56 protein-coding genes (2 of these 56 running past the window's edge) are annotated in these 57,671 nt (G+C 52.8%); 27 read left to right on the top strand and 29 right to left on the bottom strand.

Annotation, left to right across the window (positions count from 1 at the left end; genetic code table 11):
- The 5 genes from fimH to fimA form a co-directional block, all read right to left on the bottom strand.
- A protein-coding gene (fimH, locus tag OGV65_RS18090; protein ID WP_047501858.1) for a type 1 fimbria D-mannose specific adhesin FimH crosses the window boundary here: on the bottom strand, window positions 1-142 show its start. The gene continues 866 nt to the left of window position 1, outside the view; the window shows 142 of its 1,008 coding nt (coding positions 1-142); the start codon lies at window positions 140-142; its stop codon lies off the left edge, out of view.
- A 4-nt stretch (window positions 143-146) separates the two neighbouring features.
- Window positions 147-2,768: a fimbrial biogenesis usher protein gene (locus OGV65_RS18085; RefSeq protein WP_200079454.1), complete on the bottom strand. Its 2,622-nt coding sequence runs from the start codon at window positions 2,766-2,768 to the stop codon at window positions 147-149.
- A gap of 7 nt (window positions 2,769-2,775) precedes the next feature.
- Complete coding sequence (fimC, locus tag OGV65_RS18080) at window positions 2,776-3,468, bottom strand: type 1 fimbria chaperone FimC (RefSeq protein ID WP_141874934.1); 693 nt, start codon at window positions 3,466-3,468, stop codon at window positions 2,776-2,778.
- Window positions 3,469-3,509: 41 nt separating this feature from the next.
- A complete protein-coding gene (fimI, locus tag OGV65_RS18075; protein ID WP_016152126.1) occupies window positions 3,510-4,043 on the bottom strand; it encodes a type 1 fimbrial protein subunit FimI in 534 nt (177 codons plus the stop codon).
- Between the two features lie 77 nt (window positions 4,044-4,120).
- Complete coding sequence (gene fimA / locus OGV65_RS18070; RefSeq protein ID WP_032931075.1) at window positions 4,121-4,675, bottom strand: type 1 fimbrial major subunit FimA; 555 nt, start codon at window positions 4,673-4,675, stop codon at window positions 4,121-4,123.
- A 575-nt stretch (window positions 4,676-5,250) separates the two neighbouring features.
- Here fimA and folD point away from each other — a divergent pair.
- The 3 genes from folD (at window position 5,251) to OGV65_RS18055 (ending at window position 6,979) form a co-directional block, all read left to right on the top strand.
- Window positions 5,251-6,117, top strand: coding sequence for a bifunctional methylenetetrahydrofolate dehydrogenase/methenyltetrahydrofolate cyclohydrolase FolD (gene folD, locus OGV65_RS18065; RefSeq protein WP_003021887.1), 867 nt, complete (start codon window positions 5,251-5,253; stop codon window positions 6,115-6,117).
- 1 nt (window position 6,118) lies between these two features.
- A complete protein-coding gene (gene ybcJ / locus OGV65_RS18060) occupies window positions 6,119-6,331 on the top strand; it encodes a ribosome-associated protein YbcJ (RefSeq protein WP_016152124.1) in 213 nt (70 codons plus the stop codon).
- A 123-nt stretch (window positions 6,332-6,454) separates the two neighbouring features.
- The gene (locus OGV65_RS18055; protein WP_046276061.1) at window positions 6,455-6,979 is read left to right on the top strand and encodes a metal-dependent hydrolase; all 525 of its coding nucleotides are present in this window, start codon (window positions 6,455-6,457) and stop codon (window positions 6,977-6,979) included.
- 90 nt (window positions 6,980-7,069) lie between these two features.
- Here the strand turns inward: OGV65_RS18055 and cysS are convergent, their stop codons facing one another.
- Window positions 7,070-8,455, bottom strand: coding sequence for a cysteine--tRNA ligase (gene cysS, locus OGV65_RS18050; RefSeq protein WP_006685638.1), 1,386 nt, complete (start codon window positions 8,453-8,455; stop codon window positions 7,070-7,072).
- 173 nt (window positions 8,456-8,628) lie between these two features.
- On the opposite strand from cysS, the gene ppiB reads away from it, so the two are divergent.
- From ppiB to purK, 4 genes are all read left to right on the top strand, one after another.
- Window positions 8,629-9,123: a peptidylprolyl isomerase B gene (ppiB, locus tag OGV65_RS18045; RefSeq protein ID WP_003021875.1), complete on the top strand. Its 495-nt coding sequence runs from the start codon at window positions 8,629-8,631 to the stop codon at window positions 9,121-9,123.
- A gap of 2 nt (window positions 9,124-9,125) precedes the next feature.
- Complete coding sequence (gene lpxH / locus OGV65_RS18040; protein WP_046276062.1) at window positions 9,126-9,848, top strand: UDP-2,3-diacylglucosamine diphosphatase; 723 nt, start codon at window positions 9,126-9,128, stop codon at window positions 9,846-9,848.
- A 173-nt stretch (window positions 9,849-10,021) separates the two neighbouring features.
- The gene (purE, locus tag OGV65_RS18035; RefSeq protein ID WP_016152120.1) at window positions 10,022-10,531 is read left to right on the top strand and encodes a 5-(carboxyamino)imidazole ribonucleotide mutase; all 510 of its coding nucleotides are present in this window, start codon (window positions 10,022-10,024) and stop codon (window positions 10,529-10,531) included.
- Entirely contained in the window at window positions 10,528-11,595 is a 1,068-nt protein-coding gene (gene purK / locus OGV65_RS18030) for a 5-(carboxyamino)imidazole ribonucleotide synthase (protein ID WP_286455298.1), read from the top strand. Before purE ends, purK begins: the two co-directional genes overlap by 4 nt.
- A 39-nt stretch (window positions 11,596-11,634) precedes the next feature.
- Here the strand turns inward: purK and OGV65_RS18025 are convergent, their stop codons facing one another.
- The 4 genes from OGV65_RS18025 to OGV65_RS18010 are packed head-to-tail and all read right to left on the bottom strand — an operon-like array spanning window position 11,635 to window position 16,289.
- The gene (locus tag OGV65_RS18025; protein ID WP_126955892.1) at window positions 11,635-12,528 is read right to left on the bottom strand and encodes a carbamate kinase; all 894 of its coding nucleotides are present in this window, start codon (window positions 12,526-12,528) and stop codon (window positions 11,635-11,637) included.
- A gap of 3 nt (window positions 12,529-12,531) precedes the next feature.
- Window positions 12,532-13,341 carry an oxamate carbamoyltransferase subunit AllH family protein gene (locus OGV65_RS18020; RefSeq protein WP_200107509.1) on the bottom strand — a complete coding sequence of 270 codons (810 nt, stop codon included), beginning with the start codon at window positions 13,339-13,341 and terminating at the stop codon, window positions 12,532-12,534.
- An 11-nt stretch (window positions 13,342-13,352) separates the two neighbouring features.
- A complete protein-coding gene (locus tag OGV65_RS18015) occupies window positions 13,353-14,612 on the bottom strand; it encodes a YlbE family protein (RefSeq protein ID WP_181220713.1) in 1,260 nt (419 codons plus the stop codon).
- Window positions 14,613-14,621: 9 nt separating this feature from the next.
- Complete coding sequence (locus tag OGV65_RS18010; protein WP_200107508.1) at window positions 14,622-16,289, bottom strand: acyl-CoA synthetase FdrA; 1,668 nt, start codon at window positions 16,287-16,289, stop codon at window positions 14,622-14,624.
- A 316-nt stretch (window positions 16,290-16,605) separates the two neighbouring features.
- On the opposite strand from OGV65_RS18010, the gene allD reads away from it, so the two are divergent.
- Genes allD through allE form a run of 3 tightly spaced genes read left to right on the top strand, consistent with a single transcriptional unit; the run spans window position 16,606 to window position 19,708 of the window.
- Complete coding sequence (gene allD, locus OGV65_RS18005) at window positions 16,606-17,655, top strand: ureidoglycolate dehydrogenase (protein WP_286455297.1); 1,050 nt, start codon at window positions 16,606-16,608, stop codon at window positions 17,653-17,655.
- 21 nt (window positions 17,656-17,676) lie between these two features.
- Window positions 17,677-18,912: an allantoate deiminase gene (gene allC / locus OGV65_RS18000; RefSeq protein WP_200107506.1), complete on the top strand. Its 1,236-nt coding sequence runs from the start codon at window positions 17,677-17,679 to the stop codon at window positions 18,910-18,912.
- 10 nt (window positions 18,913-18,922) lie between these two features.
- Entirely contained in the window at window positions 18,923-19,708 is a 786-nt protein-coding gene (allE, locus tag OGV65_RS17995; RefSeq protein WP_181220717.1) for a (S)-ureidoglycine aminohydrolase, read from the top strand.
- Window positions 19,709-19,789: 81 nt separating this feature from the next.
- On the opposite strand, the gene glxK is transcribed toward allE, so the two are convergent.
- The 10 genes from glxK to allA all read right to left on the bottom strand — a co-directional run bounded on the left by glxK (window position 19,790) and on the right by allA (window position 31,638).
- Window positions 19,790-20,938, bottom strand: a complete 1,149-nt coding sequence (gene glxK, locus OGV65_RS17990) for a glycerate 3-kinase (RefSeq protein WP_286455336.1) — start codon at window positions 20,936-20,938, stop codon at window positions 19,790-19,792.
- A gap of 21 nt (window positions 20,939-20,959) precedes the next feature.
- Window positions 20,960-22,258 (bottom strand): uracil/xanthine transporter, encoded by a 1,299-nt coding sequence (locus tag OGV65_RS17985; protein WP_286455296.1) that lies wholly within the window; start codon window positions 22,256-22,258, stop codon window positions 20,960-20,962.
- Between the two features lie 58 nt (window positions 22,259-22,316).
- Window positions 22,317-23,678 (bottom strand): allantoinase AllB, encoded by a 1,362-nt coding sequence (allB, locus tag OGV65_RS17980; protein WP_104652290.1) that lies wholly within the window; start codon window positions 23,676-23,678, stop codon window positions 22,317-22,319.
- Window positions 23,679-23,750: 72 nt separating this feature from the next.
- Window positions 23,751-25,211 (bottom strand): allantoin transporter, encoded by a 1,461-nt coding sequence (locus tag OGV65_RS17975; protein WP_181546120.1) that lies wholly within the window; start codon window positions 25,209-25,211, stop codon window positions 23,751-23,753.
- A gap of 96 nt (window positions 25,212-25,307) precedes the next feature.
- Window positions 25,308-26,558, bottom strand: a complete 1,251-nt coding sequence (locus OGV65_RS17970; protein WP_181220721.1) for an MFS transporter — start codon at window positions 26,556-26,558, stop codon at window positions 25,308-25,310.
- A gap of 68 nt (window positions 26,559-26,626) precedes the next feature.
- Window positions 26,627-27,505: a 2-hydroxy-3-oxopropionate reductase gene (glxR, locus tag OGV65_RS17965; protein WP_200107505.1), complete on the bottom strand. Its 879-nt coding sequence runs from the start codon at window positions 27,503-27,505 to the stop codon at window positions 26,627-26,629.
- 98 nt (window positions 27,506-27,603) lie between these two features.
- Complete coding sequence (hyi, locus tag OGV65_RS17960) at window positions 27,604-28,380, bottom strand: hydroxypyruvate isomerase (protein WP_200107504.1); 777 nt, start codon at window positions 28,378-28,380, stop codon at window positions 27,604-27,606.
- Window positions 28,381-28,392: 12 nt separating this feature from the next.
- Window positions 28,393-30,174, bottom strand: coding sequence for a glyoxylate carboligase (gene gcl, locus OGV65_RS17955; RefSeq protein WP_181220723.1), 1,782 nt, complete (start codon window positions 30,172-30,174; stop codon window positions 28,393-28,395).
- 84 nt (window positions 30,175-30,258) lie between these two features.
- Window positions 30,259-31,110 carry an HTH-type transcriptional repressor AllR gene (allR, locus tag OGV65_RS17950; RefSeq protein ID WP_181220724.1) on the bottom strand — a complete coding sequence of 284 codons (852 nt, stop codon included), beginning with the start codon at window positions 31,108-31,110 and terminating at the stop codon, window positions 30,259-30,261.
- Between the two features lie 45 nt (window positions 31,111-31,155).
- Window positions 31,156-31,638 (bottom strand): ureidoglycolate lyase, encoded by a 483-nt coding sequence (gene allA, locus OGV65_RS17945; protein WP_181221920.1) that lies wholly within the window; start codon window positions 31,636-31,638, stop codon window positions 31,156-31,158.
- A gap of 227 nt (window positions 31,639-31,865) precedes the next feature.
- Here allA and allS point away from each other — a divergent pair, with 227 nt between their 5' ends.
- Complete coding sequence (gene allS, locus OGV65_RS17940; protein WP_104651323.1) at window positions 31,866-32,792, top strand: HTH-type transcriptional activator AllS; 927 nt, start codon at window positions 31,866-31,868, stop codon at window positions 32,790-32,792.
- A 69-nt stretch (window positions 32,793-32,861) separates the two neighbouring features.
- Window positions 32,862-33,956: a tRNA 2-selenouridine(34) synthase MnmH gene (gene mnmH / locus OGV65_RS17935; protein ID WP_200107503.1), complete on the top strand. Its 1,095-nt coding sequence runs from the start codon at window positions 32,862-32,864 to the stop codon at window positions 33,954-33,956.
- Here the strand turns inward: mnmH and OGV65_RS17930 are convergent, their stop codons facing one another.
- The 6 genes from OGV65_RS17930 to ybbA form a co-directional block, all read right to left on the bottom strand.
- Window positions 33,957-34,616 (bottom strand): methionine ABC transporter permease, encoded by a 660-nt coding sequence (locus tag OGV65_RS17930; RefSeq protein WP_003831085.1) that lies wholly within the window; start codon window positions 34,614-34,616, stop codon window positions 33,957-33,959.
- Window positions 34,609-35,625, bottom strand: a complete 1,017-nt coding sequence (gene sfbB, locus OGV65_RS17925; RefSeq protein ID WP_046276103.1) for a virulence-associated ABC transporter ATP-binding protein SfbB — start codon at window positions 35,623-35,625, stop codon at window positions 34,609-34,611. Before sfbB ends, OGV65_RS17930 begins: the two co-directional genes overlap by 8 nt.
- Before the next feature lie 62 nt (window positions 35,626-35,687).
- Window positions 35,688-36,518 carry a MetQ/NlpA family ABC transporter substrate-binding protein gene (locus OGV65_RS17920; protein WP_016152116.1) on the bottom strand — a complete coding sequence of 277 codons (831 nt, stop codon included), beginning with the start codon at window positions 36,516-36,518 and terminating at the stop codon, window positions 35,688-35,690.
- A gap of 245 nt (window positions 36,519-36,763) precedes the next feature.
- Complete coding sequence (locus OGV65_RS17915; protein ID WP_047416825.1) at window positions 36,764-37,897, bottom strand: porin; 1,134 nt, start codon at window positions 37,895-37,897, stop codon at window positions 36,764-36,766.
- 186 nt (window positions 37,898-38,083) lie between these two features.
- A complete protein-coding gene (gene ybbP / locus OGV65_RS17910) occupies window positions 38,084-40,498 on the bottom strand; it encodes a putative ABC transporter permease subunit YbbP (RefSeq protein WP_286455295.1) in 2,415 nt (804 codons plus the stop codon).
- On the bottom strand, window positions 40,495-41,181 hold the full coding sequence (ybbA, locus tag OGV65_RS17905; RefSeq protein ID WP_016152113.1) for a putative ABC transporter ATP-binding protein YbbA: 687 nt from the start codon (window positions 41,179-41,181) through the stop codon (window positions 40,495-40,497). The genes ybbP and ybbA overlap by 4 nt, the downstream gene beginning before the upstream one ends.
- Between ybbA and tesA the strand changes: the two genes are divergently transcribed.
- The 3 genes from tesA to OGV65_RS17890 are packed head-to-tail and all read left to right on the top strand — an operon-like array spanning window position 41,152 to window position 43,487.
- On the top strand, window positions 41,152-41,775 hold the full coding sequence (gene tesA / locus OGV65_RS17900) for a multifunctional acyl-CoA thioesterase I/protease I/lysophospholipase L1 (protein WP_029139446.1): 624 nt from the start codon (window positions 41,152-41,154) through the stop codon (window positions 41,773-41,775). The genes ybbA and tesA overlap by 30 nt on opposite strands.
- A gap of 28 nt (window positions 41,776-41,803) precedes the next feature.
- Window positions 41,804-42,574: an SDR family oxidoreductase gene (locus tag OGV65_RS17895; RefSeq protein ID WP_286455294.1), complete on the top strand. Its 771-nt coding sequence runs from the start codon at window positions 41,804-41,806 to the stop codon at window positions 42,572-42,574.
- A 58-nt stretch (window positions 42,575-42,632) separates the two neighbouring features.
- Window positions 42,633-43,487: a co-chaperone YbbN gene (locus tag OGV65_RS17890; protein ID WP_286455293.1), complete on the top strand. Its 855-nt coding sequence runs from the start codon at window positions 42,633-42,635 to the stop codon at window positions 43,485-43,487.
- A 78-nt stretch (window positions 43,488-43,565) separates the two neighbouring features.
- Here OGV65_RS17890 and fetB read toward each other — a convergent pair whose 3' ends face one another.
- Both fetB and fetA read right to left on the bottom strand, forming a co-directional pair.
- Window positions 43,566-44,345 (bottom strand): iron efflux ABC transporter permease subunit FetB, encoded by a 780-nt coding sequence (fetB, locus tag OGV65_RS17885; RefSeq protein ID WP_016155894.1) that lies wholly within the window; start codon window positions 44,343-44,345, stop codon window positions 43,566-43,568.
- Window positions 44,332-45,009 (bottom strand): iron efflux ABC transporter ATP-binding subunit FetA, encoded by a 678-nt coding sequence (gene fetA, locus OGV65_RS17880; RefSeq protein WP_019076194.1) that lies wholly within the window; start codon window positions 45,007-45,009, stop codon window positions 44,332-44,334. The genes fetB and fetA overlap by 14 nt, the downstream gene beginning before the upstream one ends.
- Before the next feature lie 134 nt (window positions 45,010-45,143).
- Between fetA and OGV65_RS17875 the strand changes: the two genes are divergently transcribed.
- The 4 genes from OGV65_RS17875 to OGV65_RS17860 are packed head-to-tail and all read left to right on the top strand — an operon-like array spanning window position 45,144 to window position 49,366.
- Entirely contained in the window at window positions 45,144-46,061 is a 918-nt protein-coding gene (locus OGV65_RS17875) for an SPFH domain-containing protein (protein ID WP_016152106.1), read from the top strand.
- Window positions 46,058-46,516, top strand: a complete 459-nt coding sequence (locus OGV65_RS17870) for an NfeD family protein (RefSeq protein WP_016152105.1) — start codon at window positions 46,058-46,060, stop codon at window positions 46,514-46,516. The genes OGV65_RS17875 and OGV65_RS17870 overlap by 4 nt, the downstream gene beginning before the upstream one ends.
- 19 nt (window positions 46,517-46,535) lie before the next feature.
- A complete protein-coding gene (locus OGV65_RS17865; RefSeq protein WP_279263499.1) occupies window positions 46,536-48,680 on the top strand; it encodes a PA5441 family protein in 2,145 nt (714 codons plus the stop codon).
- Window positions 48,650-49,366: a DUF3142 domain-containing protein gene (locus OGV65_RS17860; RefSeq protein WP_047358025.1), complete on the top strand. Its 717-nt coding sequence runs from the start codon at window positions 48,650-48,652 to the stop codon at window positions 49,364-49,366. Before OGV65_RS17865 ends, OGV65_RS17860 begins: the two co-directional genes overlap by 31 nt.
- Here the strand turns inward: OGV65_RS17860 and cueR are convergent.
- Window positions 49,363-49,773 carry a Cu(I)-responsive transcriptional regulator gene (cueR, locus tag OGV65_RS17855; RefSeq protein WP_029139441.1) on the bottom strand — a complete coding sequence of 137 codons (411 nt, stop codon included), beginning with the start codon at window positions 49,771-49,773 and terminating at the stop codon, window positions 49,363-49,365. The two genes, OGV65_RS17860 and cueR, sit on opposite strands and share 4 nt — an antisense overlap.
- Window positions 49,774-50,062: 289 nt before the next feature.
- Between cueR and OGV65_RS17850 the strand changes: the two genes are divergently transcribed.
- The 8 genes from OGV65_RS17850 to copA form a co-directional block, all read left to right on the top strand.
- Window positions 50,063-52,207 carry a TonB-dependent receptor plug domain-containing protein gene (locus tag OGV65_RS17850; RefSeq protein ID WP_286455292.1) on the top strand — a complete coding sequence of 715 codons (2,145 nt, stop codon included), beginning with the start codon at window positions 50,063-50,065 and terminating at the stop codon, window positions 52,205-52,207.
- A gap of 2 nt (window positions 52,208-52,209) precedes the next feature.
- Window positions 52,210-53,034, top strand: a complete 825-nt coding sequence (locus tag OGV65_RS17845) for a heme/hemin ABC transporter substrate-binding protein (protein ID WP_286455291.1) — start codon at window positions 52,210-52,212, stop codon at window positions 53,032-53,034.
- 18 nt (window positions 53,035-53,052) lie between these two features.
- Window positions 53,053-54,399 (top strand): heme anaerobic degradation radical SAM methyltransferase ChuW/HutW, encoded by a 1,347-nt coding sequence (gene hutW, locus OGV65_RS17840; RefSeq protein ID WP_286455290.1) that lies wholly within the window; start codon window positions 53,053-53,055, stop codon window positions 54,397-54,399.
- A 3-nt stretch (window positions 54,400-54,402) separates the two neighbouring features.
- Window positions 54,403-54,897, top strand: a complete 495-nt coding sequence (gene hutX, locus OGV65_RS17835) for a heme utilization cystosolic carrier protein HutX (RefSeq protein WP_103765965.1) — start codon at window positions 54,403-54,405, stop codon at window positions 54,895-54,897.
- The gene (gene chuY, locus OGV65_RS17830; protein WP_016152097.1) at window positions 54,897-55,520 is read left to right on the top strand and encodes an anaerobilin reductase; all 624 of its coding nucleotides are present in this window, start codon (window positions 54,897-54,899) and stop codon (window positions 55,518-55,520) included. Before hutX ends, chuY begins: the two co-directional genes overlap by 1 nt.
- Window positions 55,521-55,571: 51 nt before the next feature.
- Window positions 55,572-56,564 carry a FecCD family ABC transporter permease gene (locus OGV65_RS17825; protein WP_016152096.1) on the top strand — a complete coding sequence of 331 codons (993 nt, stop codon included), beginning with the start codon at window positions 55,572-55,574 and terminating at the stop codon, window positions 56,562-56,564.
- Window positions 56,561-57,331, top strand: a complete 771-nt coding sequence (locus OGV65_RS17820) for a heme ABC transporter ATP-binding protein (protein ID WP_103765964.1) — start codon at window positions 56,561-56,563, stop codon at window positions 57,329-57,331. The genes OGV65_RS17825 and OGV65_RS17820 overlap by 4 nt, the downstream gene beginning before the upstream one ends.
- Before the next feature lie 147 nt (window positions 57,332-57,478).
- On the top strand, window positions 57,479-57,671 hold the 5' portion of the coding sequence (copA, locus tag OGV65_RS17815; protein WP_104651315.1) for a copper-exporting P-type ATPase CopA. Its footprint extends 2,309 nt past the window's final position; the window shows 193 of its 2,502 coding nt (coding positions 1-193); its start codon is at window positions 57,479-57,481; the stop codon falls past the right edge of the window.

Here is a 57,671-nt window from a genome sequence, read left to right as displayed (position 1 = left end):
TGTTACTACTGTTGAAGACATTCGACAGATCGTAAAAAACATCCGTTGACGTGCCATTCGAGTTTTGGCAGACCGTCGCCCAGGACGAATGGGTCATCAGCAGTAAAGCGCTTCCCAGTAACAAACCCGTTTGTCGTTTCATCGTATTATTCCTGTCGTGCTGACGGAGATTCGCACGTCACGTTCGTGAGCGTTACCGCTTGTTTCAGGCTCTCCTCTGGCAAGGCATAGCGCGCCACGCAGCGTGCGTTCGCGCCTTCCCCCCATTGGATCAACAACTCGCCTTTTAGCGGCAAGCCGCTCAGGTAGATTTGCCCGTCTTCACCCACCATGCTGGTCACGCCGCTGGTGTTTTCACGCACGACGGAGCCAAACGGCACTGGTTTACCGGCATGTTTGGCGGTAATCAGCGCCCGCACACCGATTCGTGTATCAAACGCCGCCCGCACCAGCGCCCCTTTCGTTGGCACTACGCTACTGACGTTATTCTCCACATCGGTATTGTTGTTCATGGAATTGGTGTCTAACGCGACGCGGTTATAGCGATAGACGGTGGCATATGGCATCACCGCGTATCCGCGCCAGTCGGTTTGAACGCCGGTCTGGTTCTCTATCCGTACACCCTGCGCGCCCGGCGCTTTAATCAGCACGTTGGTATCGCCCAGAGGCTGACTGAGCGTAATGCCGTCCGCATGCCCCACCACGCCGCCGGAGAGCTGCCAGTTGTAGTCATGCTGGTCACGGTCGTAGTTGTAACCCACGCCCAGCGTGCCATAGGCCGCCTGCCAGTTGGCGCTGGCGTTTCCGCTATAGCCATTGGTGCTGCTGTGCCCCTGATTCACGCTGTAGCTCAGATTGCGCCCATCCAGCAACGTACCGCCGATCCCGCTCTGCCAACTGTTCTGTCCGTTGCTATTACGGTTGGCATTAAAGGTGGCGTAGGTGCGATCGAGGGCGTTATCACGCGAGTAACGCCGTCCGCTCAGCAGGCTGAACGGTACTGACATATTGAACGCCAGAATACGGTCGGTGTCGGAGATGCCAACCGATTCATTCCACGACCAGGAGAGTGAATAGCTAATCCCCTGCCAGCCGCTGGCATAGCCCAGTTGATACCAGGTATTGGTGTCTGAAGTATTCCAGTACGTCTGCTGACTACCCGAGATATACAGCGATCCGTAATCCCCCAGATTCTGCGAAATGTTAATCTGGAAACGGCCCTTTTTGCTGTAGCTCAGGTTGTGGTAACTCGTCACATTGGGCACGTCGTGGCGATTGCCCTCACTGTCGTATTCGTACTCATAGCCTTCCATACTGCGATACGCCACATCGTCGAGGGTATAGAAGCCACGCGTTGAGTAGCGATACCCCAACAGCTGGAAGTTAGTGCCAAAATTGTTCAGCGATTTCGCATACAAGAAACGTAGCGACTGCCCCTGGTGCGTACTGTCATCCGCCAGTTGGCTGCGCGCATGGGTGAGATCGACAGAAACCGCCCCCCAGTCCCCCAGGTTTCGACCGGTGCCTAAAACCACCGCAGTGTAACGTGAGGCCAACTGCGTACCACCGTATGCGGTATAGCCCTCTGGTAACCCGGCAATTAATGTTCCCTGAAAAAAGAACGGTGAAGATTGCTGGCTATTGCCGCTGCGAAAATCCCCGGCGACAACGTCATATTTGAAACGCCCTTCTCGCTGTAATAAGGGAACGGTGGAGTACGGCACCGTATAGCGTTGCTGGCTGCCGTCCTTCTCATCCACCGTGACCTCAAGATCACCGCTGGATGACGTTGGGTTGAGATCGGTTATCGAGAAAGCGCCGGGTGAAACATAGCTTTGATAAATCACATAGCCATTCTGACGAATGGTCAGTTTCGCTGCGGTACGCGCAATGCCGCGAACGGTAGGCGCGTAGCCCTGTAAGCTGTCGGGATACATACTGTCTGAGGAATAGAGTCGCGCACCGCGAAACCCGACGCTGTCAAAAACGTCGTTGCCAGTGTTGCTGTCGCCCATCACCAGTTCGCCCTTCAGCGGGACAATTGCGCGCTGAAGCCATGTACCGATGTTTTTCCAGCTTTGTGAGTGGTATCCGTCGCCCCTAGAGTAGCTCCACGCACCGTTGTTTCTCAACCGCCAGGGGCCATAGTTCAGACCACTGAGCATACTGAGGAAATAACTGTCAGTATCACTGCCGCGGCTGCCGGTAAAGCTGTAGTTAACCAGCGCGGCCGGGATCCCTTCATCCCACTCTTCCGGTGGAATATAGCCGCGCGCGCTGTTTAACATTGACGCCTGTGGCAGGCTGACGTTTAAGCGCAGGGTAGAAAAATCAAACGCAATCTCGCTGCCGGGAATCGCCTCAGGTAGATTGATACAGGTATCGTTCGGATCCTTACTGAGTGCCGGAAACGCGGCGATATTGACGCCAAGGCGCTTCACCCAGTCGAGTCCAAAGCACGGCATCAGCCCACCGGACTTCTCCCCGGCTTTTGCCGCACTGGTAGTAAAACGAATATCCTGAGTGGCAACAAACTCATCGTTGCGCCAGATATCCACGCGATAAACGCCTTCAGGCTGGTGATTGCCTTTTTCAAAACGTGATAAATCCGCCACGGTTGCCGTATCCGCAGATAAAAAGGCCGGATTAAAATAGCTTTCCCCATAGCTTAGAGAGGGAAAGAGCGCCGCCAGCGTGGACAACGCCACCCCCGCCAGCGGTGGCGTAACCCCCGGTAACAGGCCGGGAAAATACGTTGTCTTATTCATCGTTATCTCAACGCACACTAACCGTTTTGGCCGGGGTCACAGCGCCATAATCATTGACCGTCTGGAACGTGACGTTGCCCTGAACGCCCGTGGGTAGCAGGACCTGCGCATCGCTTTTCGGCGCAATCATCACGTTATCAACCTTCGTTTTCCCCACATTGAGATTGACCAACGTGACGTAATACGCTGACGGATTGTTGATTTTCAGGTGGTTGCCGGAGCGGGAAAAGGTCAGCATTCCTGGTGCATCTTCCGGGATTTGCGGCAGATTATTCGGACGAACAAAAAGTTTGATGCGTGACAGAATTGCCAGTTGCAGAACGTTTTTGCCCTCAAGGCTGTTTTTATTGACTGACGGAATGGCTTTGACGTTCATCCAGAACAGCGACTCACGGTCTTTGGGCAGCGGTTCACCGGCATAGATGATACGCAGCGTGTTTTCGCTTTTGGGTTCACTAACAAACAGCGGAGGCGTAACCACAAACGATTTTTCTTTAGCGCCGACGCTATTCTCAATCCATGAATTTACCAGGTAACGTTCTTTGGTATCGCTATTGCTAATAGACAGGGACGTTTGTTTAGCATCGGCCGGATAAATAACGCGAGTGGCGCCTAATGCAATGCCTCCGGCAGCCTGAACACTGGCAGCAGAAAATAAGGCCAATAAAAGGATAAAACCTGATTTTAGATAATTAAACATAGCTAAAAATACCTTTGATGCGATTATCGTTGGGAAATAAATCAGGGATAAACCAACGTAAACCACACGTCTGAGCGAAGCGTTCCCGGCGTTATATTTTCCGAGACAGCCCGATAGCGGGCAGTAAAATGAAACGTCATCTCTTGCGTTATAATCGGCGCATAATGAAGCGGCAGGGCATTCGGTATAATTTGCCGTTGGCGCTCGTCAAATAACGCCAGGCCAATCCCCGAAGCCGCAGACGCATCGCCGCTGGCAAGAAAAACCTGCGGATCTTCCGCTGGCGTCACGCCCGCAAACGCAATCCCAACATGGTCATAAACATCGGAGCTGCACGACGTTAAGCGCAGTGAAAACGGTACGCTGGTAGAGGCGAAGCTTCCCGTCCCAGAGAAAGCATTGGTGCGATACTGCCCCATTTGCACCCGCATATCCTGACTGTCAGTGGCGACCGTACAGGCGCCGTTGACGAGCTGCCCCCGTAAGTGAACGCGGCCACTTTCCAGTATTACCGTATGTGAAAGCACAGGCATTACGCACAGCATTCCCGCCAGCGCCACGCCTTTCCCTATCATCTGCCGCATCCTTCATCATCCCCGGATATTGCCTCATCCATTGAGGCGAACGTCATCCTTGCGCAAATCAAAACGGCTTATTCGTACTTCATGATGAATGTCGCGTCGGCATTTGCCTGACCCGGCGTTGCGCTTGCGGCAGTGGCTTTGTAACGTGCAGAGAAACGCAGGGTGTTGGTCCCTTCTACCAGCGCCTGAGCGGTAGAGAAGGTTGCGCCATCCGGCTTCAGCGCGGTGGACGTATTGTCCAGAATTTCAATCCCAACACCGCCCGCAGTTGTACCGTTGTCTGCAGAAGAGACGGCCAGCAGGTTGTTATTGGTATTATCGGACTGGCCAGAGAAAGCAACGGCTGCAGTTGCGGCAACGTTCGGGTCACAGTCGTTCAGCACGATAGAGAACGGAATTTGTGCTGTAGTGTCACCCACTGCGGCAAAACTGGCAGTACGATACTGGCCTAACGTCACAACCTGATCAGATGACTGAGTACTGACTGCACAGGCTGCATTGACCAGTTCACCTTCAAAATGCACAGTACCGCCGCTAACGCTTACCGGATCGGCTGCAACCGCTGCACCGGCGACTAACATCAGGCTGGCAATAACAGAAGAGGTCATTAATTTACGTTTCATGGATTTCCCTTGAATTACACACATCCGGCTCCAGCATCCTGCGGGATCCGTTTGAATCATTATCGACATTAAATGTCAGGCTAATTATCTCTGCATCCTGTAAAGATATATATCGCATGAGAATTAGCTAACCTTTTACCCCAATTCTCCTGAGTATTTGATTCACTAATTATTCCTCGCGAATATGACTATTCGTCACAGCGATAAATTAAACATTTCAATTAATGAAAAATACCTGCAAATCCTTTTAATGACCCTGGCTAATTCTTAATGGGACCTAGGAAAAATCTGGGTGGGAATGAGGTAAAATCCCTCATAATTAACCGTAACAGACTGGTTTGTGGCGCATTACCCCTGAATATACCAGGGTGATGAGTTGTTTCATTCACGTTAATTTTAATTAGCATGCTCATTAATTATCCGTAAGGCTTAAGCCTCTGTACTGACCCCATTCGCAGATCGTGACGCCCCCTGACGCACGTAAAAATGCAAACGAAAACTGACAGCACGTCCCGCTTCTGACAAAATAGCGGCATCCCCTTCGATTTAACGTAACAGACGGAATCCTCTCTCTGATGGCAGCAAAGATTATTGACGGTAAAACGATTGCGCAGCAGGTGCGCTCTGAGGTTGCTCAAAAAGTTCAGGCGCGTTTAGCGGCTGGATTACGCGCCCCAGGCCTGGCTGTTGTGCTGGTAGGTAGCAACCCGGCTTCGCAGATTTATGTCGCGAGTAAACGCAAAGCCTGTGACGAGGTGGGGTTTGTCTCCCGCTCCTATGACCTGCCTGAAACCACCAGCGAGGCGGAGCTGCTCGAGCTGATCGATACGCTCAATGCAGATACCACCATCGACGGTATTCTGGTCCAGCTACCGTTACCTGCGGGTATCGACAACGTTAAAGTTCTCGAGCGTATTGCGCCGGATAAAGACGTTGACGGTTTCCACCCGTATAACGTTGGTCGCCTGTGCCAGCGTGCGCCGCGCCTGCGCCCGTGTACTCCGCGCGGTATTGTGACTCTGCTTGAGCGTTACAATATCGACACCTACGGTCTGAATGCGGTCGTTATTGGCGCGTCGAATATTGTTGGCCGCCCGATGAGCATGGAGCTGCTGCTGGCTGGCTGCACCACCACCGTCACCCACCGGTTCACCAAAGATCTGCGTCGCCATGTAGAGCATGCAGACCTTCTGATTGTTGCCGTCGGCAAACCTGGCTTTATTCCCGGCGAGTGGATCAAAGAAGGTGCGATTGTGATTGATGTCGGCATCAACCGTCTGGAGAATGGTAAGGTTGTTGGCGATGTGGTCTTTGAAGATGCTGCCGCACGCGCGTCATATATCACGCCGGTACCCGGCGGCGTAGGCCCAATGACGGTCGCCACACTTATCGAAAACACGCTGCAGGCGTGTGTTGAATATCATGATGTAAAGGACGTTTAAGATGGCGACATTTTCACTGGGTAAACACCCACACGTTGAACTCTGCGATTTACTGAAGCTGGAAGGCTGGAGCGAAAGCGGCGCCCAGGCAAAAATTGCTATTGGCGAAGGGTTAGTGAAGGTCGATGGTGCGGTAGAAACGCGTAAACGCTGCAAAATCGTTGCCGGACAGACCGTCAGCTTTGAAGGCCACAGCATTAACGTCGTGGCGTGATCCCAGGAGCCGGATGAGGTTAACCCCTGTCCGGCCACTTCCTCTCTCGTTTTCAGATAATGACTTCATCACCACTTCACAGTGAACTGTTAGCATGTTGTTTTTCCACATGAAGCGATCATCATGCCAACAATCGTTACCCACGCTGCCGTTCCACTCTGTTTAGGATTAGGTCTCGGGCGTAAAGTCATCCCCCCGCAATTACTGTTTACTGGCGTCATTCTGGCTATGCTGCCGGATGCCGACGTACTGTCGTTTAAGCTTGGCGTCGCCTACGGCAACGTGTTTGGTCACCGCGGTTTTACCCATTCGCTGCTGTTCGCCTTCGTGGTACCGCTGCTCTGCGTATGGATGGGTCGACGATGGTTTAAGGCAGGATTAATTCGCTGCTGGCTATTCCTGACGGTTTCACTGCTGTCGCACAGCCTGTTGGATTCGGTCACCACTGGCGGCAAAGGCGTCGGCTGGCTGTGGCCGTGGTCGGATGAACGCTTCTTTGCACCGTGGCAGGTGATTAAAGTCGCCCCGTTTGCGCTATCACGCTACGCCACACCATACGGGCACCAGGTGATAATTTCGGAGTTGATATGGGTATGGCTACCGGGAGTTATGATGATGGGGGTGCTGTGGTGGTATCGGAAATATTAATTTGCCGGATACGACAAGCGTCTTATCCGACCGACATTCGTAAATTGATTGCCGGACAGGGCGCGAGCCGCCATCCGGCAATCAATATCATTACTTACGGCGCCAGGTAGTGCCCTGCGGGCCATCTTCCAGCACGATACCCATCTCATTGAGACGGTCACGCGCGGCGTCAGCTGCCGCCCAGTCTTTGGCTTTACGGGCATCCAGACGCTGCTGGATTAACGCTTCAATTTCAGCAACTTCACCGTCATCCGCCTGCGCACCGCTTTGCAGGAATGCTTCGGGCTCCTGTTCCAGCAGGCCCAGCACGCTGGAAAGCTTACGCAGATGCGAAGCCATACCGTTAGCCGCCGCCATATCTTCACCCTTCAGGCGGTTAACCTCACGCGCCATATCAAACAGCACGGAGTAGGCTTCCGGCGTATTGAAGTCATCGTCCATCGCTTCAATAAAGCGCGCTTCAAAGGCTTCGCCACCGGCTGGGGCAACGGACTTATCGGTGCCGCGCAGCGCGGTATACAGACGCTCCAGTGCAGAGCGCGCCTGCTTCAGGTTCTCTTCGCTGTAGTTTAACTGGCTACGGTAATGACCAGACATCAGGAAGTAGCGAATGGTTTCGGCGTCGTAGTATTTCAGCACGTCACGCACGGTAAAGAAGTTGCCCAACGATTTGGACATTTTCTCCCGGTCAACCATCACCATCCCAGAGTGCATCCAGTAATTAACGTATTCACCGTCATGCGCACAGGTGGACTGAGCGATTTCGTTTTCATGGTGCGGGAACATCAGATCCGAACCACCGCCATGAATATCAAAATGGTTGCCCAACTGTTTGCAGTTCATCGCCGAACATTCGATGTGCCAGCCAGGACGACCCGCGCCCCACGGAGACGGCCAGCTCGGCTCGCCTTCTTTGGACATTTTCCACAGCACGAAGTCCATCGGGTTGCGCTTCACATCAACCACATCAACGCGTGCGCCCGCCTGCAGCTGATCCAGATCCTGGCGTGACAGCTGACCATAGTTCGGGTCAGTCGGCACGTCGAACATCACGTCGCCGTTATCAGCGACATATGCGTGACCTTTGGCAATCAGCTGTTCAGTGATTTCAATAATCTCAGCGATATGGTGCGTAGCGCGCGGCTCCAGATCCGGGCGCAGAATATTCAGCGCGTCGAAATCGCTATGCATTTCCGCGATCATTCTGTCGACCAACGCCACAAAGCTCTCACCGTTTTCATTCGCGCGCTTGATGATTTTGTCATCGATATCAGTAATATTGCGCACATACTTCAGCTTATAGCCGAGGAAGCGCAGATAGCGCGCGACAACGTCGAAAGAAACGAAGGTACGTCCGTGGCCAATATGACAGAGATCGTAAACGGTAATACCACACACGTACATGCCGACTTCCCCGGCATGAATAGGTTTGAATTCCTCTTTTTGGCGCGTCAGTGTATTAAAGATTTTTAACATCGAAGATTCCGTGTAGACGTGTGTGGATAGTAAAGTCTGTATAATACCCATAATTTAGACCGGAAGCAGCACACTTTGCGAGGTGATCGCAGCTTGCGGTTATGCTATAACACACCCCTAACTCTGACCCTTCACGGGGTCGAAGCACCAATCTATCGGAACAGGATGCAAAAATGGTTACTTTCCACACTAATCACGGCGATATCGTAATCAAAACGTTTGATGATAAAGCGCCTGAAACAGTTAAAAACTTCCTGGACTACTGCCGCGAAGGTTTTTACAACAACACCATTTTCCACCGTGTTATTAACGGTTTCATGATCCAGGGCGGCGGTTTCGAACCGGGCATGAAGCAAAAAGCCACGAAAGAAGCGATCAAAAACGAAGCGAACAACGGTCTGAAAAACACCCGTGGTACGCTGGCGATGGCGCGTACTCAGGCTCCGCACTCCGCAACCGCACAGTTCTTCATCAACGTTGCAGACAACGACTTCCTGAACTTCTCCGGCGAAAGCATGCAGGGTTGGGGTTATTGCGTGTTTGCTGAAGTTGTTGAAGGCATGGACGTGGTTGATAAAATCAAAGGCGTTTCCACTGGTCGCAGCGGTATGCACCAGGATGTGCCAAAAGAAGACGTCATCATCGAAAACGTGACCGTCAGCGAGTAATCGTGACGACACTGTTTATTGCAGATCTTCACCTCTGCACAGAAGAACCGGCGATCACCGCCGGTTTTCTGCGTTTTTTAGCCGGTGATGCGCGAAAAGCTGATGCACTGTACATTCTCGGCGACCTGTTTGAAGCCTGGATTGGCGACGACGACCCAACCCCACTGCATCATGAAATAGCCGCGGCGATAAAATCACTGGTTGATTCCGGCGTTCCCTGCTTTTTTATTCACGGCAACCGAGATTTTCTGCTCGGCAAACGTTTTGCCCGTGAAAGCGGCATGAGCTTGCTGCCTGAGAAAAAAGTACTCAACCTGTATGGCCGCAAGGTATTGATCATGCATGGCGACACTTTGTGTACAGACGATGCAGGCTATCAGGCGTTTCGCGCCAAAGTACATCAACCCTGGCTACAAAAGCTGTTCCTCTCCCTACCTCTGTTCGTTCGCCAACGTATCGCCGCGAAAATGCGCGCCAACAGCAAAGCGGCCAACAGCAGCAAGTCACTGGCGATCATGGATGTGAATCCGCAGGCTGTCATCACCGAGATGGAAAAGCATCAGGTCCAGTGGTTAATTCACGGCCACACCCACCGCCCGGCAGTCCACGAGCTTACGGCCAATGAGCAACCCGCTTTCCGCGTGGTATTAGGCGCATGGCACACCGAAGGGTCGATGATCAAAGTCACGCCAGATGACGTTGAACTGATCGCATTTCCGTTTTAATTCCGCAGATATCCAGTTCCTCTTTACACAAAACTCGTTGCGATGTAGCCAACTACAAAGGCTGCCTGAAGGGTGAAGTGTAAAGCGCGCAATCGTTTTCCTTGACGGCGAATTATGCTATTCTCTGTGGCCTCAAAAGTCGAGTGTAGTGCATCACAGGAGTTTTCAGACGCATGTCTTCCCGCAATAACCCGGCGCGTGTCGCCATCGTGATGGGGTCCAAAAGCGACTGGGCTACCATGCAGTTCGCCGCCGAAATCTTCGAAATTCTGAACGTGCCGCATCATGTTGAAGTCGTCTCCGCCCACCGCACCCCTGACAAGCTGTTTAGCTTCGCCGAAAGCGCAGAAGAGAACGGCTATCAGGTGATCATTGCCGGTGCTGGTGGCGCTGCGCATCTGCCGGGCATGATTGCGGCGAAAACGCTGGTGCCTGTTTTAGGCGTCCCGGTGCAAAGCGCGGCGCTGAGCGGCGTAGATAGCCTTTACTCCATCGTACAGATGCCGCGCGGTATTCCGGTCGGAACGCTGGCTATCGGCAAAGCGGGCGCGGCAAATGCGGCCCTGCTGGCAGCACAAATTCTGGCAACACACGACAAAGCATTACACCAGCGTCTGAACGACTGGCGCAAAGCACAAACCGACGAGGTGCTGGAGAATCCGGACCCGCGAGGTGCGGCATGAAGCAGGTCTGCGTACTCGGTAACGGTCAGCTAGGGCGCATGCTGCGCCAGGCCGGTGAGCCGCTGGGCATTGCGGTCTGGCCCGTCGGGCTGGATGCCGAACCAGCAGCGGTCCCTTTTCAGCAAAGCGTGATCACCGCTGAGATTGAGCGCTGGCCGGAAACGGCGCTCACCCGCGAGCTCGCGCGCCACCCGGCATTTGTCAACCGCGACGTTTTCCCGATTATTGCCGACCGTCTGACGCAAAAGCAGCTTTTTGACAAGCTCGGCCTGGCAACTGCGCCGTGGCAACTGCTGGCGGATAAAAGCGAATGGCCTGCAGTATTCGACAAACTCGGTGAGCTGGCGATCGTGAAACGTCGCGTCGGCGGTTACGACGGTCGTGGGCAGTGGCGTTTGCGCGCAAATGAAACCGAACAACTGCCGGACGACTGCTACGGCGAGTGCATCGTTGAGCAGGGAATCAACTTCTCTGGTGAAGTCTCATTGGTTGGCGCTCGTGCGCACGACGGTCGCACCGTCTTCTATCCGCTGACCCATAACCTGCACCAGGACGGCATTCTGCGCACCAGCGTGGTCTTCCCGCAGGCTAACGGCAAACAGCAGAAACAGGCCGAAGCGATGCTCTCAGCCATCATGCAGGAGCTGGGCTATGTCGGCGTGATGGCGATGGAATGTTTCATCACCCCGGAAGGTCTGCTGATTAACGAACTGGCTCCACGCGTGCACAACAGCGGGCACTGGACGCAAAACGGTGCCAGCATCAGCCAGTTTGAGCTGCACCTGCGCGCCATTACCAACCTGCCGTTACCCACGCCGGTAGTGAACACTCCTTCGGTGATGGTAAATCTGATTGGTAGCGACCTGAACTACGACTGGCTGAAGCTGCCGCTGGTGCATTTGCACTGGTATGACAAAGAGGTGCGTGAAGGGCGTAAAGTGGGACACCTGAACCTGAGCGACAGCGATACCGCGCGTCTTAGCGCGACGCTGGAAGCGCTTATCCCTCTGCTGCCGCCGGAATATGCCAGCGGTATTATCTGGGCGCAGTCAACGCTGAAATAAGCCGATATGGGCGGCGTGTTTACACACGCCGCCCATTTTTTACAGACGGATACAGGTTCCGGCTTTGCCCGCCAGCGTATCTTCAATACGTGACAACGCGCCAATCCAGGCCGGTTTCCCACGTCGTTTCACATATCCGCTGACGGCGGTGACCTTTGGTCCCATCGAACCATCGGCTTTAGCAAACGGCGCTAGTTCATCAGGAGAGGCCTGACGAATCGCGCGCTGCTCCGGCGTCCCCCAGTTTTCATAGACCGCATCGGCATCGGTCAGAATGACCAGACCATCAGCATCAATCTGTTCAGCCAGCAACGCCGCAGCCAGATCCTTATCAATGACCGCTTCAGACCCTAATCCTTCGCCAGTAACAGGTACGCCGCCTCCCCCGCTGCAAATTACCACATGCCCTTCTTTAAGTAAGAGCTTAATGGCATCGCTTTCTACAATCTGGCGAGGTTCTGGCGAAGCGACAACGCGCCGCAGGTATTTGCCGTCACGCTTCATATGCCAGCCGTAGGTGGCTTCCAGTTGCGTTTGTTCTTCGGGCGAATATACCGGGCCGATAAATTTCTCCGGTGCCATAAACGCAGGATCGTCCTCTGACACAACAATCCGTGTTAACACCGTGGTCACCGGCGGCATCTCCGGTTCAGCGGTCAGGCTCTGGGCCAACATATAACCAATCATGCCCTGAGTCTCGGCAACCAGCACATCTAATGGATAAGGCTCGACCTCCTTCCAGGCAAGATTCTGTAACGACAGCAGGCCAACCTGCGGTCCGTTGCCATGTACAATAGCCAGACGGTACGAGCGCGCCAGACGCGCCAGGGCAGGTACGGCGCTGGCAATATTACGATATTGATTTTCTGCGGTCAGCGCCTCGCCGCGCTGCAATAATGCGTTGCCACCAAGAGCAACAACCAGCGTTTTCATTCCCTATCCTTCTATGATTTGTTGCCCAATCCAGAACCCCAACAGGGTGTCTGCACCGGAGGTATGCCCAAGCGCCAGCAGCGAATTTATCGCTGTGTCCAGCCTTTCCTGGCGACGCAAAGCATGGGTGAAGTGGAGTAAAGGTGAAGCGAAGTAACCTGATGCCGCGTAGCGTAGGTAGCTCACGCTAACCACAGTCGTCGCCTGCTCAAGGTAGCCGGAATCATCAAAGAAACGGTGACCGGAAACCTTATTCAGCGCGCCGAAATACCAGGCCGCCAGCAGCATGCCAGTCAATGTATCATCATGACTGGGCGTTAAACCGGGCCCTTTGCCTAACCACTGTCGCCAGTCTGTCGGCATCCCCGCAAGCGCCGAGAAAAAGCAGTGGCGGAACTGACGTAGCTCGGGGCACAAAGGCAGGTTTGCCGCCAGCATTAATGGCCCGAACAATCCCGTTTCCTCGCCGCGCTCCATCCAGTCGGGTGCAAGGCGCGGGGAATGTGGACGGTAAGTTATTCTCAATGAACAGCGACGCTGCGGCTGGCACAGCAAAAATGGCCCCAACTGGATCCCCCCAGGGACAGCCAGAGGGGTTTCACTCCCACGTAACGCCGTACGCAGCGCATCAAAGTCATGCGTACGGATCACCCATCCTCCCGGGCTAAAGCCGCTACCCTGGCGGTGCAACGTCAACAGTGCGCCGCTTTCGGCCACAAGATTAATCGCGCGCCGCCAGATGCCGGACAACTGCCATACTTGGCGAAAATCCGCAGACTGCTGGCTGCCGAGCAGAGGATGGATGATCATCATGCGCCCCCCTTTTAGCTAATGCCCATGCTTTCAGCCAGCGCTTCCAGGGCCAGCTCAAAGCAAGCTAACGGCGCACGGACGGTTCCCGCGCCAATCTGGCCAATACCGGCCTCTTTATGCGCAATACCGGTATTGATCAGCGGCGTAATCCCCGTTTCGACCACGCGACGGATATCGAGTCCCAGGCAGGCCCCCTGGAAATCCCAGCCGGGGATCTGCAGCTGCATATTGCGCTCCAGATAGATTTCCGCCATCTCCTCGGACACGGATTTCGCGGCTTCCATCCCTCCGGCACCGACAAAACGCGTGACGCCAGGTGCGGCGATCATCGCTGCACCGCCAATGCCAAAAGTTTCGGTGATGGCGCTATCGCCCATATCCGGGTTTGCCTGCTCCTGTGAAAAACCAGTAAAGAACAGTCCCTGCGGTGTGTTAACAGGTGCGGTAAACCAGCGATCGCCAAGTCCGCTCACCCGAATTCCGAACATGTCGCCATTACGGGTCATCGCCGTCACAATACTGCCAGAACGCACAATCGCTCCGGCGTCCATCGCTGCTTTGCAGTAAGCCATCGCCAGGTTGAGGAAGAACTGGTCGGTTACGCTGAGGAAATCCATTACCTCAGCAATCTGCTGCTTATCATGTTGCAGACGGGCAATTTTCGGTGCCAGGGTTCGCATTAGCAGGGCTGAAGAGGCAATGTTGCGCTGATGGAACTCGTCCCCCATCGTAATGCCCTGCGCCATCATGGCGGTCAAATCAATACCCTGCTCCAAAGTGCCCAACGCTGCGCTTAAGACTGGCATCAGGACATCGCGCATCCAGCGTAAACGCTGCTGGACATCTTCTCCGTATGCGCCGAAACGCATCACTTTGCCAATGCCTTCGTTGAGATTGCAGTAAGCCCGGTTCCCTTCAGTGATGTTTTCCACCACCAGCATCGGCATGCTGGCAGAGGTGATTCCGCCCATTGGCCCCACGGCATTAACGTGATGGCAAGGTACAAAATTGATTTTCCCCTGCTCCAGTAATGCCAGCGCGCTCATTTCATCATTGGCCCACCCTTCGAAAAGGCATGCACCAATGCAGGCCCCTTTCATCGGGCCGGTCATCTCTTGCCAATGCATTGGCGGTCCTGCATGAAGCAGCGTTTTTCCTTCATTGAGTTCGCTGATTAACGAGGACGCGGGTTGCACATCCAGCCAGTGCGGGCGCGCACGACGAATTTGTTCGATTACTGCAGCATTGGCTTGCGCCACTGATGTAAACATTGGAACCCCTTATTGCAAACGTTCTAATAAACGAGCCAGTTTTTTGTTACCGCCAGCGACAGGCGCCCACTGGTAATGCACCACAGGCTTTTCTGCCGCCTGTAAATCCAGTGCAAAACTGCGTAACCCGGCATTAATGACCGCTACTTTTTCCAGTAGAGAAGGTGCGGATTGATGAGATAACGGTCGAGATGGCCGAATAAGTTCGGCGGCAAGCAGAGTTGCCTCAGGCAGTGAACTCACTACAGCGATACCGGCGTCCTCCAGCGTGGCGATTTGCAGTGAACGACACTGCGGATCGCGTTCTGTACCGGTCACCGTCGCAATCGCAAACAGCGGTTGCTCGATGTTTCGGGCAGCACATGCCTTTTGCCAGGCCTGAACCAGTGATGCCGCAGGGTCTGCCGTCGCACCGTAACCAATCACGACGTCGACCAATAACACCCGTACCTGCGGCTGCGAACCGAGATCCGTAATAAGCTGATTACGTAGTGCAGGATCGATCATCGGATGCGGCCGCCCGACGGTGTAAAAATCATCCCCCAGGTCAATAATCTGATGCCCGGCGGCATCCAGCATCATGCCGTGATGATGCTGAGCATCCGCAGCAACGTTAAGATGTGCAGCCAGCAGTCCCGCCGCTTCGGCAGCCAGCGTTCCTCCGGTATATAGCCCACGGATCAGTCCATCTCCCGTGGCAGCAAGCGCGCAGCGTCGCGCCGTGACTCGCGCCAGTAAACAGGCTAGACGGGCCGCATCATCCAGCGTCGATGCAAACCAGACGTTTTCATCACGGGCCGCTGTGCAGGTGTAACCTAAAAACAGGGCCACAACGGGTTTTCCCGTGGCTTTCATCGCCGTGACAATACGCTGACGAACAGCTTCCGCCGGTGGTTTAGACACAAAAGCCAGCACCTGGCTTTTATCATCTGTACCGAGCATCTCCAGCGCGGTAAGTGCGCTAATGCCCCCCACCTCAGCGCTCAGATCGCGTCCGCCCAGCCCGATGGCGTGAGTGATGCCTTCCCCGGCCAGCGCTATCTGTGAACAGAGCTCCTGGATCCCTGTGCCGGAGGCGCCTATCACACCAATATTGCCTTCCGGCATTACGTTGGCAAAAGCCAGCGGCGTACCGGCGATCATGGCGGTTCCGCAATCCGGTCCCATCACCAGCAGACCTTTATCTTGTGCGCGGCGCTTGAGATTGATTTCATCTTCCAGCGTGACGTTGTCGGAGAACATCATGACGTTCAGGTTGCGATCCAGCGCCTGGTTCGCCAGTTCTGCCGCGTATTCACCAGCAACAGAAATTAGCGTCATATTCGCCTCAGGCAATTTCTGACACGCACTTTCCCAGCGTCTGACCTGCAGTAGCGTTTGGCTTCCCCCGGTAGCCTGCGCCAGTTGCTGCAACGACTCATCCAGCTGTTGCAAAATGGCCTGCGTAATACTCTCATCCGCCGCTTCAGTACGAATAGCCACGCAAATATCATTCGGCGTAGCCTGATTAAAATCGTCATGCCAAAACCCGGTCGTTTCCAGTAACGATTTATTCGCCGGCGTTCCCATCATGACCGATACATCGTCTACATTTTCGGACTCACTCAGCTTACGTGAAATGATCATTAAACTGACAGAGTCCTGAAAACACCCTTTTTTAATAAAGGCGTGGATCATAACAACCCCTTAATAATTGCACCCATGGCAATTGCACGAGTAGTGTTAATGTGGAACTCAAGGTATATATCCAACATCACAAATAGAGTGACTGGCATCACACACAGATCATTAGCAAAAGAATTTTAATAACCACAGGAGGATTACATGTTATTTTCTAACGGCATTATTTATTTAAAAAGAAATGGCAAATCAGCAATGATTATCAAATAAATTCTAACTATATTTTTTTGCCTGTCTGGATCACATATTAGATTTATTTTCCCGGTATGTTAACGGCAGTCATGCTTCACACCGTCGTTAAAAAGGAAGACAGATGAAAATCAGTCGGGAAACACTCCACCAGCTTATCGAGAATAAGCTTTGCAAGGCCGGACTAAAACGAGAGCACGCCGCAACGGTTGCCGAGGTATTGGTTTATGCCGATGCCAGAGGCATTCATTCTCATGGCGCCGTTCGTGTTGAATACTATGCCGAGCGCATTTCAAAAGGCGGCACCAACCGCGAACCCACCTTTCGTTTTGAAGACACCGGTCCTTGCACAGCGATTTTACATGCCGATAATGCCGCCGGGCAAGTCGCAGCAAAGATGGGTATGGAGCATGCAATTGAAATTGCTAAAAAAAATGGCGTCGCCGTGGTCGGCATTAGCAGAATGGGACACAGCGGAGCCATTTCTTACTTTGTCCAGCAAGCCGCCCGTGCAGGCTTGATTGGCCTCTCCATTTGCCAGTCCGATCCAATGGTCGTACCGTTCGGCGGCGCGGAAATTTACTACGGAACCAATCCGTTAGCCTTCGCAGCGCCTGGGGTTGGCGACGATATCATGACCTTCGATATGGCGACGACGGTGCAGGCCTGGGGCAAAGTTCTGGATGCCCGCTCACGCAATGAACCGATCCCGGATACCTGGGCTGTCGATAAAAATGGCGCACCTACAGCCGATCCTTTTGCAGTCAATGCGTTGCTACCCGCGGCCGGACCAAAAGGGTATGGTCTGATGATGATGATCGATGTGTTATCCGGCATCCTGTTGGGGTTACCGTTTGGTCGTCAGGTCAGTTCTATGTATGAAGATCTGCATGCTGGACGTAATTTAGGCCAACTGCATTTAGTAATAAACCCCGAATTTTTCTCCTCCAGCCAATTATTTCGTCAGCATCTCAGCCAGACCATGCAAGAGTTAAATGCCGTTGCTCCTGCACCTGGTTTTAAACAGGTTTATTATCCCGGACAGGATCAAGATATTAATCAACGCAATGCTGCGATTCATGGTATCGACATTGTTGACGATATTTATCAATACCTGATTTCCGATGCTCTCTATATCAAGTCATACGAAACAAAGAATCCCTTTGCACAATAATTATTGAAACAGGAATTTCATATGATCAACCATTTTCGTCACGCAATAGAAGAATCCCTTCCCTGGCTCTCTTCCTTTGGCGCAGATCCTACCGGTGGGATGACGCGCTTGCTGTATTCGCCAGAATGGCTTGAAACACAACAGCAATTCAAAAAGCGTATGGATGCCAGCGGCCTGGAAACGCGCTTTGATGAAGTGGGCAATTTATATGGTCGCCTGCGCGGGAGCGAATCCCCGGAACAGGTCATTTTAAGCGGCTCGCATATTGACACCGTCGTTAACGGCGGCAATCTTGACGGCCAGTTTGGCGCGCTGGCGGCGTGGTTAGCGATTGACTGGCTTAAGACAACCTACGGCGCTCCACTGAAAACGGTCGAAGTGGTCTCCATGGCTGAAGAAGAAGGTAGCCGTTTCCCGTATGTTTTCTGGGGCAGCAAGAACATTTTTGGACTGGCAAATCCCGATGATGTCCGCAACATCCAGGACGCCAAAGGCACACGCTTTGTTGATGCGATGAACGCCTGCGGATTTACCCTCCCCACAGAACCACTACACGCTCGCAGTGACATCAAAGCCTTTGTTGAATTACATATCGAGCAAGGGTGCGTGCTTGAAAGCAATGGTCAGTCTATCGGGGTCGTCAGCGCGATTGTCGGGCAGCGTCGCTATACGGTAACGCTGAATGGCGAGTCTAACCATGCAGGTACAACGCCGCTGAGCTACCGTCGCGACACTGTTTACGCCTTCAGCCGTATCTGTAGCCAGTCGATTGAGAAAGCCAAAAAACATGGCGATCCTCTGGTTCTGACCTTTGGCAAAGTTGAGCCGCAGCCAAACACTGTCAACGTAGTGCCGGGAAAAACGACCTTCACCATCGATTGCCGTCATACCGACGCCGAAGTGCTGCGTGATTTTACTCAGCAACTGGAAAATGACATGCGCGCCATCTGCGACGAAATGGATATCGGCATTGATATCGATTTGTGGATGGACGAAACGCCAGTTCCGATGGATAGCAAACTGGTCGCCACCCTCACCAAACTGTGTGAAAAGGAACAGCTGAACTATCGCGTGATGCATAGTGGCGCGGGCCATGATGCGCAGATTTTCGCGCCCCGGGTGCCGACCTGCATGATATTCATTCCCAGCATTAACGGTATCAGCCACAACCCCGCTGAACGCACAAATATTAACGACCTTGCCGAAGGGGTCAAAACTCTGGCATTAATGCTTCATCAACTTGCCTGGCAAAAATAAGGAGTCAACAATGGGATATCTGAATAACGTCACGGGTTACCGCGATGATTTATTGGCTAACCGCGCAATTGTAAAACACGGTAACTTTGCCCTCTTAACCCCCGATGGACTGGTTAAAAATATCATTCCGGGTTTTGAAAACTGTGACGTCACCATCCTCTCAACGCCAAAACTGGGCGCGTCGTTTGTTGATTATCTGGTGACGGTACATCAGAACGGGGGCAACCAGAGCGGTTTCGGCGGCGAAGGCATTGAAACGTTCGTTTATGTTATTTCCGGCAAAATTGAGGCAAAAGCGGAAGGTAAAACATTCACTTTAACGCAGGGTGGATATCTGTACTGCCCGCCAGGCGAGCTGCTCACCTTTAGCAATGCTCAGGCTGAAGACAGCCAGCTGTTTTTATACAAACGTCGTTACATCCCCGTAGTGGGCCATGCGCCGTGGCTGGTCTCCGGTAACGCCAATCAGTTAGAACGCATCCATTACGAAGGTATGGATGACGTGATTCTGCTGGATTTCCTGCCTAAAGAATTGGGTTTCGATATGAATATGCACATTCTGTCGTTCGAGCCGGGCGCCAGCCACGGTTATATCGAAACACACGTCCAGGAACACGGCGCTTATATTCTTTCAGGCCAGGGAGTTTATAACCTCGACAATCAGTGGATCCCGGTGAAAAAAGGCGACTACATCTTTATGGGCGCTTATTCCCTGCAGGCCGGATACGGCGTGGGTCGTGGTGAAGCATTCAGCTACATCTACTCCAAAGATTGCAACCGGGATGTCGAGATTTAACAGCGTGCAGTCCTCCTGATACTTTTTTTTATTTAGCTATGTTGGGTTTTGCCACGGTATATACCGTGGCTTTTTTTATGCTTAACGCAGAGTCATCGCCTGACCCAGTTTCATCGCACAAGCGATATTACGCGCGCAGTGATAGAGATTAGTTTCACCGCTCGCCAGCACTTCTGCTAACGGCGCGAGTCGCGGTAGAATACTGAATACCGCATCGATACCATGGCTGTGCACCACCTCTACGCCGTCGCCCAACACCCCAGCAATACCAATAACGGGAACGTGATGCCGCATGGCCACCGACGCTACGCCGATTGGCGCTTTGCCACCGACCGTTTGTGAATCAATACGTCCCTCGCCGGTGATAACCAGCACCGCATCTTTGATTGCCCGCTCCAGATGTACAGCCTGCAGCACAATCTCGATCCCGGGTTTCATACTGGCCTGCAGGAAGATAACTGCAGCAATCCCCATTCCTCCAGCCGCCCCACCGCCAGGCATCTGAGCAACATCCTCACCGGTCAGGGTTTGCAGCACACGGGCATAGTTGAGTAGCCCTTCTTCCAGCATCTCAACCATCTCAGGCGTAGCCCCTTTCTGCGGGCCAAATACCCTTGCAGCACCGCGCGGACCAACCAGCGGATTATCGACGTCACAGGCAACGTCAATTCGACACGCTTTCAGCCGCGGATCGCACTGTTGCAGGTCGATGTGTGCAAGGCGAGACAGACTCCCACCCCCAGCACTTAATGACTTACCTTGCGCATCCAGAAAACGAACGCCAAGCGCCTGTGCCATCCCTATACCTCCATCAACCGTCGCACTCCCGCCAATACCAAGAATAATATGGCGAATACCAGCATCCAGCGCATGGCGAATCAGCTCACCAGTGCCGTAACTTGAGGCCAGCAATGGATTGCGCGCCTGCGGTTCGACCAGCATCAGCCCACTCGCCGCCGCCATTTCAATAATTGCGGTCTTACCATCCCCGGTCAGGCCATAAAATCCCTTTACCTGTCCCCCCATCGGCCCGCAGACTTCCACAGAGATAACTTTTCCTCCTGTCGCCGCCACCATTGCATCCACAGTTCCCTCTCCGCCATCAGCAACCGGTAAACAAATATATTCTGCATCCGGGAATATGGCCGAAAATCCAGCTTTAATTGCCTGGCAGCATTGGTCAGCGCTTAAGCTCTCTTTAAATGAATCTGGCGCAATTACAATTTTCATCATCAATCCTTTTTCATCATGTTATTTAATGCGTTCCCATGGAATGAGATTCTCCATAAGCACCGCCAGTAAAATCCCTACCAGCAAGCCATTGCTCAGTAATGGCCGAATAGCCAACGGAAGATCTTGTAAATAAACCGGAGGCAGTCCCATCAAAAAAATGCCGACAAATAGCGGGAGCGCCAGTCGATAAATATTCCGTGCGGTAAATGTGATTTGCTGGCTAAATACCAAACCGGAATAAAGCAGCGGAAGATAAGAAACCAGCATCACGGCACTGCTGATCGCCAACGGAATGGCGCAAAATAAACGGGTTAGTGGCGTAACCATTGCCACGAATAAACATAATACGCTGCCGCAAATAAATGATTTTCGCGAGCTATCGCCGGTCTGTGTTAACAGGCCGATAGAAGAGACAAAGGGTGAAAATGGAATAACGGCAAAAGGTACTGTCACCAACGTCATAAAACCGGAAATAATAAAACTGCGGCGATAACGCGAGCTGCTGGAGCCTTGTTGTGCATAAAAGACGTCCGTGCCGCGCACCGCGCCATAGGTATTACTGACATTCACCAGACCGGTGATAACTGCCGTCAGAATAATGCCCGGCAACAGTCTGCCGTGACTGCCTAACGGGAACCACTGCCAGCTTAATTCACCGGACGGCAAGGTTATTGATGGAAAACACAATCGCCACAGACCCCATCCCACTATCGCCCCTACCAACAGGGCATAGCGTGAGATCCGCTGTGGTAAAAAGATGATCATCGCAAGGATGAAGCACATCACAGCAACTGCCAGGCTAAAGGGCGCCAGTTGAATTTTGACGCTGGTATCCGCAATGCCAAAGGGCAACCCCAACATGCCTTTAAAAAATATAGTGGTCAACTGCGCGCCAAGCAGCAGCATAAAAAAGACCATCACCGTTGGGGTAAAGAGCCCGGCTAATCGATGCCCCAGGCCACTAAAGCCGATAATCATCGTCAGAACAGCGGAAATCACAATTCCAACAGACAGGCTGGTAGCAATATCATTGAGTGGTGTTCCGCGTGATGCCTCAGCCAGCGTAATCGTCAGTATGGTTCCCCACCACAAACCGGTTGGTCCTTCCATAATGGCGCGGCGATGGCCACAAATAACCTGCGCAAGACAGGCAAGAGACGTCGTTAAAAAAGCGTACTGCGTGAGCATTAGCAGATTGCTCACAGGGAGATGAAAAGCAGAAACCAGCGTTGGCGGGACCACGACCGTATTACAAAAAATAAAGAAAAACCACTGAAAGCCGGATAACAAACTTTCGCGGTTAATAACAGGAAGCATATTCATACCTTAGAATAGAGAATGCCCGCCAATATGACGGGCATTAATTCACATCACATTATTGTTGATGTTTAAGGATAAATTGACCTTTAGGCGATACCGGGAAACCCTGCTCAATGTCATAAATAACATCACCACGCAGAATGGTTTTAGTAATGCGCGCGCCAATCGTACGGCCAACATACGGGCTGACTTTGTGGCGATATTCCAGGTCTTCGTTCTTCAGAACGTATTTGCTGTCCGGTTGAATAAAGACGAAGTCGGCATCTTTACCCGGTGCAATACGTCCTTTCTGCTTCAGACCAAAAATATCGGCGGCATTGGTTGCCATTAATTTTGCGAACAGCGGCAGCGACATGCCGCGTTTTTGCACGGCTTCATCAAACATAACGTCCATGCAGCTCTGCAGTCCGGCAATGCCGCCCCACGCCTGCATGATATTGCCAGCCTTCATTTCCGGCGGGCATGGAGAGTGGTCGGAAACCAGGCAGTCAATCTCGCCGTTAAACAGCTTTTCCCACATACCTTGCTGATTTTTCAGATCACGGATTGGCGGAGAGCATTTCGCGAGGGTGCCAATCTCTTCAAACTGATCGGTATCCAGTACGAAATAATGCGGGCAGGATTCGCAGGTCACATCCTGACCTTCCTGACGGGCACGGGTCACTTCTTCCACGCCTTCCGGGCTGCTGATATGGCAGACATGCAGGCGACAACCGGCGACTTTCGCCAGATACAGCACCCGACGAATCGCTTCCACTTCGGTAAATACCGGACGTGAGGCCACATAATCATGCGCCGTCACACGACCTTCGCGTTTAGCCTCCTCGCCAAGCTCGTCGCAGATGAGCGCGTTTTCGCAATGCACCAGTACCGTCTGGTTCATTTCCGCCAGCTTCTGCGCGCCTTTGAAGAACTGCCAGTCGTTCACGTCGCGAAAATCATTATCGATACCGCGGTCGCCACAGGTGGCAACGAAGCATTTGAAACCGACAACACCGACGTCATCCAGCTCGTGCAGACGATCGAGGTTATATGAAACCAGACCGCCAAGCTGCGCGGCATCAATGGTCAATTTGCCTTTGGCCGCATCAAATTTCAGCTCGATGGTTTCACGATCCACTGTCGCGGGTAGCTGGTTGAGAGGCATTTCGATCATCGTGGTGATACCGCCTTTTGCCGCGGCACGCGTCCCCGTCTCATACCCTTCCCAATGGGTACGACCCGGCTCAGAGATATGGGTATGCGCATCAACCATGCCAGGTGAAACCACCAGACCCGTCGCATCCATGACCTGCTTCGCCTCACCCAGATTCTCGCCAATGGCGGCGATTTTTCCTGCCTGGACGGCAATATCAACAATGCGAGCTTCATTTTCTAAAATAACAGTACCGTTCTTAATAATTAAATCAAAAGACATAACAAACTCCTTGTATGGATACAGATAATTTTTATAAATAACTCACGCTTAAATAAGCGATTACTGACTTCATCACATCTGTCCTGTGGCTTTTTGCGCTCTGGCTGATTCAGCAACTGATTTTTTCTTCAGCAAGGCATAGGCGACAAATGCGACAATAACGCCAACAAACCACGACACTCGCGATAACGGTTCAAGCAGAGGAATAAATTTACCCCCCAGTGAAAGAATGACTGCCACTAACGTTACGGAGAAGGCTGTCAGATTAAATCCGTTTTCATAATATTGGTAATCACCGCTGGCGGTATATAATTCATCAAGATTAATTTTTCCGCGCATCACGACAAAATAATGCGCTAACATAACCCCAATAACAGGGCCAAGCATCCCGCCGATAATATCCAGAAACAGATAAATACTGCTCTGATTTTCCATTAACTTCCACGGACAAATCAGCAAACTAATAATACTGGCGATCAATACACCGTTTTTATACGTTAACTTAGTAGGTGCAATAGCGGCAATCTGATAACCAGCAGGAATAATATTACCGGTAGCGTTCGTAGAGATTGTCGTCATTAAAATAACCAGTACCGCAAAAAACGAGGCAAACAAACTGTCCCAACGCTGCACGATATCCAGCACATTCCACGTATCCATTCCGTAATGAATACTGGCACCGGCGATTATGCACACGCTGGCAATGGCAAATAGCACGTATGCGACAATGAGCCCTAGCGTCTGGCCCAACGCTTGTTCACGAAATGAGTGGGCATTTTGCGTAAAATCGGATGCGCTCACCGCCGGAGCGGCCCATACCGCAACAACCGCGTTGATAACAACCAGAAACAGGAATCCGCTGTTGCCCGCTTTTTGTACGCCGCCAGGAATGTAGTCCAGAATCGGTCCAATTCCTACCAGGGATATCGCCCAGATAGCCATCCCGCCGAATACAATATAAATACAGGGGTTGAGGATTGCGGTAAATTTATTTAATACCTTACCACCACCAAAACCAATACCGACGTTAATGAGCCAAAAAATAAGAAATGTAATCAGCCCCGGCAGAGAAAGCCCTAATAAGGTAAAGTCACCGCCCAGCGTTAAAAACCCTGGCCATATCTTGCCAATCAGAATAAGAAATGCCAGCGATCCGGCATAACATTGCAGACCGAACCACATAATTGCTGCAATCCCCCCTCTCAAGAGTCCCGGGAAGAGCGCTCCGCGTACGCCATACGAGCCACGCAGAATCATTGCAAAAGGTACACCGTATTTACTTCCGGCTGCACCGTTCATTACCATAACTAACGCAATAAACAATGCACTAATAATAATAGCCAGCATGATGCTGAATGTGGAAAGCCCAAGAATAAAGAACCCACCAACCATAACGTAATTAGGTACGTTATGCACAGACCCCATCCATAATGTAAAATAGTTGAATGTTTTCCAGTTTCGTTGCTCGGCTGTTTTTGGTAATAAGTCGTCACTATAACCACGTTGTTGATATAGATCTCTTTGATGTTCCATAAATCCCTCTTGTCACGTATCGGATAACGTTGTAATGGGTTTAGCTATGCGGAACAAAAACAATAGAAAATAAGTTAAATAGTTTTAATTATATTTTTATGCTGAAGCAATGACTGTCGTCGCTTTCTTTTTATATAATGTGACGGCCGCAAAAATAAGCGTTCCGGTAACAACCAGACAGGCGGAGATAACAAAGCTTATTTCTTTAGAGCCCGTCAAATCAGAAATAAATCCGGTTAATGTTGGCGCAATAACAGCTGAGCTCATGCCAAAGAAGTTAAACAGGCTAAATGCTCTGCCCAGCGTTTTTGATGACGCTTGCTCAGAAACAAAGGAGATCAGAATCGGATCCACCGCCATTTTTCCCAATAAACCGTACAGAGTCAGGCTGACCATCAACATGGTAGTATTCGGCGACAACACCGTAAATACCAGCATTGCGGCGGCCATGATTTCCAGACCAAGAATGACTTTGACTTTGCTGTTGCGAAACTTATCGGACAGATGGCTAAAGAATAATGCGCCAGGGACACCCACCACGGCGACTAACGCCGAGGCTACCCCAATCGCACCGCCATCAAATCCTCGTTCAGTCTGCAGATAAGACGGGAGCCAGGTCACGATCAGGTAATAGCCATAGCAGGTACAGAAGTAGAGGAAGTACACGCTACATAACAGACCCGAAAACAGCGGCGGGCTCTTCTCTTCTGATGCCGTTACCGTTTGAATTTTCTGATCTGCAGCAGGTACTTCATTTTTTGCCTTACCACGGATAACCAAAGTGAATATGCACAGCATCACCACCAGAATGGCAGCAACCAGGAACAACACATTTTGCCAGGCCATGCTCATGCTTTTTACCAGCACGCTGGAACCGATTAAACCGATCCCCATCCCAATTGCAGAGCCGCTATTAATAATGGCGTTTGCCAGTGCCCGACGAGCCTGTGGGACATTTGCCGAAGAGAGTGAATACGCTGAACTAAAGAAAGAGGCGCAACCCGCTCCCGCCATTAACGAACCCGCATAGATCATCACCAGTCCAGTGGCTTTTGCAATACTCAGCGTACCAATAATAAACAGCGTAAACCCACACATCAGCATAATTTTCTGGCCAAGCTTATCGACCAGAATTCCGCAGGGAATTTGCATACTGCAATAGGCGAAGAAATAAAAACTGGCGATAGCACCTATTTCAGCATTGCTGACATTACCCAGCGATGCCTGAATTTCAGGATAAATAGGTGTGAGCACGGTGCGATATATCCATATTGCTACCCAACCCAGACTCATTACGACGACGATCTTCTTCCAATATTCAATACCGGATGTTCTCTTTTCACTCATGACATGCACCTTTCCAAAGTGTGTCTGATTAAAATGTATCGCTGCAGTGAGCGCAGCGATACGAATGATCATGATAATTTATGATTTGCCATTAACTCCAACGCCTGAACCATGGCCGAGTGATCCAACTGGCTACCCCCATTCGCGGCACAGGTATTAAATAATTCCTGACAAGTTGCTGTATTAGGCAGATTTAATGACAGAGCCCTTGCGCTTTGTAATGCAAGATTGAGATCTTTTTGATGCAATGCAATTTTGAAACCGGGCTCAAAGGTGCGCTTGATCATACGCTCACCATGTACTTCCAGAATTCGAGAAGAGGCAAATCCCCCCATTAATGCCTGCCGCACGCGAACGGGATCCGCGCCAGCTTTCGAAGCGAAGACTAACGCCTCTGAAACAGCTTCAATATTTAAGGCAACGATAATTTGGTTAGCCACTTTACAGGTTTGACCATCACCATTACCGCCTACCAGCGTGATATTTTTACCCAGAATATCAAACAGCGGTTTGACCCGTGCAAATACATCTGGCTCACCGCCAACCATAATGGACAAGGTACCTTCGCGAGCGCCAATTTCCCCGCCAGAGACGGGCGCATCGAGGTAATCCCCGCCCAACGCATTAACCTGTTTCGCAAAACGTTTGGTTTCGATAGGAGAGATAGAACTCATATCGACAATGGTTTTTCCCTGCAATGCGGTTTTGGCACAACCGTGTTCACCAAAAAGCACTTCTTCCACCTGCGGCGTGTCCGGAACCATTATGAAGATGATGTCTGCAAAATCAGTTACCTGACGCGCAGTTTCAACATTAACTGCCCCCAATGACAGCAATTCGTCCGCAACCGGACCAATGGTCGTGACATGTAATTGATGTCCGGCGCGAGCCAGATTAATCGCCATTGGCGAACCCATAATACCCAGACCAATAAATCCCAGTTTCATTTTAACCTCTTATATCTCTGTCGGTTTTCCCGAATTCAGGCAACACAATCCCCTTCCAGAACGGTGGAAAAATGGCGTTACCTGAAATTCCTTAAAAATTATCGATATTGATTAATCCACGATAATCCCGCTTCGGTGGTGGTCAATGGTTTATATTCGCAACCAATCCAACCGTCATAACCTGATTTATCGATAAACTTAAAAATAAAGTCATAATTAATTTCCCCGGTTCCTGGTTCTCCACGACGAGGGTTATCGGCAATTTGCAAATGACCTATTTTATTTGCCCACGTAGTCATGGTCTGGGTTAATTCCCCTTCCATACGCTGCATATGGTAAATGTCATACTGAATCTTGATATTATTGCAACCGACACTATCGATTAAAGCCAGCGCCTGCTGGGTCCCGGTGAGATGGAATCCAGGAATATCAAAATGGTTGATTGGCTCAATCAGCAATAAAATATCTTCTTTCGCTAACATATTTGCCGCATAGCGCAGGTTTTCCACCAACGTCTGCTGGATCTGTTCGGCAGAAAACCCCGCAGGAGTTTTACCTACCAGGCAATTGATCTTCTTATTGCCGAGCCCCTTCGCATAACGAACAGCCGCCGCGACACCATCGCGAAATTCTTCTTCGCGACCTGGAATACAGGCGATACCGCGTTCACCCGCCGCCCAGTCTCCGGCAGGAAGATTATGCAGCGTATGCTCCAGCTGGTTGACCTGCAGCTTTTCCTTTAATACGTCAATGTCGTAATCGTAGGGAAACATAAACTCTACGCCACGAAATCCCGATTGTGCCGCTTTATCGAAGCGTTCAAGAAAACTGTATTCCAGAAACAGCATGGAAAGATTGGCTGAGAAACGTAACATCTGTCACCCCTTCTATTCGTATTTCATAAAACAGGTTTCGGTTGGTGCATCCATCGCACCGTCCGCAATCTCTTCAAACTCGGTGACATTATCCAGCTCACTGCCCATAGAGATGTTGGTCACGCGCTCAAGGATCACTTCGACCACAACCGGAACGCGGTACTGTGCCATCAGAGCTTTGGCTTGTTCAAATGCCGGAGCAAGATCTTCAGGTTTAAATACGCGGATGGCTTTACAACCTAATCCCTCAGCCACTTTGACGTGATCAACGCCATAGCCGTTTACTTCGCTGGAGTTGATATTTTCGAACGCCAGTTGGACGCAGTAATCCATATCAAAAGCACGCTGCGACTGGCGAATCAGGCCGAGATAGGCGTTGTTGACCAGCACATGGATGTAAGGAATGTTGAACTGTGCGCCCACTGCCAGTTCTTCGATCAGGAACTGGAAGTCAAAATCACCGGAAATCCCAACAACGTTACGCGTTGGGTCAGCCACGCAAACCCCTAATGCCGCGGGCAGCGTCCAGCCAAGAGGGCCTGCCTGACCGCAGTTGATCCAATGACGATCCTTAAATACGTGCAGCATTTGCGCAGCGGCAATTTGCGATAACCCAATGGTAGTGACGTAGCAAACATCACGACCAAAGGCTTTATTCATCTCTTCATAAACACGCTGCGGTTTAACCGGGACATTGTCGAAGTGGGTTTTACGCAGTAGCGTCCGCTTACGCTGCTGACATTCATCAACCCAGGTATTCCGGCAAGGTAAACGACCGGCTTTCTGCATCTCCTGAGCAACGTCGATCAGCAAAGTTAGCGCAGCTTTGGCATCCGAAACGATTCCTAAATCCGGGCACAGGACGCGGCCAATTTGCGTCGGCTCAATATCGATATGAATGATTTTGCGCCCTTCGGTATATTTCGCGACGGAGCCTGTGTGTCTGTTAGCAAAACGGTTACCAATACCGAACACCATATCGGAGGCCAGCAGCGTGGCGTTTCCGTAACGATGCGCCGTTTGTAACCCCACCATTCCGGCCATTAACTCATGATCGTCCGGGATGCATCCCCAGCCCATCAGCGTAGGAATTACCGGTACGTTGGTTAATTCTGCAAAACGTTGCAGCAATTCGCTGGCATCAGCATTAATCACCCCGCCCCCAGCCACGATGACCGGACGCTCAGCCTGAATCAGCATTTCCAATGCTTTCTCAATCTGTTTGCGGCTGGCTGCAGGCTTGTAGACTGGCAGCGGTTCATACATGTCGGGATCGAATTCGATTTCTTCAACCTGAATATCAAAAGGTAAATCGATCAATACCGGACCAGGACGACCAGAGCGCATGACATGGAATGCCTGCTGCAAAACCCGGGGAAGCAGTGCGGCTTCACGCACTGTTACCGCCATTTTGCTGACCGGTTTGGCAATAGATTCAATATCAACAGCCTGAAAATCTTCCTTATGCAGGCGAGCGCGAGGGGCCTGACCGGTGATGCATAAAATTGGAATAGAATCAGCAGAGGCGGAATACAGCGCAGTGATCATATCAGTGCCTGCCGGACCAGAAGTGCCAAGGCAAACGCCAATGTTTCCTGCCGTCGCACGCGTATAGCCTTCCGCCATATGGGAAGCGCCTTCAACATGACGAGCCAGAATGTGACGGATGCCTCCGTGCTTACGCATTGCGGAATAGAACGGGTTAATTGCCGCTCCAGGAACCCCAAATGCGGTGGTGATACCTTCTTTTTCCAGCACATACATTGCCGCGTCAACGGCTCTCATTTTTGCCATTTTCTTTCTACCTCTATTAATTGGAAAAACTTTCCAACTTTGAAAAGATCCAAAAAAGTCCCGCTCCTCTGAGCGGGTTGCGACTTAAGCTACGGGGGTTTTTAAACCCAGCGCCGTACTGATATCTCGTGCAGTATCCCGTACCAGTTCTCCCTGACTGATAAAACGATCTTCCGTCAGTCTGGATGCGGGCCCCGAAATAGAGATGGCAGCAACGACACTGCCTGCATCATCATAGATAGCTGATGCAATGCAATTCAATCCAATAACATGCTCTTCGTGATCGACGATATACCCATTCTCACGCGCCATTTCCAGATTGCGCAGCAGAGTAGGAAAATCCACCAACGTGGTTGGCGTAAATTGCTGCAAACCCGTTTTCACGATGATGTCCATTAACTCTTCTTCCATCAACGGATAAAGCAGCGCTTTTCCCGCGCCGGAAGCATGTAACGGCATACGACTGCCTAAAGGTGCGCACATTCTGACCATCGATTTGCACTCCTTCTGACCAATCAACACCGCTTCGGTGCCATTGCGAATTGCGACATTAACCGTTTCGCCTGACAGCAGCATTAATCGGTGCATAAACGGTCCGGCTACCGACAGGACGTCGCGATTATGAATATACGCAGAGCCCACATTGAATACGCCTAAACCGATGTGCCACCAGCCTAACTGGCTGTCCTGATAGACAAAATCAGCACCCTGTAAAACCTTCAACAGGCGAAAAGTCGTGGAGAGCGGTAAATCCAGACTGCCGGAAATATCGCTAACTGACGAACTGCCTCCACTTCTTTCGAGATACTGCAAAATCGCAATGCCTCTCTCAAGCGCCTGAGCGCCTTTCTGCGCAACCGGCTCCGCCTGTCCAGGCCTGCCGCGCCGTCTTACTTCCGTCTCCACTACGTTTACTCCGGCCCAAAATATGAGCATAAACAATGAACAATATGCGCATATTAAGCAAGAAGGCCGATAGCGTCACGCAAAACAGAGCTCATGTGCCGGGATACTTTCAACATCGCAATTATCGCTACCACCACGATCGACGGTCAGAAAATTGGTCACGGTTTGCCAGGCAAACAGCGGGTGATGCCAGACATTTCGGTGGTAATTCACACCCTGTTGGCCATTGGTGATAAAGGCTTTTAAAGTGGAAAGGTCAGGTTTGTCCTCGCCGAGCGCGACAATCACCACAAACGCTTCGCCATTCATAGGCATAAATGCCTGAGTGCCTAGCGGGTGGCGCTCCAGCTCATGCACAACAATCGGCATCGCCGCTGGTTGCGCGCGGTTGATACTGATGAGCGTGCGATCCTGCTTAAGTATCTCCACATTGGCCAGGTCGTGATAACGTTCAACGAGCCCATCATTGATATGAAAAAAATCACGTTTATGAGTTTCTATCACATCGCCATAGGCGCTGAACGCGTGCTGATTTAACGGTAGTACCTCTAGTTTCATCATCATTTCCTTGTAACTGAATTCTGCTGAACCGCAGTCAGAACACTTAGCGGCTTCAATACCATGCAATCTAAAACCTTCGTGATTTAACATCAACACAAAAATTGGAAAAATTTTCCAAAACTAGATTTAGACCACAATTTAAACAAGGTCATTATGCAAAAATACTTATAAATCAGAGAACAAGAAATCAGGCTTGCAGAAGATCATTTAGGGAGTAGCTGAAAATGTTTGACCCGGAAACACTACGTACCTTTATCGGCGTCGCCGAAACGGGAAGTTTCTCCCGGGCAGCGGATCGCTTGTGTAAAACCACGGCCACCATCAGTTACCGCATTAAGCTTCTGGAAGAAAATACCGGCGTCGCGCTGTTTTTTCGCACCACCCGAAGCGTGACGTTAACCGCCGCAGGTTCTCACCTTCTTTCCCAGGCAAAAGACTGGCTCGCCTGGCTGGACAGCATGCCCAGCGAATTACAGCAAGTGAATGACGGCGTAGAGCGCCAGGTGAATATTGTGGTCAACAACCTGCTGTACAGCCCTGAAGCCGTCGCTCGCCTGTTATCCTGGCTTAACGCCCGCTACCCCTTTACTCAGTTTCACTTTTCCCGGCAAATTTATATGGGCGTATGGGATTCACTCTTGTACGAAGGATTCTCGCTGGCTATCGGCGTAACCGGCACGGAACCGATGGCAAACACCTTTACCCTCGATCCTTTGGGTTCTGTTCAGTGGCGATTTGTCATGTCAGCGGATCATCCACTAGCAGACGTCAGCGGCTCATTGACAGAAGCGCAGTTGCGCCGCTTTCCGGCAATTAACATTGAGGACAGCGCGCGGACCCTGACCAAACGGGTCGCATGGCGTCTTCCCGGACAAAAGGAGATCATCGTACCGGACATGGAAACCAAGATTGCGGCGCATCTTGCGGGCGTGGGTATTGGATTCGTTCCTCAGCCGCTCTGCCAACCGTTACTGGATAGCGGCCAACTGGTCAGCAGTATCATCCCGACCATGCGTCCCCCTTCCCCCTTAAGCCTCGCGTGGCATAAGTTTGGCGCGGGTAAGGCCGTAGAAGATATTGTGGCGCTGTTTACCCAGCGAAAACCGGAAATCGCCGGATTTTTAGCAATTTTCAACAATGCACGCGATTGAAAATCAAGTCATCCTCTCATTTGGCGCGTAAAATAGTACACAGGATGATTTGAGGTTTCGTTTTTTACTATGCAAGACACACAAACAGCACAGGACTATCGCGCAATTTTGCTCGCTGGTACGCCTATAATCGATGTACGCGCCCCCGTCGAATTTCTGCAAGGCGCAATGCCGGGCGCAATCAACCTTCCCCTAATGAACGATGACGAACGTGCCGCCGTGGGTACCTGTTATAAACGTCAGGGACCCGAGGCAGCCCTCACGCTCGGCCATCAATTGGTCTGCGGCGAGACTCGCCAACAACGTATGAAGGCCTGGCTGGATGCCTGTCGTCAAAATCCTGCGGGTTATTTATGCTGCGCGCGCGGCGGTCAGCGTTCGCACATTGTGCAGCAGTGGCTGCACGAGTCCGGGATTGACTACCCGCTGATACACGGCGGCTACAAAGCCCTGCGTCAGGCGGCGATTCAGCTGACGGAAGAATTAGTGCAAAAGCCGATCGTCTTAATTGGCGGCTGTACCGGGAACGGTAAAACGCAGCTGGTGCAACAGCAGCCGAACGGCGTGGATCTCGAAGGTCTGGCGCACCATCGCGGTTCCTCGTTTGGTCGCACCGTTGAACCGCAGTTGAGTCAGGCGAGTTTTGAAAACCTGCTGGCGGTCGAAATGCTCAGAACCGACAGCCGTCAGGATCTGCGTCTGTGGGTACTGGAAGATGAAGGCCGCATGATCGGGGCTAATCATCTACCCGAATGCCTGCGCGAACGCATGACCCAGGCATCTATTGCAGTGGTGGACGATCCTTTTGAGCGTCGTCTGGAGCGACTGCGCGAAGAGTATTTCGTGCGGATGCACCACGATTTTACCCATGCTTATGGCGAGAGTCAGGGCTGGCAGGAGTATAGCGAGTATCTGCACCACGGCCTGTTTGCTATTCGCCGCCGTCTGGGTTTACAACGTTTTGCCGAGCTGACCGCCCTGCTCGACGTGGCTCTGCGCGAACAGCAAGCGACGGGCAGTACCGACGCCCATATGGGCTGGCTGGTACCGTTGCTCAACGAGTATTACGACCCGATGTATCGTTATCAACTGGAAAAGAAAGCCGCGAAAGTCGTCTTTCGCGGCACATGGCAGGACGTTGCCGGATGGCTTAACGCACAGTGATCAGTGTCTGTCGCGCTTATCCGCGCGTTTCGCCAGCCAGTCGCCCAGCACCTGAACGACCTGTACCAGAATAATCAGCGCCACCACGGTGACGATCATGACCTGGGTTTCGTAGCGGTAATAACCAAAGCGAATCGCCAGGTCGCCTACCCCACCGCCGCCAACGATTCCGGCCATCGCGGAGTAACCGATCAGACTCACCAGCGTTATCGTCAACCCACGCAGCAGACCCGCGCTCGCTTCAGGTAACAGAACGGTGCAGATGATGCGCATCGGGCTGGCGCCAAAGGCTTCCGCCGCTTCAATAATGCCTTTATCGACTTCGCGCAGTGCGCTGTCGACCAGACGAGCATAAAAAGCGATTGCCGCCACCGAGAGCGGGACCGACGCCGCAATCGGCCCAATGGTATTTCCGAGTAAAAACTGGGTGAGCGGCAGCAGCAGCACCAGCAGGATCACAAACGGCACCGAACGGATGATATTCACCAGCACGGAGCTGAGTAGATACACAAAACGGTTTTGCCAGAATAAATGCCGGTCGGTGACGAAAATAAGAAAACCGAGCGGCAGACCGCCAATAATCGCCAGCACCGTAGAGATGCTCAGCATCTGAAAGGTTTCATTAAACGCCAGCGTCAAATCAGGCAATAAATCATCCACGAATCACCTCCACCTGTGCCGTGCGTTGACGAATATGCTCCACGGCGACATCCACCGCAGAAGGGTTATGCGGCGCGGTCAGTTGCACCACCAGAATTCCCAGCGCACGCTCGCCGATATATTCAATTTTGCCGTGCAGAATGTTCACCGCCACACCAAATTTAACCGCGACTTCTGACAACACCGGCTGTTCCGCCGAATCGCCGATGAACAGAATTTTCAGCAACTGGCCAGGCAAATGCTGGCGCAAGCGTTCGGGTAGCGTCAGATTGAGGGTATGCGACACCAGTTGCTGCGTGAAAGCGTGCTGCGGGTGAGCAAAAACGTCAAACACTTCACCGGACTCCACCACCTTGCCGCCGGACATCACCGCCACACGATCGCAAATCGATTTGATCACGTTCATCTCGTGAGTGATCAGCACGATCGTGATCCCCAGCTGTTGGTTGATCTGCTTAAGCAATGCCAGAATAGTTGCCGACGTTTCCAGATCCAGCGCAGAGGTCGGTTCATCACACAGCAGCACATCGGGGTGATTGGCAATCGCACGGGCAATACCAACGCGCTGCTTTTGCCCCCCGCTGAGCTGCACAGGAAAGCGGTTCGCCTTGTCAGACAGCCCCACCAGCGTCAGGATTTCGCTGACGCGTGGGCCAATTTTACTGCGCTCCCATCCGGCAGCCTTCAGGCTGAAAGCGACGTTTTGCGCCACGGTACGGGTATGCATCAGATTAAAATGCTGAAAAATCATCCCAATACGCTGACGGGCTTTACGTAGTTGCGCCCCTTCCAGCGCGGAAATTTCTACGCCGTTAACCTTTACGCTTCCCAGGCTTGGTCGCGTTAAGGCGTTCAGGGTGCGCAGCAGCGTACTTTTCCCCGCGCCGCTGGTCCCGACAATGCCAAATATCTCACCTGCGCCTATGCGCAAGCTGACGTCATCAACCGCCCGGGTTGATGGTCCACGGCCTGCGCTAAAATCCACGCAAACCTTTTCTATCTCAATCATAGCCACCTCAGAAATGCGAAAAGGGCAGTCGCCGCTGCCCCTGTTAACCTTGTGCGCAGCGATTATTGGGCTGCCGACATCCATTCCGGTTTCTGGAAGGCGCTGTAGATATTTTGCGGATCGTCGATCACCGCGCGATACGCCGGAGATTTCACCGCCGCCACAATATCTTTCGCGAACGGTTTATCCGCATCTTCACTGCGTACCGCTATGATATTTTTCAGATTTTCGTCCAGATGCTCTTGCTTGATGGCACTGGCGAGATCCAGTTTTGCCGCCACAGCAAAGTTACCGTTGACCAGCGCGCCGGTCACACCGTCCAGGGTACGCGGCAGTTGTGCCGCTTCCAGCGGCTTAAACACCAGCCCTTTCGGGTTACTGGCGATATCGCGCTCAGAGGCTTTAGTCGGATCGATAGTGTCTTTGATGGTAATAAGGCCAATAGACTGCAGGAAACGCAGACCGCGAGCCAGGTTGGTTGGATCATTGGAAAGCGTGATCACATCCCCTTTTTTTAACTCATCCAGGCTTTTGATTTTATGTGAGTAAAAACCCATCCCGGCCGTTGGGACCACAATCAGCTTGCTCAGCTTCAGTCCTTTATCAGCGGTGAATTTGTCAAAGTAGAGCGAGTGCTGGAACAAGTTGGCATCAATACTGCCGTTGGAAAGCGCCATGTTCGGCTGCACGTAGTCGCTGAATTCGCGCACCACTACCTTATAGCCTTTCTCTTTCAGCGTAGGGGCAATGGCCTGTTTCACCATATCTCCGTACGGACCAGGTGCGACGCCAAACACGATGGTATGCGGGTCACTGTTCGCATGAGCAAGTTGTAATCCACAGGCCAGTAACAGCGCTCCGGTCGCGACGCGTAAACTCTGACGCAATCCCATAATTTCTCCATTTTAACGTTGTGGTGTCATGTCTCACGCCGTTCTTGCGGCGTTGTTCTTGTTGGCCTGTTAACAGGCTGATTGTTAACATGACACAGATCACAACCTGCTGTCCTTGAAATTATTTCATGATGTTGCGGGATATGTCGTTGAATGTACGCTGAAGGTACTAATGTGTTTTTCAGCAAAGGATAGTAAAAAACCGGATAACCTTCTGGTTACCCGGTTTTGGCAGGGAAATTGACTTAGAAGTCGTAACGCAGACGAACCAGGTTCATATCACCCAGATCGTCGGTGCTGGAGGTGAAGACGTGTTCGTAATCCACACGGAAACCGTAGTCCAGCTGGAAGCTGATACCCACACCATTGTCGGTACGCAGGTAGTTACGACCATTCACGTATTCAATACGGTCGCCCATAACGTAGGGTTGAACGGATTTCAGCGCATACTGACCAACCGGGAAGGTATAACCCGCGAAATATTCCAGACCCCAGGCATCACCGGCAAAGTAATCGTTAACAGAGACTTTTTTGGTGGTCATGAAGTTTTGATACCAACCGCCGCCCATCGAGAAGGTCCAATTGTCCGGTTTCCAGCTCAGCGCGGTACCGACGATGTTTTGATCGTAGGTTTTGCTGGTGTCGCCACGCATTTCCGCGCGGGTGTAGTTCCACGCTGTACCCCAGGTCAGGTCATCGGTGATGTGATAATCCACACCCAGCGAGCCACCGCCTTTACGCTTGTAGCGCAGACCGTTGTTCGGGTTGTAATCATCGCTGAACAGATAAGATGCGTAGAGATCAACATCGCCAACCGTTTTCTTATACTTCAGTGATTTACGCGTACGATAGGAACCGTCATAGTCGCCATTGATACCGTTACCTGGTGCCTGACCGATCATGTCGTAGTCCCAGATATCCGTTTTCGCACCAACCACATCATAGTAAATGCTGTTCTGTTGACCGAAGGTCAGCGTACCCCAGGTCGCGCTCTTCAGACCGGTGTACAACATACGACGCGTGGTATCGTTGGCGCCGTTAGCATAGTGATTATCCCAGTTGAACATTGCCGGGAAGTTAACGCCCAGCTCGTAATAACTCACCCAGCTGATGTCATCAAACAGATAGTAATCAGCGGCGAAGCGGAAACGCGTCCCGCCGTCGAAACCATTACGTTTGTAGCCATTCTTACCATCATCACCGGCCATATTCTGGAACTGCGGACGAATACTCCCGCCAACGGTGAAGTTAAGACGGCTCAGCGGGTTGCCCGCCTGTGGATCTTGTTTCAGGACCGTGATTTCCGCCTGGGAGGCGAACGTCGTTAATGCCACTGCTGCGCCGATCGATACCGCCAGCGCCGTTTTTTTTATAGTCATTATTTGTACCTTGATAGATAGCCTGCCAATTATTCAGCATACAAATATTAACGTTTATTAATACACTCGTGTTGTCGGGTTTTTATTGTTCTGTGCTGTTAAATATCAATGAGTTATCAATTTGTGCTACATAGATAAAAAACGCACCGATTTAAAAAACCGGTGCGTAATCATCACGAATATGAATTAACTACTGAACTGACGGAACAGCGCTTTGCCTTTTAGCAGACGTGAACCGAGCCATCCGCCGCATAACGAGAGCAACAATGCCCCACAAAGCGGCAACACGACCCACAGTCGCCAGTCTGGCTCCCACGGAAAATCAAACACTCGGGTTTGCAGCACCGCCAGTGCGGTTTCCGCGCCGATAGCAGCCACCAGTCCAGCGACCATTCCGAGCATGGCGAACTCGCACCATAGCGTGGTACGCAGCAGCTTCTTACCCGCGCCCAGCGTGCGCCAGACCACCAGTTCCTGATGACGCTGACGCATTCCGACCTGGACCTGTGCCAATAGCAGCAACATACCGCAAGCGGTAACCAGCACCACCATCACCTCCAGTGCCCGGCTCACCTGCTCCAGCACCTGGCTCACCTGTTTGAGGATTGCGCCAATATCCAGCAGGCTGATAGTCGGGAATTCGCGGTTAAGCTGCGTCAGCATGCCATTGCCGTTCTCCCAGCGAAAGCTGGTTAACCAGCTTTGCGGCTGAGCGTCCAGCGCGCCGGAGGGAAAGATAAAGAAGAAGTTGGGGCGCAGGCTTTCCCAGTCCACTTTGCGCAGACTGCTGACCGTGGCGCTGAAATCCTGGGTATCGCCCATAAAGGTCACCCGATCGCCAAGCTTGACGTTCAGCCGTTTCGCCAGCCCCTCTTCCATCGAGACTTCGCCCGCTTTTGGCGGCCAGCTTCCGGCAACGATCGGGTTATGATCCGGTCGGGTATCCTGCCAGGTCAGATTAAGCTCACGGTTCAGCGCCTCATCGTGATTGCCTTCGGTCGGCTTCTCATTGATCGCCGTCAGACGCGCCCGCACAATCGGATAGAACGATTCCGGGATCACCTGATGCTCAGCCAGGAAAGCCTTGAGTGGAACCACCTGTTCGGTGGCAATGTTGATGAGAAAATAGTTCGGGCTTTCCGGCGGCATTTGCTGCTGCCAGCGGTCGAGCAGGTCGCCACGCAGTACCAGCAGCAGCGCCAGCAACATAAAGGAAAGCGAAAATGCCGACAGCTGACTGAGCGTTGACCACGGCTGGCGCAACAGCCGACTGACCGCTAAACGCAGCGGCAGCGAGGTGAGCGTCAGGCCACGCAGCACGTTGAGCAGCATCCAGCCGAGCACCCCGCACAAAAGCGCCAGCACTACCGCTCCGGCCAGCACGGCCCACAGCAGCGGACTTCCGCCCATCAGTCCGGCGAGCAGGGCAATCACGACTATCAATACCACCGGCAAATAAAACTTCAGCGGCCAGACGTTTGCCACCACGTCACGGCGCAGTACCCGCAGTGGCTGAGTCGCCAGCAGCAAACGGTAAGGGCGTAACCCCACCAGCAGAGAAATGACCGTCATGGTGCCTAATGCCCATAGCCACGGCCAGGGACTGGCAGGCGGCAGTTCGCCGGGCAGTACCGGCTTAAGTAATACCACCAGCACGCGTTCAAACAACAGCCCGAATAACCCTCCGGTCACGCCAGACAGCACCAGCACCATCAGCCATTGACCAACAATTAGCCTGCGCAACTGTGCTCTGCCCGCGCCAAGGGTTTTCAGAATAGCCACCAGATCGTAACGACTGCGGCAGTAATGGCTCATCGCCACGGCAACCGCAGCGACCGCCAGCAGCAGGGTTAGCAGCGCCGACAGCAGCAGGAACTGTTGCGAACGCTCCAGTGATTTCCCCAGCGCCCCTTCATCCTGCTCCAGCCCATACCAGCGCTGTTCAGGCTTTAACTGCGGGAGCAGCCATTTTTCATAGGCTTCCAGTTGCTGCGGTGACCCGCCAAATTTATAGCGCCAGGTCACCCGGCTCCCCGGCTGGACCGCCGCCGTTTTTTCGACATCCGCCATGTTCATCATCAGGCGCGGCGCTATCTGGAACGGATTAAAACCGGCGTCCGGCTCCTGCACCACTTCCCCGGCGATGCGCAGCGTGGCATCACCCACGTCGATGGAATCACCGATTTTTAAGTTTAGCAACGCCATCAGACGCGGAGCCAGCAGTACCGAGCCTGGCTGAGGTTTCAGTCCCGGCGGATTGGTTTGCAACGTGCCATACATCGGATACACATCATCCACCGCTTTGACGTTCGCCAACTGCGGCGTATCCCGGGCAAAGGTCATAGTGGCAAAGGTCAGCTGTTCGCCCACTTTCAGGCCACGCTGTCGCGCCTCGTCAATCCACGCTTTCGGCACGGTACGCGAACTTTGTAGCGACCGATCTCCCGCCATAAACTCACGGCTTTGCTGGCTCAGCCCTTTTTCCATACGATCGCTGATATTACCCAGCGCCAGCACGCAGGCCACGGCCAGACTCAGCGCCAGCCAGACAATCAGTAATGAAGGCGAGCGCCATTCGCGCCAGAACCAGCGTGCAATCATGCCTCCTCCTGCAACTGTCCGTTCACCAGGCGTAAACGCCGATCGCAACGCGCCGCCAGTTGAGAATCATGGGTCACCAGAATCAGAGTGGTGCCATGTTCCCGGTTCAGAGAAAACAGCAGGTCGGCGATTTTGTCTCCGGTCTGGCGGTCCAGATTGCCCGTCGGTTCATCGGCAAACAGCACGTCAGGGCGACCGTTAAACGCCCGCGCCAGCGCCACGCGCTGCTGCTCCCCACCGGAAAGCTGGGCCGGAAGATGATCAAGACGTTTTCCCAGCCCCAGTTGCTCCAGCAACGTTTTTGCCCCGTCGCGACTTTTTCCGCTGTTTTCGCCGCGCAACAACGCGGGCAACTCGACGTTTTCCAGCGCGTTAAGGGTCGGAATTAACATGAATGACTGGAAGACAAAACCCACGTGTCGCGCCCGCAGCTGTGCCCGGGCTTCTTCATCCATGGTGTGCAGCGCCTGCCCCACCAGGCTGACTTCACCGCTGGTGCCATCGTCCAGCCCGGCGAGGATCGCCAGCAGTGTGGATTTTCCTGAACCCGACTCGCCAATCAGCGCAATGGTCTCGGCACGTTTGACAACCAGTTCAACTCCGGTAAGGATGGATAGCTCATGATCACCCTGACCGACGGATTTCTTAAGATGATGAACTTCAACAATGTTTTCCGCTGGCATTGGCCTTTCCTGTTCCTGGTCCTGTTAACTTTCCGCGCCGCCGCAGCGGACACGTTATTAATTCTGGGTGACAGCCTGAGCGCCGGATACCGTATGTCCGCCAGCGCCGCGTGGCCTGCGCTACTTAATGATAAATGGCAAACCAAAACGCCGGTGGTGAATGCCAGTATTAGCGGCGACACCTCGCAGCAGGGTCTGGCCCGTCTGCCTGCATTACTGAAGCAGCACCAGCCGCGCTGGGTGCTGGTCGAACTTGGCGGCAACGACGGTCTGCGCGGTTTTGCGCCTGCGCAAACCGAACAAACCCTGCGCACGATTCTGCAGGATGTGAAAGCAGCAAATGCCGAACCGCTGCTGATGCAAATTCGTCTGCCGGCAAACTACGGTCGCCGTTATAATGAAAGCTTTAGCGCGATTTATCCAAAACTCGCCAAAGAGTTTGATATACCTCTGCTGCCCTTTTTTATGGAAGAGGTTTATCTGAAACCCCAGTGGATGCAGGATGATGGTATTCATCCTAACCGTGACGCCCAGCCGTTTATTGCCGACTGGATGGCGCAACATCTCACTCCTCTAGTAAATCACGACTCGTAAAACAACGGAGATCCTGACAGGTAAAGTTATGCAAAAATCGGTCTTAATAACAGGATGTTCCAGCGGAATCGGTCTGGAAAGCGCGCTTGAGCTAAAGCGCCAGGGTTTTCAAATTCTGGCAGGCTGTCGCAAACCTGACGATGTGGCGCGTATGAACAGCATGGGATTCACCGGCATATTGCTGGATCTGGATTCACCCGAGAGCGTAGATCGCGCGGCTGATGCGGTGATCGCCCTGACCGAAAATCGTTTGTATGGGATCTTTAACAACGCCGGATACGGCGTCTATGGCCCACTGCCCACCATCAGCCGCGAGCAGATGGAACAGCAGTTTTCCGCCAACTTCTTTGGCGCACATCAGCTTACCATGCGCCTGTTACCTGCCATGCTACCCCACGGCGAAGGACGAATTGTGATGACCTCGTCGGTAATGGGATTGATCTCAACGCCGGGGCGCGGGGCCTATGCCGCCAGCAAATATGCGCTGGAAGCCTGGTCCGACGCGCTGCGTATGGAGCTGCGCCACAGCGGGATTAAGGTCAGCCTGATTGAGCCAGGCCCTATTCGCACCCGATTTACCGAAAACGTCAACCAGACCCAGAGCGATGCTCCCGTGGAAAACCCCGGAATTGCCGCGCGTTTTACGCTGGGGCCACAAGCGGTTGTCGCCAAAGTGCGTCATGCGTTTGAGAGCGACAAACCCAAGCTGCGTTATCCGGTTACGCTGGTGACCTGGGCAGTTATGCTACTGAAGCGCCTGTTGCCAGGCCGCATAATGGACAAAATTTTACAGGGTTGAGTTGAAGCACGCGCGTCAGCCCCCATGTAACAAGAAATCGACAAAAGAGAGTAACTCCATGTCCACACAGAATATTGTTAATATTAACGAATCGAACCTCCAGCAGACCCTTGAACAGTCGATGACCACGCCGGTCCTGTTCTATTTTTGGTCTGAGCGCAGCCAGCATTGTCTGCAATTAACGCCGGTACTGGAGAGCCTTGTTGCTCAGTACAACGGTCAGTTTATTCTCGCCAAGTTAGACTGCGACGCCGAGCAGATGATCGCCTCCCAGTTTGGTCTGCGCGCGATCCCCACGGTTTATCTGTTCCAGAACGGTCAGCCGGTAGATGGATTCCAGGGCCCGCAGCCGGAAGAGGTTATTCGCGCGCTGCTGGAGAAAGTGTTGCCGAGCGAGGAAGAGCTGAAAGCGCGCCAGGCGATCGAGCTCATCGAAGCCGGCAATCACGCTGATGCGCTGCCGCTGCTGAAAGAAGCCTGGCAGATCTCCAACCAGAGTAGCGAAATTGGCCTGCTGCTGGCGGAAACGCAAATCGCCCTGAACCGTTCTGACGAAGCCGAAGCGGTACTGAAAACTATCCCGTTGCAGGATCAGGACACCCGTTATCAGGGCCTGGTGGCACAGATCGAACTGCTGAAGCAAGCGGCTGATACGCCTGAAATCCAACAGTTGCAGCAGCAGGTCGCCAGCAATCCACAGGATGCGGCGCTGGCAACTCAACTGGCCATTCAGTTACACCAGGTCGGACGTAACGAGGAATCACTGGAATTGCTGTTCAGTCACCTGAAGAAAGATCTCACTGCAGCCGACGGTCAGGCGCGTAAAACCTTCCAGGAGATCCTTGCCGCACTGGGCACCGGCGATGCGCTGGCCTCGAAATACCGCCGCCAGCTGTACGCGCTGTTGTACTAATCCGCTGCATTTGCCTGATGGCGCTTGCGCTAATCGGGCCTACAATCTCCCCGTAGGCCCGCGCCATCCGGTACTCCATTAGTTTTTTTTCAAATGCGTCACCACCAGTTGGTGACGTGAATTATAGAACTTCCGATAGGTCAGGTAGCAGGCGATAATGGTTGACAGACTGGCGGTCGAAAGCAGCATAAACGTCACCATAATCTGATACTTAATCGCTTTTACCGGATCAATACCTGCAAAGATCAACCCGGACATCATCCCCGGTAAACTCACCAGTCCCACGGTCTTCGCTGAATCGATCGTCGGGATCAGCGAAGCGCGAATACTGTCGCGAATCAGCGGCGCGGAGGCCACTTTCGGCGTCGCACCGAGGCTGAGTTTTTCTTGAATTTGCTGCTGTTCGCTGTTAAACCGCTGCCCCAGATTGTTGTAACACAGCCCTACCGCAACCATCGCATTGCCTGCAATCATGCCGGAAATTGGGATCACCTGCATTGGGGTAAACTCGATAGAGCCTGACAGAACCAGCACCGCCAGCGTTAACCCCGCCCCCGCCGTGATGGCGATAAATGACGAGAGAAAAGCTTTATCAATATATTTACTGCGCTTTTGCGCGTTATAGGCCGCGTTGAAACAGATAAACAGCACCATCAATAAGGTCAGAATGCTGTGGTTAACGCCGAAAATATATTTCAGCACATAGCCAACGATAATAAGCTGAACCACCGCCCGGCAAACGCTCCAGAGAATATCTTTTTCCAGCGCCAGTTTTTCTTTGTTGCTGATCAGTATCGCGACCACCACCAGCATCATCGCTAACGCCAGTGATTCATTGGTAATATTATGCTCGTTCATTGCTTACTTCCTGCATTTCCCCGGCGTGCGGTTGAAGGGTTATGACATTATCCGCATGATTAATTTCATCTTTGTCGTGCGTCACCCACAACACAGCAATATTCTTATCGCGAACATAGTGGTGAATTAATTCGTTCACATTCCGTTTATTGGCTTCATCCAGCGCGCTGGTAATTTCATCAAGCAGCAGGATTTTTGGCAGAAACTGTAAATTACGAATTAACGAGACGCGTTGCTTTTCGCCGCCGGACAGCTCATTGATGTTTTTTTTGAGGATCGTTTCGGGTAGCTCAAAACGGGCCAGATCGGCAAGAAACACATCCGGATCCGGACGTTTATCGCGGATTTGCCAGGGGAAAATGAGGTTGTCGTAAACGGTGTCACCAAACAACGCGGGCGTTTGCGCACAATAAGAAACCTGCTGGCGATATGTTTCAGGCTTAAGAGTGTTTATCTCCTTGCCCTCAAAGAGAATTTCACCGGCAGTCGGACTAATTAATGACGCCACTATCTTGAGTAACGTACTTTTACCGCAACCAGACTGGCCGGTAATCAGCTTAAATTCTCCGGCCCGGAGATTAAAACAGATGTTATTGAGAACCTGCGTCGCCCCTGCCTGCCATGCGACATTTTTTAACTGAAGCAGAATGCTGCTTTCTTCCATTACCAATCCCTTTTTTACCTCTTTCGTGCAGACAGTCTATCCCTGTAATTTATTATAGGGGAGCCCACCCTGATAAATCGGGTATAATTTGACTAATGAGGCAGTAAAGGACAACACAACAGGAGGTTTCATCAATGCTCATTTTTATTCCTATTCTCATTTTTGTCGCGCTGGTCATCGTCGGTGCTGGCGTCAAAATCGTCCCGCAGGGATATCAGTGGACGGTCGAGCGTTTTGGCCGTTACACCAAAACCCTGCAACCGGGTTTAAACCTTGTTGTACCGTTCATGGACCGCATCGGTCGTAAGATCAACATGATGGAACAGGTGCTTGATATCCCCTCTCAGGAAGTCATCTCCAAAGACAACGCCAACGTCGCGATCGATGCCGTCTGCTTTATTCAGGTGATCGACGCGCCAAAAGCGGCTTATGAGGTCAGCAACCTGGAACTGGCGATCATCAACCTGACCATGACCAACATTCGTACCGTTCTCGGCTCGATGGAACTCGATGAAATGCTCTCCCAGCGTGACAACATCAACACGCGCCTGCTGCATATCGTTGATGAGGCCACGAATCCCTGGGGCATTAAAATCACCCGTATTGAAATCCGCGATGTACGTCCACCGGCGGAACTTATCGACGCCATGAACGCGCAGATGAAAGCCGAACGTACCAAGCGCGCCTATATTCTTGAAGCGGAAGGGATCCGTCAGGCAGAAATCGTCAAGGCCGAAGGTGAGAAACAGTCGAAAATCCTCAAAGCGGAAGGTGAACGCCAGTCGGCATTTTTACAGGCTGAAGCGCGTGAACGTTCCGCAGAGGCCGAGGCCCGCGCGACGCAGATGGTTTCGGAGGCCATTGCCGCTGGGGATATTCAGGCCGTGAACTACTTCGTAGCGCAGAAATACACCGAAGCGCTGCAGCACATCGGTTCGTCGAATAACAGCAAAGTGGTGATGATGCCGCTGGATGCCAGCAGCCTGATGGGGTCCATTGCCGGGATCGCCGAACTGGTGAAAGACAGCGCCAGCGAACGGAAAAAATCATGATAGCGATGATTCTGGTGCACCCGCACATCTTCTGGCTCAGCCTCGGTGGTTTGCTACTCGCCGCCGAGATGCTGGGCGGTAACGGCTATCTGCTGTGGAGCGGCGTGGCGGCGGTGATTACCGGCCTGGTGGTGTGGCTCATCCCGCTTGACTGGGCGTGGCAGGGGGCGATGTTCGCCGTACTCACCCTGCTGGCAGCCTGGCTGTGGTGGAAGTGGCTGGCAAGGCGTGTACAAGATCAGAAACCCGCCGACAGCCATCTTAACCAGCGCGGGCAGCAGTTGGTTGGCCGTCGATTTATTCTGGAAACCGCCCTGGTCAATGGCCGCGGACATATGCGCGTCGGCGACAGCTCATGGCCCGTCAGCGCCCGCGACGATTTGAGCGCCGGAACGCAGGTTGAAGTCATTGCCGTTGAGGGAATTACCCTGATTATTACAGCGGTATCACACTGAAAAGACAGGAAATAAGACTATGGTCAGGAAGACATCCCTTACCTTTGCCCTTTGCTCATTATTGGTCGCCGCCCCGCAGGTATTCGCCTCTTTCGATATGGAAGACTGCAAATGGAGCGACGACAGCTGCCTGCTGAAAGGCACGCCCACCTTCAATCCGGAAAACGACAGCCGCGATAACCTGCTGCGGCTGCTGAGCCAGGAGAAATCATTTGCTCTGCCGGTGCAGTCGATGCCGGCGGACATCACCCGCTCCCGCGATTTCTATTTTGCGTATCATCCGCAGTGGGATGACATTGCCCCGCAGCCAGCCGCAGCGCAGGTATCTGCCGAAGACAGCCCCCTGTCCCGACAGATAGCCGAACTGAACATTAGCGCAGACGAAATAAACGTCAACGACGCTGAGCTTGAGAACCGTCATGTTTCGAACAATACCGCGAGCGTCAGCGCGTTTTTTGCCGCACTGCTGGCCGACTCAACGTTAACGGCAAATCAGCGTCAGGCCCTGGCCCAGGCGCGTACAGGACTGTTATCCGGGGCAACCCGCGAGCAGATTGAGTCATCGCTTGCCACCCTCCCGGCAGATTCTCCAGCTCAGTCCTACAAAAGCTATCTGGCAGCAGCCGCCAGTTTTTATGCCGGTGATTATGCCAGCGCCGAACAGGATTTCGCTCAGCTAGCCAAAAGCGATCGTCCGTGGCTGGCTGAGACCGCGCAATACATGCTGATACGTGCGGCGTTGAACAAAAGCAGCCAGAACAGCGTGGGCGAGTACGGCGATTTTGATATCACAAAAATTAACCGCGAGGACGCTTCTCAGGCTCAGACGCTGGCGCAAGCCTATCTGCAACACTACCCGCAAGGCCTGTACGCCGCTTCCTCGCACGGTATGCTGCGTCGTATCAACTGGTATTTACAGGCGTGGCCGCAATTGGCGGGGTTGTATGAGCAGACGCTTCAGCAATCGGCTGACGCACAGCAACTGCGTGAGATCGTCATCGAATACGATAATGTCTACGGCATGGCGTTCTACGAACAGTCCGTGGTGGAGGCTTTCCCCGATGCGCCGCTTGTCAGCTATATCGAACTGCTGCGCGCGTTGCGCCTGAATAACAACAACAAACCAACGCTGACGCAGGCCCAGCTTGACGCCAGCAAACCGGTGTTTGAGCAGAGCCAAAAACTGCCGCTATGGCGCGATCTGCAGCTGAATCTGTGGCTGGCAACGGGCAACTACGCGGCGATTATTTCGGCAGTTACTCCGGCGCAGAAACTTCCGGCCCACGATACGCTGGCCTTCAGCGAACAGGTGCTGTACGGCGAAGCGCTGATGGGCCAGCAGAAATGGACCACCGCACGTGATTTCTGGCAGACATTGCTGAAGCTCAGCCAGGACAACGAACAGCAGCAGTATGTGCAGGCTAAGCTAGCCGCGACGCTGGTTTATAGCGGCGACGTGGCGGCAATTTTCGCCCCAGAAAGCGCAGTAACTAACCTGCGCTTTCGCTCGCAGGTGCTGAAAACCCAGGCCACGCCTGAACTACTGCGCCAGCAAGCCGTCCACGGTCCTAATAACGAAGAGCGTACCATCGCCCTGCATACGCTGCTGGTGCGGGATCTTACTGAGCATCGCTTTGACGACTGGCTGAATGACAGAAAACTGGCCAGCGCCATTACGCCGCCGGTCATTGGCGAAGCGTTTGATGACGTTAATCTGAGTATTTTCGACTGGAACGGCGACTCTGCCGAGAGCGGTTATACCTGTCGCAGCCTCAATGAAACGGTAACGGTTCTGAGCAAACAAGCGCATGATGCCCACGCCCTGAACTGCTTAGGCGAATTTTTCCGCACTACGCAAACCCACGTTGATTTATGGAAAAACAGCTCCGGCAACGATGTGCTTGAATCAGCAATCTCGCGCAAGAAACCGTTCGGCCAGTTCGACAGGCAAAGCTACTACCAGCAGGTGATCACATCGCCAAAAGCAGAGGTTGAAGATAAGAGCTTTGCGCTGTATCGCGCCATCATGTGCTATGCGCCGTCAGGCTCTAACGAGTGCGGCGGTGAGGAAGTAGATAAACTACAGCGTAAAGGCTGGTTCACCCAACTGAAAACGCAGTATCCGGGAAGTCCGTGGGCGCAAAAACTCAAATACTACTGGTAACTGCGCTACTGCTCGGCCAGGCACAGGCGGCGGAAATCGTCGCCGCCCGTGAACATCCGGCCTTCTGGCTATGGTCCGGAGTGAAGGCCAGTGACGAGCTGAAAAACGCACAAACAGTCTATCTGCATCAGGGCGAAGTCCTGGTTCGTTCAGGTAACGTGGTGTTCCAGCGTCTAGGACTGCCGGTTAATCGCCTGACTTTCCCCTCTATCTGGTTGACCGTGCGCTTTACCACACTCGACGTACCGGAGGAGATCCCGGCGCGCATCATACGCTTGATGCAACGCTGGCAGGCGGCCGGAAATCACGTCATCGGCCTGCAGGTTGATTTTGACGCGGCGACCCATCAGCTTGCCGATTACGCCTACTTTCTGCAGCAGTTACGCCAACGGCTACCGACCGAGTTTGCACTTGGCGTAACCGGACTACTGGATTGGGCAAAAACGGGCGACGTCGCCACGCTGAACGCGCTGGCGGTCGATGAACTGGTGGTCCAGAGCTATCAGGGACGTCACACGGTACCGAATTATCAGGCGTATCTGCCCGCCCTCAGTCGTCTGCGCATTCCATTTAAGCTGGGGCTGGTGCAAAACGGTAGCCGGGACCCGCAGGCTGAAGCACAGCTTGAGAAATCACCGTGGTACCGTGGCACGGTGGTGTTTATGCTTAATCCGCCACTCCGTTAAGCCTTCGCTTTGTGGTGGCAGCAGCCGGAGAGATTATCAATAATCGGGCATTCGGCGCTGTCATCGCCAGGGCAACTCTCCGCCAGCGCCAACAAATGCAAGCGCATAGCCTGCAGCTCGCTGATATGGCGCTCAATGTCCGCCACCTTTTCTAACGTACGCTTTTTCACATCTGCGCTGTGACGCGCCGGATCGTTAAACAGGTTCACCAACTCGCCGCACTCTTCCAGGTTAAAACCAACCTGTCGTGCCTGTCGCAACAGCGTAAGCTCATTCAGATGCTGTTGGTTGTATGTGCGATAGCCATTTTCGCTACGCAGCGGCGGCGTCACTAACCCCTTTTCTTCGTAAAAGCGTATCGCTTTGCTGGTTAAACCGGTTTTTTTCGCAACATCGCTAATATTCACATTCCCCCCGCTGATCTTGTTGGTACTGAGCCACATTATAGCCCACATTGCCGTAATCCTTTACCCAAGAACCCGCGCATTTTCCACCATCACAGCGATGCACAAATCCTTTTAATTCACATTGTTATATCCGATTCAGATCACATTTCAGCATTTATTGACCACGCAAAATTGACTCAAATCAAAAGATGTATCGGTTCTGCACCTTTCATCTTGAACAAAGGGAAACAATTTTATATACAAACGCGAATGATAATGATGATCATTTACATTCAATAAAGGTTCTCTTATGTTGCCACGGATTAACCAAAGGCCATTTATTCTTTCAGCCCTGACATTATGCATGTCCGGCGCTACTTTTGCAGCGACCTCTCCAACACACGGTTCAACGTCCGACGAAGATACAGTAATCGTTACGGCTAACCGCACAGAAAGTAGTCTCTGGGATAGCCCGGCAACCATTCAGGTTATCGATCGCCAGACGCTACAAAACTCCACCAGCGTTTCTCTTGCTGATGATTTACAAGATATCCCCGGCGTCGAAGTTACCGATAACGCTCTCGCAGGTCGGAAACAAATTCGTATCCGTGGCGAAGCTTCTTCGCGGGTGCTGATTTTGATAGACGGCCAGGTCGTCAGCTACCAACGTGCCGGACAAAACTACGGAGCCGGTTTACTGATTGACGAATCCGCGCTGGAACGCATTGAAGTGGTCAAAGGCCCTTATTCTGTCCTCTACGGTTCGCAGGCAATTGGCGGCGTCGTGAACTTTATTACCAAAAAAGGCGGCGATAAGCCTCTGGGTGGTAGCGTTAAGGCTGTTTATAACTCCGCAACGGCAGGATGGGAAGAGTCAGCGGCAGCCTGGGGAAGCATCGGTAACTTTGACTACCGCATCAATGGCAGCTATTCCGACCAGGGGGATCGCGATACACCTGACGGAAGATTGCCCGACACCAACTTCCGTAATAACGGCCAGGGAGTGTGGCTTGGCTACAACCTCGATCGCCACAAAATTGGACTCTCACTCGACCGTTATAAGCTTTCCACTCAAACCTGGTTTGACGATCCCGAAGGTCAGTTCGATGACTTTAGCGTCAAAATTCCTAAGCTGGAACGCGAGAAAATCGGTCTTTTCTACGACTACGCGGCCGACGGGGATCACCTGAAGAACATCCATTTTGACGCATACACCCAGACAATAGAGCGCAAATTTGAAAACCGGGTCAAAACGACCCAGATTATCCCCAGCCCGATGATTAAAGCGCTGACGGTAAGCAATCAAACCAATACCAACGACAAACAATATACCCAGGGTGTAACGCTGCAGGGCAATATCTCCCTTCCGGCTAACAACACGCTGGTGATTGGCACTCAGTATCAGCATGACAAAATAAAACAGGACACGGACGGCAGTACGCGCCAGACCGCGGCTACCGGCTTCTTCGATACGCAAACCCGTACCCTGTCATATAACGAAGCGGAACAAAGCAACACCTCACTGTTCGCGCAAAACGACTGGCGCTTTGCCGATGACTGGACGTGGACCGTGGGCGCACGCCAGTACTGGCTGTCTTCGAAACTCAATCGCAACGATACGCAAACTATCCAAAGCAGCGGCACCACCTGGCAATCCACCGGGGGAAATTCCGTTCACGATGATGAACTGGTGACCTCGACCAGCCTGCGCTATTCCGGCTTTGAAGATCTTGAACTCCGGGCTGCATACGCCCAGGGCTATGTCTTCCCCACGCTTACTCAGTTGTTCATGCAGACATCCGCCGGCGGCAGCGTTACCTACGGCAACCCAAACCTGAAGGCGGAACACTCAAATAACTATGAGTTGGGCGCGCGGTATAAAGGGAATATGTGGCTGATTGACGGTGCTATTTATTACTCCGAAGCCAAAGACTATATCGCCAGTCTGGCCTGTTCAGGCCAACCCGTTTGCAACGGCAACACCACCTCTTCCCGCGGCGGCTATTACTACTACGACAACATCGATCGTGCCAAAACCTGGGGCCTGGAATTAACCGCAGAATACAACGGCTGGGCGGTTTCACCCTACCTGAGCGGTAATCTCATTCGCCGTCAATACGAAGGCAACACCATAAAAACCTGGGATACCGGCGAACCCACGCTGACCGGGCGCGTTGGCCTGAAACATACCTGGTTGATGAATGTCGCTAACGTGACGTCCGATGTCTTTATTCGCGCGGCGTCCCGCGCCAAAGATAATACCGGCACCACGGAAATAAACTACCCAGGCTGGGCCACGCTAAACCTCGCATTCAACACCGAGTTTGGTCCGCAGGACCAGTATCAGGTCAACCTCGCGCTCAACAACCTGACCGACAAGCGTTACAGAACCGCGCATGAATCTATCCCAGACGCTGGTTTCAATGCCGCTGTTGGCTTTGCGTGGAATTTCTGACGATGAAAAAACTCATGATTGGCTTACTGAGCCTCGCCTGTGTTTTCAGCGCCCAGTCCGCTGACCGCCTGGTGGTGGCGGGCGGTTCGCTTAGCGAACTGATTTACGCCATGGGCGTCGGCAACCGGGTGGTTGGCGTCGATGAAACCACCTCGTACCCACCTGAAACTGCCGCACTCCCGCATATCGGCTACTGGAAGCAGTTAAGCAGCGAGGGCATTTTATCGCTGCACCCGGACAGCTTTATCACCTGGCAGGATGCAGGCCCTCAAATCGTTTTGGATCAGCTCCGGGCGCAGAAAGTTAACGTCGTTACATTGCCGCGCGTACCGGCCACCGTCGAGCAGATGTACGCCAACATTCGGGAGCTGGCTCAAACGCTGCGCATTCCTGAACAAGGTGAAGCGCTGGTCAATCGCCTGCATCAACGTCTGGATCGTGTTCAGCACAGCGTGGCGGCGATAAATGCGCCGGTCAAAGCCATGTTCATTCTCTCCGCTGGCGGCAGCGCGCCGCAGGTCGCCGGCAAGGGCAGCGTTGCCGATGCCATTATGACCCTTGCGGGCGCACAAAATGTCGCCCCCCACGCGCAGTATAAAAGTTACAGCGCGGAGTCGCTGATCGCCGCCAACCCGGAGGTGATCGTGGTGACGTCGCAAATGGTGGATGGCGATCTGGCTCGTCTGAGCGCGATTGCCGGTATTACCCACACTGCGGCCTGGAAAAATCAGCGCATTGTGGCGGTAGACCAGGCGCTGATTCTGGGTATGGGGCCTCGCGTCGCCGATGCGGTTGAAGCCCTGCACCAGCAATTCTGGCCTCACTAACTGGATTTATAAAAAAGAATGAAAACTGAACACTCGCTGGATCTCACCGCGCATTTTGCGCTTGAGGGAAGTCAGCCCTTTAAGGATCGCCGCGCCACAATGCCATGGCGCGGGGCGATCCCGATTGCCAAAGAGCTATTGTCACAAACCTGGCAGGATGTTATCAGCCAGCCTACCCCGCCGCGTAAACGGCTGGTGTACTTGCATATCCCTTTTTGTGCAACGCATTGTACTTTCTGCGGTTTTTATCAAAACCGTTTCGAAGAAGATCACTGCGCCCGCTACACCAACGCGCTGTTGCGCGAAATAGAGATGGAAGCCGATAGCGCGTTACATCAGTCAGCCCCAATTCACGCCGTCTATTTTGGCGGCGGTACGCCTTCAGCGCTGTCAGCACGGGATCTGGGCAGAATCATCACCGCGCTGCGTGAAAAGTTACCGCTGGCGCCGGACTGCGAAATTACCATTGAGGGACGAGTGCTCAATTTTGACGATGCGCGAATTGATGCCTGCCTTGACGCTGGCGCCAATCGGTTTTCGATCGGTATTCAATCTTTTAACAGCCGGATCCGCAAGAAAATGGCGCGCACCTCAGACGGCCCGACCGCAATTGCCTTTATGCAGGGGCTGGTAAAACGGGATCGTGCCGCCGTGGTATGCGATCTGTTGTTTGGTCTGCCAGGACAAGATGCAAAACAGTGGGGCGACGATCTGGCGATTGCCCGTGACATCGGCCTCGACGGCGTAGATCTTTATGCGCTGAACCTGATCCCCAATACACCGCTTGGCAAAGCAGTTGAAACCGGGCGCACAACCGTTCCCTCTCCCGTCGAACGTCGCGATCTCTATCTTCAGGGTTGCGATTTCATGGACAGCGCGGGCTGGCGCTGCATCAGCAACAGCCACTGGGCGCGTACCACGCGTGAACGCAATCTGTACAACCTGCTGATTAAACAAGGAGCGGACTGTCTGGCATTCGGCTCAGGCGCCGGGGGATCAGTCAATGGCTATTCCTGGATGGTCGAGCGCAATCTGACGACATGGCATGAATCTATCGCCGCCGGGAAAAAACCGCTAATGATGATGATGCGTACCGCCGAGCGTGGTTTCCAGTGGCGACACACTCTCCAGGCGGGCATTGAAACGGCCCGCGTTCCGCTGGATGAACTGACGCCTCATGCACAAAAACTGACCCCGCTACTGACCCAATGGCATCACGCAGGACTGACGCGAGATGCCAGCACCTGTGTGCGCCTGACCAATGAAGGGCGTTTTTGGGCAAGCAATATTTTGCAGTCTCTTGATGAACTTATTCAGGCACTTAACGCGCCGCGCATTGCGGTAGAACAACCATACCAGGAGTGAATTATGAGCCATGTCTCTTTACAGGATTTTTTGAAAACTGAACCGGACGGTACGCTGGAAGCTATCGCTGCCCAGTACAACACCACGCTGCTGGAGGTGGTGAAAAACCTCCCCTCCCCGACGCTGGTTTCCGGCGATCAATTTGATACCGTCTGGGAAACCGTCAGCGAATGGGGCAAAGTCACCACCCTGGTCCATACTGCTGATGTCATTCTGGAATTCACCGGTGAATTACCTTCCGGATTCCACCGTCATGGCTACTTCAACCTGCGCGGCAAAAAAGGCATGACCGGTCATATCAAGGCAGAAAACTGTACGCATATTGCCCTGATTGAACGCAAATTTATGGGAATGGACACCGCGTCCATTCTCTTCTTTAACCTGGCGGGTAGCGCGATGTTCAAAATTTTCCTCGGTCGGGATGAACATCGACAGTTACTGGCCGAACAGGTCAGCGCCTTTCACGCGTTGTCTTCATCTTTAAAGGAACATGCCTGATGGCTCCATGGCTCATTTTTGGTGCGGGTGGTAGCGGCGTCGGTGCGAAAACGCTTGAACTCGCACTGGCGGAACAACGTCCGGTGATTGCCGTCGTTCGCAACGCACAGGTCGCTGCAGGGTTGCAGGAAAAAGGTGTGCAGGTCTTCATCGGCGACGCCTGCGATAGTCAGGTCACCGCCTGTGCCTGTCGCGCAGCGGGTCAACATGCCACGGTGATCTCCTCCATGGGCGGCGCCCAGGATTATCTGGCGCACAGAACCGTCATTGATGAAGCAGAAAAAGCGGAGATCAAGCGCATGATTCTGGTGACCTCACTCGGCTGCGGTGACAGTTGGCCTTTTCTTTCTTCACGCGCAAAGGCCGCATTTGGTCAGGCTGTACGGGAAAAATCGTTGGCTGAAAGCTGGCTACAAACCAGTCGACTGGACTACGCCATTCTCCGCCCCGGCGGTTTGCTAAACGGTGCAGCCACCGGCCAGGCACAACGAATACAGGCTCAGGAGTGTCACGGCTTTGTAATGCGTGCAGATGTTGCGAAGCATATTCACGAACTGGCCACTGCGCCGGCACTCAATAACCAGATTTACAGTTTGGTTGAGCCGGGGCTGAAACCCGCGTAAACCCCTCACGGCGCGGGAACTCCGCGCCGCAAAAACGTTATGGAGCGTTACGTGCTTAAGGACTCGCTTTCTTCCGTCAGCATCCTGACGGGTCTTTCTCTTTTGCTGGTTGCTCTGATGCTCTTCGGTGCCAGCCAGGGGGCGCTGAACATTAGCTTCAGCGCTCTGTTCAACGACGAATATCGTGATATCTGGTTAAACATCCGCCTGCCTCGCGTGCTGCTGGCCGTTCTGGTCGGTGCTGCGCTGGCGACGGCAGGGGTCATCATGCAGGGACTTTTTCGCAATCCGATGGCCGATCCTGGCCTGCTTGGCGTCAGCAGCGGCTCCGCGCTGATGGTCGGCATCGCGATAGTTATCCCATTTTCGTTCCCCGTAGTGCTGGTGCTGTATGAGCAGATGATTTTTGCCGTCGCTGGCAGCATGGTGGTCTGCACGATTATTTTCCTGATAAGCCAGCGTCATAACCACGGTGGAATGATGCAACTGCTGTTAGCTGGTATCGCTATCAATGCCCTGTGCGGTTCGGCTATTGGCGTACTGAGCTATGTGGGCGACGAGCAGCAGCTACGTCAACTTACATTGTGGATGATGGGAAATCTCGGCCAAGCCCAGTGGCCAACGCTGTTGGTTGCCAGCACGTTTGTTCTTCCAGCCATTGTTGTAACCATCTGCATGGCGGGAACGCTTAATTTACTGCAGTTGGGTGATGAAGAGGCGCATTACCTCGGCGTAAACGTCAAACGTAAGCGTCAGCAGTTACTGTTGCTCAGTTCGCTCCTGGTTGGCGCTGCGGTTTCCGTCAGCGGCGTAATTGGTTTTATTGGCCTGGTGATCCCACATCTGATCAGAATGACGACCGGCGCCGATCATCGCTGGTTGATTCCCTGTTCTACGCTGGCCGGTGCCTGTTTACTTCTGATTGCCGACACGTTGGCCCGCACACTTGTTCAGCCAGCCGAAATGCCCGTTGGCCTGTTAACCAGCCTGATCGGTGGACCGTATTTCCTGTGGTTAATACTGCGTAGCCGGAGGGTGTCATGATCGTCGCTGAAAATCTGGTCTACCACATTCAGGGAAGACGATTGACCGACGACGTTTCCCTGACGCTACCTGATGGAGAGATCATCGCGATTCTTGGCCCGAACGGAGCCGGGAAATCGACGCTGCTACGCCAGCTTACGGGATATCTGCAGCCCCACAGTGGGCGTTGTAGCATGTTTGGCAAGCCGCTGGACAAGTGGTCAATCACCGAGCTGGCAAAAACCCGTGCCGTGATGCGCCAGAATAGTCATATGGCCTTCCCGTTTAGCGTTCAGGAGGTCATTCGCATGGGCAGACATCCGTATCGTACGCGCAACACGGGCGATGAAACGGAGTACATCATGGCATTGTGTGATTGCCAGACGCTGGCCGCACGCGATTACAGGCATCTCTCGGGAGGAGAACAACAGCGGGTACAGCTGGCGCGCCTGCTGGTTCAGCTTTGGGAGCCCGAGCCTGGGCCGAAATGGTTGTTTCTGGATGAACCCACCTCCGCGCTGGATATTCACCACCAGCAGCACCTTTTTCGTCTGCTACGTCGTCTGGTGCGTGAACGGCAGCTTAACGTCTGCTGCGTCCTGCACGATCTCAACCTCGCGGCGCGCTATGCCGACCGTGTGGTATTGATGGAACGCGGCAGAATAGTTGATAACGGATATCCGCAGGATGTCCTGAAGCAACGGTCGCTGAACGCGCTGTACGGTGCCGATCTCACGGTCATAAATGAACCGGAGCATCGAACGCCAATTATCGTCCTCAATCAATAACAGACCGGGAACCCCTGACGTGGCGTTCCCGTTTTTTCTCCCTTTACACCCTTTTTTCACCTTTTCTAAAAACGCCCTTGACCTTCCCCTTGCTGGAAGGTTTAACCTTTATCACAGTCAGTTAATCCTGCAAAAAAGGAGTTGGTTATGTCTCAAACAATCGATCTAACCCTGGACGGCCTGTCCTGTGGTCACTGCGTAAAACGCGTTAAAGAAAGTCTGGAACAACGTCCGGACGTTGAGCAAGCGGATGTCACCGTGACAGAAGCGCATGTTACCGGGAGCGCCAGCGCAGAAGCGCTGATTGAAACCATCAAACAAGCCGGTTACGGCGCGGAGT

The sequence above is a fragment of the Citrobacter sp. Cb004 genome, from assembly GCF_030337065.1.
Classification (GTDB): Bacteria; Pseudomonadota; Gammaproteobacteria; order Enterobacterales; family Enterobacteriaceae; genus Citrobacter; species Citrobacter braakii.
The sequence above is the reverse complement of the archived record's forward strand: the minus strand, read 5'-3'. Positions and strand labels throughout refer to the sequence as shown.

Coding starts and splice junctions, on each gene's coding strand:
- OGV65_RS18085 (WP_200079454.1), bottom strand. CDS start 2,768: ATGAATAAGACAACGTATTTTCCCGGCCTGTTACCGGGGGTTACGCCA.
- fimC (WP_141874934.1), bottom strand. CDS start 3,468: ATGTTTAATTATCTAAAATCAGGTTTTATCCTTTTATTGGCCTTATTT.
- fimI (WP_016152126.1), bottom strand. CDS start 4,043: ATGATAGGGAAAGGCGTGGCGCTGGCGGGAATGCTGTGCGTAATGCCT.
- fimA (WP_032931075.1), bottom strand. CDS start 4,675: ATGAAACGTAAATTAATGACCTCTTCTGTTATTGCCAGCCTGATGTTA.
- folD (WP_003021887.1), top strand. CDS start 5,251: ATGGCAGCAAAGATTATTGACGGTAAAACGATTGCGCAGCAGGTGCGC.
- ybcJ (WP_016152124.1), top strand. CDS start 6,119: ATGGCGACATTTTCACTGGGTAAACACCCACACGTTGAACTCTGCGAT.
- OGV65_RS18055 (WP_046276061.1), top strand. CDS start 6,455: ATGCCAACAATCGTTACCCACGCTGCCGTTCCACTCTGTTTAGGATTA.
- cysS (WP_006685638.1), bottom strand. CDS start 8,455: ATGTTAAAAATCTTTAATACACTGACGCGCCAAAAAGAGGAATTCAAA.
- ppiB (WP_003021875.1), top strand. CDS start 8,629: ATGGTTACTTTCCACACTAATCACGGCGATATCGTAATCAAAACGTTT.
- purE (WP_016152120.1), top strand. CDS start 10,022: ATGTCTTCCCGCAATAACCCGGCGCGTGTCGCCATCGTGATGGGGTCC.
- purK (WP_286455298.1), top strand. CDS start 10,528: ATGAAGCAGGTCTGCGTACTCGGTAACGGTCAGCTAGGGCGCATGCTG.
- OGV65_RS18025 (WP_126955892.1), bottom strand. CDS start 12,528: ATGAAAACGCTGGTTGTTGCTCTTGGTGGCAACGCATTATTGCAGCGC.
- OGV65_RS18020 (WP_200107509.1), bottom strand. CDS start 13,341: ATGATGATCATCCATCCTCTGCTCGGCAGCCAGCAGTCTGCGGATTTT.
- OGV65_RS18015 (WP_181220713.1), bottom strand. CDS start 14,612: ATGTTTACATCAGTGGCGCAAGCCAATGCTGCAGTAATCGAACAAATT.
- OGV65_RS18010 (WP_200107508.1), bottom strand. CDS start 16,289: ATGATCCACGCCTTTATTAAAAAAGGGTGTTTTCAGGACTCTGTCAGT.
- allD (WP_286455297.1), top strand. CDS start 16,606: ATGAAAATCAGTCGGGAAACACTCCACCAGCTTATCGAGAATAAGCTT.
- allC (WP_200107506.1), top strand. CDS start 17,677: ATGATCAACCATTTTCGTCACGCAATAGAAGAATCCCTTCCCTGGCTC.
- allE (WP_181220717.1), top strand. CDS start 18,923: ATGGGATATCTGAATAACGTCACGGGTTACCGCGATGATTTATTGGCT.
- glxK (WP_286455336.1), bottom strand. CDS start 20,938: ATGAAAATTGTAATTGCGCCAGATTCATTTAAAGAGAGCTTAAGCGCT.
- OGV65_RS17985 (WP_286455296.1), bottom strand. CDS start 22,258: ATGCTTCCTGTTATTAACCGCGAAAGTTTGTTATCCGGCTTTCAGTGG.
- allB (WP_104652290.1), bottom strand. CDS start 23,678: ATGTCTTTTGATTTAATTATTAAGAACGGTACTGTTATTTTAGAAAAT.
- OGV65_RS17975 (WP_181546120.1), bottom strand. CDS start 25,211: ATGGAACATCAAAGAGATCTATATCAACAACGTGGTTATAGTGACGAC.
- OGV65_RS17970 (WP_181220721.1), bottom strand. CDS start 26,558: ATGAGTGAAAAGAGAACATCCGGTATTGAATATTGGAAGAAGATCGTC.
- glxR (WP_200107505.1), bottom strand. CDS start 27,505: ATGAAACTGGGATTTATTGGTCTGGGTATTATGGGTTCGCCAATGGCG.
- hyi (WP_200107504.1), bottom strand. CDS start 28,380: ATGTTACGTTTCTCAGCCAATCTTTCCATGCTGTTTCTGGAATACAGT.
- gcl (WP_181220723.1), bottom strand. CDS start 30,174: ATGGCAAAAATGAGAGCCGTTGACGCGGCAATGTATGTGCTGGAAAAA.
- allR (WP_181220724.1), bottom strand. CDS start 31,110: ATGCTCATATTTTGGGCCGGAGTAAACGTAGTGGAGACGGAAGTAAGA.
- allA (WP_181221920.1), bottom strand. CDS start 31,638: ATGAAACTAGAGGTACTACCGTTAAATCAGCACGCGTTCAGCGCCTAT.
- allS (WP_104651323.1), top strand. CDS start 31,866: ATGTTTGACCCGGAAACACTACGTACCTTTATCGGCGTCGCCGAAACG.
- mnmH (WP_200107503.1), top strand. CDS start 32,862: ATGCAAGACACACAAACAGCACAGGACTATCGCGCAATTTTGCTCGCT.
- sfbB (WP_046276103.1), bottom strand. CDS start 35,625: ATGATTGAGATAGAAAAGGTTTGCGTGGATTTTAGCGCAGGCCGTGGA.
- OGV65_RS17920 (WP_016152116.1), bottom strand. CDS start 36,518: ATGGGATTGCGTCAGAGTTTACGCGTCGCGACCGGAGCGCTGTTACTG.
- OGV65_RS17915 (WP_047416825.1), bottom strand. CDS start 37,897: ATGACTATAAAAAAAACGGCGCTGGCGGTATCGATCGGCGCAGCAGTG.
- ybbP (WP_286455295.1), bottom strand. CDS start 40,498: ATGATTGCACGCTGGTTCTGGCGCGAATGGCGCTCGCCTTCATTACTG.
- tesA (WP_029139446.1), top strand. CDS start 41,152: ATGAACTTCAACAATGTTTTCCGCTGGCATTGGCCTTTCCTGTTCCTG.
- ybbA (WP_016152113.1), bottom strand. CDS start 41,181: ATGCCAGCGGAAAACATTGTTGAAGTTCATCATCTTAAGAAATCCGTC.
- OGV65_RS17895 (WP_286455294.1), top strand. CDS start 41,804: ATGCAAAAATCGGTCTTAATAACAGGATGTTCCAGCGGAATCGGTCTG.
- OGV65_RS17890 (WP_286455293.1), top strand. CDS start 42,633: ATGTCCACACAGAATATTGTTAATATTAACGAATCGAACCTCCAGCAG.
- fetB (WP_016155894.1), bottom strand. CDS start 44,345: ATGAACGAGCATAATATTACCAATGAATCACTGGCGTTAGCGATGATG.
- fetA (WP_019076194.1), bottom strand. CDS start 45,009: ATGGAAGAAAGCAGCATTCTGCTTCAGTTAAAAAATGTCGCATGGCAG.
- OGV65_RS17875 (WP_016152106.1), top strand. CDS start 45,144: ATGCTCATTTTTATTCCTATTCTCATTTTTGTCGCGCTGGTCATCGTC.
- OGV65_RS17870 (WP_016152105.1), top strand. CDS start 46,058: ATGATAGCGATGATTCTGGTGCACCCGCACATCTTCTGGCTCAGCCTC.
- OGV65_RS17865 (WP_279263499.1), top strand. CDS start 46,536: ATGGTCAGGAAGACATCCCTTACCTTTGCCCTTTGCTCATTATTGGTC.
- OGV65_RS17850 (WP_286455292.1), top strand. CDS start 50,063: ATGTTGCCACGGATTAACCAAAGGCCATTTATTCTTTCAGCCCTGACA.
- OGV65_RS17845 (WP_286455291.1), top strand. CDS start 52,210: ATGAAAAAACTCATGATTGGCTTACTGAGCCTCGCCTGTGTTTTCAGC.
- hutW (WP_286455290.1), top strand. CDS start 53,053: ATGAAAACTGAACACTCGCTGGATCTCACCGCGCATTTTGCGCTTGAG.
- hutX (WP_103765965.1), top strand. CDS start 54,403: ATGAGCCATGTCTCTTTACAGGATTTTTTGAAAACTGAACCGGACGGT.
- chuY (WP_016152097.1), top strand. CDS start 54,897: ATGGCTCCATGGCTCATTTTTGGTGCGGGTGGTAGCGGCGTCGGTGCG.
- OGV65_RS17820 (WP_103765964.1), top strand. CDS start 56,561: ATGATCGTCGCTGAAAATCTGGTCTACCACATTCAGGGAAGACGATTG.